The organism is Pseudarthrobacter sp. S3 (genome assembly GCF_050156905.1).
In the GTDB taxonomy this organism is placed as follows: domain Bacteria; phylum Actinomycetota; class Actinomycetes; order Actinomycetales; family Micrococcaceae; genus Arthrobacter.
Window position 1 is genome coordinate 1 of record NZ_CP189583.1, and the last position, 56419, is coordinate 56419.

Here is a 56419-nt window from a genome sequence, read left to right on the forward strand (position 1 = left end):
GGGGGTTCTCGACCTGTAATGATGTTCCGGCGGTGACCTACTCTCCCACACCCTCCCGGGTGCAGTACCATCGGCGCTGTGGGTCTTAGCTTCCGGGTTCGGAATGGGACCGGGCGTTTCCCCCACGCTATGACCGCCGTAACCCTTTTACCCGTCACACCCCGAGGGGGTGTGTGGGAAATCAGTGGTTACAACATGCTTTGCTGCAACTTTTGGTTGCAGGTGTGGTGTTGTTATTATGTTGTGTTTTTTGTTCCCTGCAACGAACCCGTGTCGGGTTTGTTGTTTGGGAACCACATAGTGGACGCAAGCAGTCTTGTTATCTTTTTACCACCCGTCGTTGCAAACCTCTTTTGAATAGGTTTACGGGGTGGTGTGTGGTGTAAGTTATCGGCCTATTAGTACCGGTCAGCTTCACGAGTCGTTAGTCCTCGCTTCCACATCCGGCCTATCAACCCAGTGGTCTGGCTGGGGGCCTCTCACACACAAGGTGTATGGAAATCTCATCTCGAAGCGAGCTTCCCGCTTAGATGCTTTCAGCGGTTATCCCATCCGAACGTAGCTAATCAGCGGTGCACTTGGCAGTACAACTGACACACCAGAGGTTCGTCCGTCCCGGTCCTCTCGTACTAAGGACAGCCCTTCTCAAATTTCCTGCGCGCGCAGCGGATAGGGACCGAACTGTCTCACGACGTTCTAAACCCAGCTCGCGTACCGCTTTAATGGGCGAACAGCCCAACCCTTGGGACCTACTCCAGCCCCAGGATGCGACGAGCCGACATCGAGGTGCCAAACCATGCCGTCGATATGGACTCTTGGGCAAGATCAGCCTGTTATCCCCGAGGTACCTTTTATCCGTTGAGCGACGGCCATTCCACAATGTACCGCCGGATCACTAGTCCCGACTTTCGTCCCTGCTCGAGATGTCTCTCTCACAGTCAAGCTCCCTTGTGCACTTACACTCGACACCTGATTGCCAACCAGGCTGAGGGAACCTTTGGGCGCCTCCGTTACTTTTTAGGAGGCAACCGCCCCAGTTAAACTACCCATCAGGCACTGTCCCTGACCCGGATTACGGGCCGAAGTTAGATGTCCAAAGTGACCAGAGTGGTATTTCAACGATGACTCCACCCGAACTGGCGTCCGGGCTTCAACGTCTCCCACCTATCCTACACAAGCCACTCCGAACACCAATACCAAACTATAGTAAAGGTCTCGGGGTCTTTCCGTCCTGCTGCGCGTAACGAGCATCTTTACTCGTACTGCAATTTCGCCGAGTTTATGGTTGAGACAGCGGGGAAGTCGTTACTCCATTCGTGCAGGTCGGAACTTACCCGACAAGGAATTTCGCTACCTTAGGATGGTTATAGTTACCACCGCCGTTTACTGGGGCTTGAATTCTCAGCTTCGCCGTGAGGCTAACCGGTCCTCTTAACCTTCCAGCACCGGGCAGGAGTCAGTCCGTATACATCGTCTTGCGACTTCGCACGGACCTGTGTTTTTAGTAAACAGTCGCTTCCCCCTGGTCTCTGCGGCCCCGATCCCCTCCCACCAGCATGTGGTGTTCAAGGTTGGGGCCCCCCTTCTCCCGAAGTTACGGGGGCATTTTGCCGAGTTCCTTAACCATAATTCTCTCGATCGCCTTAGTATTCTCTACCTGATCACCTGTGTCGGTTTGGGGTACGGGCGGCTAAAACCTCGCGTCGATGCTTTTCTCGGCAGCATAGGATCACCAAATCCCCCCGTGAGGGGGTCCCATCAGATCTCAGGCATCATGAACAGCGGATTTGCCTACCGTTCGCCCTACATCCTTAGACCGGGACAACCATCGCCCGGCTTGGCTACCTTCCTGCGTCACACCTGTTAATACGCTTGCCTCCCAGGATCAGGTCCCGCGCTCCACCAAAACCCACATCACCCCAAAAGGGTGGGCGGGCAGGTATCGGGCGGTTAGTATCCCCTGTTCAACATGGACGGTTTTTCGCCGGTACGGGAATATCAACCCGTTGTCCATCGACTACGCCTGTCGGCCTCGCCTTAGGTCCCGACTTACCCAGGGCAGATTAGCTTGACCCTGGAACCCTTGATCATTCGGCGGACGGGTTTCTCACCCGTCTTTCGCTACTCATGCCTGCATTCTCACTCGTGTAGGCTCCACCGCTGGTTTACACCGCGACTTCACTGCCCACACGACGCTCCCCTACCACTCCAGACGCCTGAACCAACCCACAAGGGGCGGCTTAGCTAATATCTGAAATCCACAACTTCGGCGGTGTACTTGAGCCCCGCTACATTGTCGGCGCGGAATCACTTGACCAGTGAGCTATTACGCACTCTTTTAAGGATGGCTGCTTCTAAGCCAACCTCCTGGTTGTCTTCGCAACTCCACATCCTTTCCCACTTAGCACACGCTTAGGGGCCTTAGTTGGTGGTCTGGGCTGTTTCCCTCTCGACTATGAAGCTTATCCCCCACAGTCTCACTGCTGCGCTCTCACTTACCGGCATTCGGAGTTTGGCTGACGTCAGTAACCTTGTAGGGCCCATTAGCCATCCAGTAGCTCTACCTCCAGCAAGAAACACGCAACGCTGCACCTAAATGCATTTCGGGGAGAACCAGCTATCACGAAGTTTGATTGGCCTTTCACCCCTACCCACAGCTCATCCCCTCCATTTTCAACTGAAGTGGGTTCGGTCCTCCACGACGTCTTACCGTCGCTTCAACCTGGCCATGGGTAGATCACTTCGCTTCGGGTCTAGATCACGCCACTGCAACGCCCTATTCAGACTCGCTTTCGCTACGGCTTCCCCACACGGGTTAACCTCGCGACGTAACACTAACTCGCAGGCTCATTCTTCAAAAGGCACGCCGTCACACCCATACAGACAAGCTGCAGATGCTCCGACGGATTGTAAGCACACGGTTTCAGGTACTGTTTCACTCCCCTCCCGGGGTACTTTTCACCTTTCCCTCACGGTACTGGTCCGCTATCGGTCATTAGGGAGTATTTAGGCTTATCAGGTGGTCCTGACAGATTCACACGGGATTTCTCGGGCCCCGTGCTACTTGGGATACTCTCCAGGCGGCACAAAACATTTCGGTTACGGGGCTCACACCCTCTCTGGCCGGCCTTTCAAGACCGTTCACCTATGCCTGCACATCACACCTCACCAGTCCGGCAGAACTGATACGGAAAGTCCCACAACCCCGCCCATGCAACGCCCGCCGGCTATCACACATGGAACGGTTTAGCCTGATCCGCGTTCGCTCGCCACTACTAACGGAATCACTATTGTTTTCTCTTCCTGCGGGTACTGAGATGTTTCACTTCCCCGCGTTCCCTCCACACACCCTATGTGTTCAGATGCGGGTCACCAGGCAGATCGCTCCCCTGGCGGGGTTTCCCCATTCGGAGACCCTGGGATCAAAGTCCGGTTATCGACTCCCCCAGGCTTATCGCAGATTCCTACGTCCTTCTTCGGCTCCTAATGCCAAGGCATCCACCGTGTGCTCTTAAAAACTTGACCACAAAAGATCAAAACGCTAATTTTCGAGAGAACCACGAAAACCACCCGGACACCACCACCACAACCCCAAAAGGCCACAGCAACAGACGCCCGGACAGATCCAGGTTCATATATTCTTGGAAATTGCTTCTTATAAAAGATGCTCGCGTCCACTATGTAGTTCTCAAACAACAACCCCAAACCACACACCCCACACACAACCCCAAAAGGTCAACCGTGCGATCGATGCAGCCAGGAAACCAGAAACAAACAAACCCGACAAAACACACCACAACCCAAAAGGCCGCAGCACATCCCACCGGCCCTGTTGCCTCAGGACCCAACAGTGTGCCAAACACTAAACCACCCACCCCCAACCCACACCGTTCCAGGACACCCTCAAGAGGACATCCGTACTAGGCAAGGAAAGAAACAAGCAGCCGCTATCCGTTGATATTCCACCCTTGAGCACCCGCCGCAGAACAATCGTCTGCGCAACGGGCATATACTCCTGACAACCCCACCACACGGACAGTACATCCGGCGCGGTGGCTGTAGGTGCTCCTTAGAAAGGAGGTGATCCAGCCGCACCTTCCGGTACGGCTACCTTGTTACGACTTAGTCCCAATCGCCAGTCCCACCTTCGACAGCTCCCTCCCACAAGGGGTTAGGCCACCGGCTTCGGGTGTTACCAACTTTCGTGACTTGACGGGCGGTGTGTACAAGGCCCGGGAACGTATTCACCGCAGCGTTGCTGATCTGCGATTACTAGCGACTCCGACTTCATGGGGTCGAGTTGCAGACCCCAATCCGAACTGAGACCGGCTTTTTGGGATTAGCTCCACCTCACAGTATCGCAACCCTTTGTACCGGCCATTGTAGCATGCGTGAAGCCCAAGACATAAGGGGCATGATGATTTGACGTCGTCCCCACCTTCCTCCGAGTTGACCCCGGCAGTCTCCTATGAGTCCCCGCCATAACGCGCTGGCAACATAGAACGAGGGTTGCGCTCGTTGCGGGACTTAACCCAACATCTCACGACACGAGCTGACGACAACCATGCACCACCTGTAAACCGACCGCAAGCGGGGCACCTGTTTCCAGGTATTACCGGTTCATGTCAAGCCTTGGTAAGGTTCTTCGCGTTGCATCGAATTAATCCGCATGCTCCGCCGCTTGTGCGGGCCCCCGTCAATTCCTTTGAGTTTTAGCCTTGCGGCCGTACTCCCCAGGCGGGGCACTTAATGCGTTAGCTACGGCGCGGAAAACGTGGAATGTCCCCCACACCTAGTGCCCAACGTTTACGGCATGGACTACCAGGGTATCTAATCCTGTTCGCTCCCCATGCTTTCGCTCCTCAGCGTCAGTTAATGCCCAGAGACCTGCCTTCGCCATCGGTGTTCCTCCTGATATCTGCGCATTTCACCGCTACACCAGGAATTCCAGTCTCCCCTACATCACTCTAGTCTGCCCGTACCCACCGCAGATCCGGAGTTGAGCCCCGGACTTTCACGGCAGACGCGACAAACCGCCTACGAGCTCTTTACGCCCAATAATTCCGGATAACGCTTGCGCCCTACGTATTACCGCGGCTGCTGGCACGTAGTTAGCCGGCGCTTCTTCTGCAGGTACCGTCACTTTCGCTTCTTCCCTACTGAAAGAGGTTTACAACCCGAAGGCCGTCATCCCTCACGCGGCGTCGCTGCATCAGGCTTTCGCCCATTGTGCAATATTCCCCACTGCTGCCTCCCGTAGGAGTCTGGGCCGTGTCTCAGTCCCAGTGTGGCCGGTCACCCTCTCAGGCCGGCTACCCGTCGTCGCCTTGGTGAGCCATTACCTCACCAACAAGCTGATAGGCCGCGAGTCCATCCAAAACCACAATAAAGCTTTCCACCCCCCACCATGCGATGAGGAGTCATATCCGGTATTAGACCCAGTTTCCCAGGCTTATCCCAGAGTTAAGGGCAGGTTACTCACGTGTTACTCACCCTTCGCCACTAATCCCCCCACAAGTGAGGTTCATCGTTCGACTTGCATGTGTTAAAGCACGCCGCCAGCGTTCATCCTGAGCCAGGATCAAACTCTCCGTTGAAGTAAAACAAAAACGAACACAACCAACACCCCCGGAAATAACGGAAGAAGAAAGCTGCAAAATTTGAAACCAGCTGTAAAAACCAAACCCAATCCACGGGGTGGACAGGCCTGGCCAAAACAACCAATCAATAAAACAATTGGTATCAACAAACTTGGCACACTATTGAGTTCTCAAACAACAGACACACCCGGCACCACCACAACCAAACAAACGGCCGTGGATCGCTCCGGAGCAACTTTTCAAAGTTACCCGGTTTCCCGCCCCGATGCAAATCCATATTCCAGGACCCACACCAGCAGAAAACACATCCCCACCAAACAAAGGCGCCCAAAAGAACAACCAACATTTGGTCTTGAATTAGGGGGTTTGGCCGCCCGCGGTAACCAGCTCTTCGCTGTTCCCCTCGCGGCGACTTAGAAAACAATACACCCACCCAACCCCCACCGCAAATCCACCCCCACACCAGGTCGAAACCCCGCCATTCCGGGCCCAAAGCCAGCATCGGCACCCAAAACCGGGCACCGTCGTCGTTCGTGACTTCTGTGTGCTGCAGCACAACGGCCATCGCCGCGGCGAGGACCTCGACGAGCTCGATCGCCAGAGGGGCGCAACCACCGAGGACAGCCCGATCACCGGAAGCCTTAAACGCAGAAGGGCCGGCAACCAAACGGTTGCCGGCCCTTCTTAAGCAGCTGGATTCAGCAGTGCTGGATTACCAGGAAGACTTGGTGATGCCCGGGAGCTCACCACGGTGGGCCATGTCGCGGAAGCGAACACGGGAGATACCGAACTTCTGGAAGGTACCGCGAGGACGGCCGTCGATGATGTCGCGGTTACGCAGACGGACGGGCGACGCGTTACGGGGAAGCTTCTGCAGGCCGAGGCGTGCTGCTTCGCGAACTTCGTCGGTCGAGTTGGGGTCAACCAGAGCCTTCTTCAGTTCGAGGCGCTTTGCAGCGTAACGCTCAACGATGACTTTACGCTGTTCGTTCTTTGCGATCATTGACTTCTTAGCCATGTGTTTAGCGCTCCTCTCGGAATTCGACGTGCTGACGGATCTTGGGATCGTACTTCTTCAGAACCATACGGTCCGGGTCGTTACGACGGTTCTTCCGCGTCACGTAGGTGTAACCCGTGCCCGCAGTCGACTTGAGCTTGATGATCGGACGTACGTCCTTGTCCTTAGCCATTAGAGCTTCACTCCCCGAGCAAGGATGGCGGCGACGACTACGTCGATGCCGCGCACGTCGATGGTCTTGATGCCCTTTGCAGAAAGCTGCAGAGTGACGTTACGGCGCAGGGACGGAACCCAGTAGCGCTTCTTCTGGATGTTCGGATCGAACCGACGCTTGTTGCGACGGTGCGAGTGCGAAATGCTGTGCCCAAAGCCCGGCTCGGCTCCGGTCACTTGGCAGTGTGCTGCCATGACTTCTCCTCAAAATTGAATGTAATGATCCGCATATCTGCTGCAGGATCATGCGGCTAAGTGCGACCCAAAGTGATCAGGGTGAACGGTTAGTCACGCAACTTGAGCCCCTAACTACCGGCTACCCTGGAGAAAATTACCGGGCCACCGGAGCAATTGCGCACGCTCCGCGCACTTAGCGCTCACCAAGTCTACGAGTTCACGCAATTAAAGACCAATCCGGGCCCGGACGGTGTATAGGAGGGCGCTGCTTCATAGGCGCGTGAGCTGCGCGTACTTGGGTGCCAGGCCGTCCCCCGAAGACTTACCAGTGACGCGGCGGACCACCCACGGTCCGGCAAATTCGCGCACCCACCGGGCGTTGGCGCGGATGGCTTCGGCCCGGTTCAGCTCGGGCACGGGGGTCATGGGCGGGACATCGATCGAGTTTTCGTGCTTCAGGACCGTGAGGACGCGGTTGGCCATGTTGGCGTGCCCGGCAGCAGACATGTGCATCCGGTCCTGGGCCCACATGCCCCAGTCGTAGTACTCGTTGAAGCGCCAGTAATCCACCAACAAGGCGCCGTGGTCCCCGGCAATGCCGCGGATCAGCTCGTTGTAGATGGCGGTGCGGCCGCGCATGGTGCTGAACACCTTGGAGCCCCGCGCGTCGAAGCCGGTGAACATCACCACAGTGGCGCCGGTGGCCGCCAGCTTGCGGATGCCGGCGTCGTATTCCGCCAGGAGATCGTCGATGTCGATCTTGGGCCGCAGAATGTCGTTGGCGCCTGCGTAAACGGTCACCAAGGTGGGGTTCAGGTCGACGGCGGCGTCCACCTGATCTGCCATGATCTGGCGAAGCTTCCTGCCGCGGATGGCCAGGTTGGCGTAGCCGAAGCCGGGATCCGCCGCGCCCAGCTGCTCGGCCACGCGGTCCGCCCAGCCGCGGACACCGTTGGGACAGCTGGGATCGTCATCCCCGACCCCCTCCGTAAAAGAGTCGCCGAGCGCTACATATCGGGTCGAAAAGTCCATGGCGTCAGTCTTTCATCTGTTGCCGGGAGCAACCAAGGCGGGCCTGCCCGGAGGGTGGCGGTCCGAGCGACGGCTTATGGCCGGCTTTCAGCCTCGCGCAGGATCCAGTGGTCATCGTCCAGCCGGGCCACGATCTTTTCGCCGATGCGGGCGAGGTCATTGACGTCGCGTTCCGTCAGGGCGTCCAGCAACTTGGCGCGGACTGCCTCCACGTGGCCCGGTGCGAGCGCCTCCAAAGTGGCCATCCCGACGTCGGACAGGTGTGCGGTGGTGACCCGGGCATCTCGGGGGTGCGGACGCCGCTCCAGCCATCCGCGCTTCTCCAGTTTGGAGACCACGTGCGAGAGCCGGGACAGCGACGAACTGGTGCGGGCGGCCAGCTGGCTCATCGGCAGGAAACGGCCCTCGGCCTCCGACAGCATGGCCATGACGTTGTAATCGAACAGGGACACCTTGCCGGCGGTGTGGAGCTGGTTGTCCAAGGCAGCCGGCAGCAGCGTGTTGATGCTCAGGAGTGCCAGCCAGGCACGTCGTTCGTCGGCGTTGAGCCAGCGCGGTTCGGTCATGCGTCCATTCTAGAAGCAGAGCGTCGTTGAGCGTTCAAGTGACGCACCGGTTCCCCTGGACCCGTCCGAGTAGGCTGGCTTTATGTTTGTTGTATCGCTGACCTACAAGGTGCCCGAAGACATTGTGGACTATCACCGCCCTGCCCACATGGCCTGGGTTAAGCAGGCGTTCGACGACGGCGTGTTCCTTGCGTCCGGACGCCTGGTTCCGGCCGTGGGCGGTGTGCTGTTGTCCAAAGCCAACCGAACCACACTGGATGCTGCGTTGGCCAAGGACCCCTTCTACAGCAACGGTGTGGCCGAGTTCGAGGTCATCGAATTCACTGCCACGACCGTGGCGGCGGGTTATGAAAACCTGCTGGACACCTAGGCCTCTGGCCCCTGGCCCCTGCGCCAGCAGGCTCCGGGAAACTGCCCTGCATTCCCGGCAGTTCCCCGGAAGTACCTACTGCTCCAGAACCAGCAGCTGCGCCTTGTCCGGCTCCCAGGTCACGAACAACTCCGCGACTGGCGCGGGCAGACCCGTCGCATCTGAACTGAGTTCGCGCCCCTGGAGCTCGTGGCCGCCGGCCGTCAGGCGGTGGCGCACCGTGGCGCCCACGTTGGTCGAGGAGACCAGGGACGCCTTGCCGCAGTTGTCCGTACTTGCCTCGGAGCTGAACTTGAGGTTTTCCGGACGGATGGACACGGCGTATTTCTCGCCGGTGACGCCGCGGTCGCGAACCCTGCCCAGGCCCAGGCCGCCGAGGTCAACCAGCGCCTCGCCATCCTTGCGTTCCAGGACGATGCACGGGATGAGGTTTGTGTCGCCCAGGAAGCTGGCCACCCAGTCTGTGAGCGGGTGGTTGTAGAACTCTTCGGGCGGGCCCGAATGGACGATCCTGCCGTCCTTCATGACCACGATCCCGGTCCGACATGGCCTCGTCCTGGTCGTGCGTGACGAAAAGGACGGAGATGCCCAGGCTCTTCTGCAGCGTCTTGATCTCTTCCTGCATGTGTTCGTGGAGCCGCTTGTCGAGGGCAGCCATGTGCTCGTCTAGGAGAAGTGCGGCGGGGTTGAACACCAGGGAGCGGGCCAGGGCCACACGCTGCTGCTGCCCGCCGGAGAGCTGGCGTGGCTTGCGGTCGTCCATCTTGCCCAGGCCCACGCGTTCCAGCGCGCTATCGGCGCGTTGTCGCCGTTCGGCCTTGGGCACCTTGCGCATCCGGAGCGCGAACTCCACGTTTTGGGGGCGCTCATGTGCGGGAAGAGGGCGTAGTTCTGGAACACGACGCCCAGGTCCCGGTCGCGGGGCGGGAGCGAAGCCACGGGCTTTCCGTCGATCAGGACGCTCCCGGACGTGTGCTCCTCGAAGCCGGCAACCATCATCATGGTGGTGGTCTTGCTGGATCCGCTCGGTCCCAGCAGGGTGACGAATTCGCCGGGTTCCACCACCAGGTCCAGTTCGTCGACGGCAACTACGTCGCCGTACGTCTTGCGGACCTGCCGGAGTTCAATGGAACCCTGCGCGGACGCCGGATGACCTGGAACAACAGCCCCAGGGTGGCCACGGTGACCAACAGAGCCGAGGACACCGCGATCTTGGGGGTCAGGTTGAACTGGATGTCGGTGAACATCTTCACGGGCAGGGTGGTGGCGCTGGGCGACTGCATAAACAGGGACATGACGGTCTCGTCGATGGAGACCGAGAAGGCGAACAGCGCCCCGGAAACCAGCCCAGGCAAGATGACCGGCAGGTAGACGTGCCGGAACACGGACAGCCATCCGGCGCCCAGGCTCTGCGCCGAATTGACCAGCGCCGGGTTCAGTTCGGCAAGGCTGGCACGCGTGGTCAAGTACACGTACGGGGTGGCGATGACGGCATGCGCCAGGCCGATGGGGAGGATGCTGCCCAGCCCGCCGAGCGAGATGAAGAACTGGTAGAACGCCAGCGCCAGCACCACGGTGGGGACGATCATAGGCGCCAGGATCAGCCCGACGACAGCCTGCTGGCCCGGGAAGTTGCGTCCGTGCAGGCCGATCGCCGCGGTCGCGCCGAGAATCACACCGATCACGACGGCGATCGCTGCAGATTGGAGGCTGGCCGTCAGGGCCGAGGTCCAAGCCTTATCAGCGAAGAAGCCGGCGACGGCGGCGAACGAGATTCCTTCGGGCGGGAAGGTGATGTAGCGGCTGTCGTCAAGAGCAACAGGCACCACGATCGCCGTCGGGACCACCAGGAACAGGAACACCGGAATGGAAAGCAGCGTCAGCAGTCGCTGCCGGGGATTAGTTGTCTCCATGTTGGCCTCCCGCTTTGAACACTCGCTGGTAGATGGCAACGAGGATGCTGACCAGCACTGTCAGTATCACGGCCAGGGCCGCGGCCCCGGAGAAGTCGGTGAGCTGGCGCGCGTAGTAGTCGATCTGGTTGGCGATCATCATGTCGCCGGGTCCGCCCATGACAAACGGGGTGATGAAGAAGCCGGTGCTGATGATGAACACGAGCAGGCCTGCCGCGGAGATGCCCGGCGTGCTGAGCGGCAGGGTGATCCGGCGGAAGATTGAGGCTTCCTTGGCCCCGAGCGAACGCGCCGCCAGGGTAAGCCGGTCATCGATGGAGGTCAGCGAGGAGAAATTCGGGAACACCGCACACGGGAGCAGGCAGTGAACCATGCCGATGATCACGGCCAGCCGGTTGTGCAGCAGCTCAATGGGAGCATCGGTGAGGCCCACCGTCTGGAGGCAGGAGTTCACGATGCCGTTGTCCTGAAGTAGCACGGCCCGCGCGAAGTTCTTCACCAGGATGCCGGTCCAGAAGGGCAGCAGCACCACGGCGAACAGGATCACGCGGGTCACCGTGCCGGATCGCCACAGCACCAGGGCAATGACGTAGCCCAAGACCACGGTGACGATGGTGGATGCCAGGCTGACGCTAAGGGTGTTGATCAGGGAACGGACCACCAGCGGGTCTTCGAGAACGCGCTGGTAGACGTTGCCGATGAAGCTCGAGCCCACCAGTTTGCCCAGCGGGCTGAGGAACAGTACGACGTCGAAGGCCAGGATCGGGGCCAGCAGCAGCCACCAGGTGGTGCGCCGCCGTCGTGGTTTCTCCTGCTCCGGCGCCGCGGCGCCTCCCTCCGGACGCGCGCGTTGCAAGGTTGCGTTGCTCATGTCAAGCTCGTGGACAGCGAGACCTCACCCGAGGTGAGCTGCTGGATGGGCTCCTGGTTGGCCGCGTGGTAAAGCAGGCGGTCCTCGCCGGGGTGGTGGCCCAGCACGCGCAGGGCCCGATCGACGTCGAGCGGGTAGATCTGGCCGAACGGCACGCCGTCGACCAGGAGTGCGGCCTCCAGCACGGAGCTGTCCGAGAGCTGGTTGTAGACCGAGCGCTTGGTATCGTACTTGCCCTGGTCGAATAACTGCGCCCAGTCCTTGGGGGCCTGCGCAACGGGGATGCCTTCTGGTCCCAAGCCATCACAAACAGGAAACTCAGGTACTTGATGCCGTACTCCGCCTTGGCGTAGCCGGGCAGGCCCTTATCGCTGATGATGTCGTAGTCGAACGGCTCCAGGAGGCCTTCTGGCACGGCCGTTTCGTATTCCGGGGCGGTGATTTCCACGAGGTCCCACTGCACGTCCCCGGACTGCACCTGGGCCTTGAGGCAGGCCAGGCTGGTGTTGGCCAGCAGCGTGGTTTGGATCCCCGACTGCTTGGAGAAGGGGTCCAGAATCGTCTGGGTCAGCTAGTCATTGTAGGAGCCGCCGTAGGAGGTGACCGTGACTGTCTTGTTGGCTGCCGCGCTATCGGCGGGCTTGGCCCCGCAGCCGGACAATGCCAGGCCTGCGAATGGGGTCAACGCTGCTGCTTTCAGGAGTTTCCTGCGGTCAAAATGAAGGGAACTGTCAGTCATCGCGGTGGTGCCTCTCAAGGCTGTGGCCCTCCCGGCGCACGCCAAAGGACGCCGTGTGCCGAAGCGGCAGGTTGGGGGGATTGCGCGTTCACGCTGGCATCCCGACGGCGGCGGTTCACGCCCCCCAAACGGTCCACGCAGCGCTGAGCGGACTATAGCTGACGCGTTGAGTCGTCGTCAGTGCCGCAACAGGAACTGTGATGTTGCACACAAGTCAACGGCTGTTTACAAATCACTTGCTTTCGGGCTGTTCTTGAGCACCGCGGCCCGGTCCATCAGCTTCTTCAGCCCGCGCTTCCGCGGCACCTTGACGGGCTCCGGCCAGCGCGGCGCCAGCGCATCCCCCAGCGTGACGCCCCTGATTTTGCGGCCAAAAAGCGGCAGCACCCAGTCATTAACCCAACGACGCTGCCGTTGTTCCCACTCCCGGAGGCTGAGCCGCGCCGGCGGGTCCCAGTCCTTGAGCCGGATTTTGTGGGGCACCCCGAGCTGGTCCAGCACCTGCCCTGCGAGGTACTTGTGGCCCGCCTTGGACATGTGAAGACGGTCCGAGTCCCACATCCGCCGGTCATGGAAGGCGTCCAGGCACCAGTAATCCACCAAGACCGTCTCGTATTTCGCAGAGATCTCACGGACGCGCTGGTTGTAGACGGTGTTCCGCTTCTTCAGCAGCTCCAGAACGGCCGAGACTTTGACGTCGAAGCCCGTGAACAGGATCATCGTGGCCCCGGTCCCGGCGAGTCGCGCCACGAGGTCCTCGTACTCGTCCATCAGGGCAGCCATGTCCGTGCCGATGTCCAGGATGTCGTTTCCGCCGGCGTACAGCGTGATCAGCGTGGGCTTCATGGCCAGCGCCGGTTCCAGCTGCTCGGTGATGACGTGACGCAGGCGCTTGCTCCTGATGGCCAGGTTGGCATATTCCCACCCCGGCTCAGCCTTGGCCAGCTTCTCCGCCACCCGGTCAGCCCACCCCCGGACCCCGTTGGGCAGCCGCTCATCCCGGTCCCCAACACCTTCTGTAAACGAGTCCCCCAAAGCAACAAACACCCGCCGGCCCTCACGGTCCGAAAGTAAAGGATTAGAACCCATCCACTGAAAGTAACCACCCAAAGAAACGCCAAGGTAAACGGACAGCAACAAAATGTGCAGAAGGGTTGAGACCTAGAGGCAGAGCGCGAGGGAGCGTTTGCAGTGCCGGGTATTAGGCGTGTCCATCAAGCCGCCGCCTCTGATCATCAGCCGCTGCTCAGCCTTTGTCACATTTTTGCGACCGATGGTCACGATCAGGTAACGTTGCCCGCTGGCCCTAATGCAGGGCCCCGGGCGCCCGATCACTGGACCCCCGATGCGCCCCTTCGGCGCCTGCTAGCTCCGGCCCTGCCAAGGGGCCCAAGGATGCTTTCCGCACTCGTCATCGTCTCAAGTGCATCAGTAGTTTCTTCCAGTCCTAGCCCGGAGGTATCTTGTTCAAGAAAATAGCCATCATAACGACCATGGGTGCGTTGTCCCTGACAGGATGCGGCCTAGCCCCTACGACCGATGGGGCGCCTGCCCCATCCTCGGCTGGCCGCGCGTCCGCACCTGCCACTCCAGCCCCAACTGCCGCAGCCACGGCGTCTTCAGCCGCAGCGTCTCCGGCGCCCACGGCTTCAAGCAGCGGCCAGACCACCGCTTCGGCGGCGGCAACCCCGGCGGCAACCGTCACCCCGACGCCGGCGCCTGCGCTGGCCGCGGCCCCGGCCCCGGCCCCGGCCCCGGCGACAGTGGTGCCCCCAACCAGCCAGAGTCTCGCGACGACGGGTGACGGTGCCCAGGCAGCTACCGTCTTCGGTTGGGGCCCGGTCCTGACGGGCGACGAATTCTCCAACACCGGCGCACCGGACCGGACAAAATGGAGTGTCTATAACAGTGCTGGGCATGCCGGCAAAGGCCTGCGCAGTCCCCAGGCTTGGTCGGTTGCCAACGGCGTGGCCACCGTTAGCGGAGACGCAGCCGGCACCACGGGCGGCATGTCGGCAAAGTTCGCGGAACAAAAGTATGGTCGCTGGGAAACGCGCATGAAAACCAATTCACGGGACCCGAAATACCACCCGGTCCTGATCCTCAACAACAACGCTGCCCCGAACTGTGCCGAGATCGATTATGCCGAGGGCAGCACAGTCACCTCCGTGATGAGGTTCTTCCTGCACTACGCCTGTGGTGGAGCGGATTTCCAGACCACAACGGCGACCCCCGTCGATAGCACACAGTGGCACAACTACGCGGTGGAGTGGACCCCGGCCGGCATCAGCGGATACGTCGACGGAGTAAAGACCTTCACTGACACGAACCCGGCGCACCAGCCCTCTGTCGCCATGAAGCAGACATTGCAGCTGGATTGGTTCCCGGACGGCGCCGCCACCAAGCCCTCGCAGATGCAGGTCGATTGGGTCCGCGTCTACCGGTGAGACAGGCCTTTCCGGCTGAGGGCTCGCCGGGGAACGGTTTGGAATAGCCGCGGGGCCGACTCGCAGGGTGCCGCAAGCCTCTGAGCGGCAACGAAGTAAATGAGAAAGACCCACCGGGACCTGGCGAGTTCCAGCAGTTGCAACACCCTGACTTTCGGGAGTGGCAACGACCGTGGTTCGTTAAGGTGATGATTCATCAAGATCCCGGTGGTAGGGGAAGGGCCAGAAGCGCTCGGCTAGACCTCGGCCTTACCCTGCCGCCAGTACCCCATGAAGGCGACCTGCTTGCGGTCGATACCGACGTCGCGTACAAGGTACCGCCGCATGTCCTTGATAACGGCGGCCTCGCCGGCGATCCAGGCATAGAAAGGCATGGCGCCGGCGGGCATGGCGGGGTTCTTGGTGGCCTCGATTTCGGCTGTCTCCATCCGCGCGGGCGTCTCCCAGAGGATGTCCACGTCCACGTTGACGTCTTCGGGCTCCGGGCCCGCGCCGCCGTCGGACGCTTTGATGCCCACCCAGCCGGGAACGGGGACCGCCGCCCGCACCGCCTGCTGCAGCAGCTCGCCGTGCGGGCGTGAGCGGCCGATGGCGGCACCGCGGGCAAGCCAGGCGATGTCGATGTCGGCGTCCGTCTTGAGGTCGAGGAAGTCGCCTGCCTCCGGCACTTCCAAGAGGGCGTGGCCGCTCATGTAGGACGGCACGCTTTCGAGGATGGCGGAGATGGCCGGAATGGCGGTTTCGTCGCCGGCGAGCAGGACACGCTGGGCCATTCCAGGCCGCCACTCGATGCCGCCGTAGACCTCGGCGGTGTAGCACTGGGCGGAACGGCTGTTGGGGCCGATGAGGGTGATCGCATCGCCCGGCTTGGCGTTCAGGGCCCAGTTCGCGGCCGGACCGCCGTGGCCGTCCGCGTCGAAATGCATCACGAAGTCAACGTCAATTTCCGGATACACGGCATCAAGCCGGGACTGGCGGACCGTGTACGTGCGCATCGAGCCGCGCACAGCGGGGTCCATCGCAAGCCATTCCCGGTACCAGCCGGCCTGCTCCATTTCGAAGACCGGCAGGGGCAGTTGTGTGCCGTCGGATGCCAGGGACGGGATCATCAGTTTGATCCGGAGGTCGAGGGTGTCGCCGTTAACGCCGAAGTCCCGCAGCGAGTACCCGCCAAAGGTGATCCGGAGGAAGTTGGGACTCAGCTCCTGCACCGAGGAAACGATCACCTCGAAGGCCAGGGTCATGGGCTCGGTGGCGGCGATGTCGCGGGTCTTCATGAAACGAGCTCCAGTTCGGTTGCGGTGCTGTGGTGGCGGCCGATGGGGATAATCAGCGGCGTGCCCGAGACGGGATCGGGAATGACCCGGGACGCCAGGCCGAAGACGTCCCGGACCATCTTTTCGGTGACAACGTCAAGGGGGTCTCCCAGGGCCACAATCTCGCCGCCCTTCATGGCGATGACGTGGTCCGCGTAGCGTGCTGCCAGGTTCAGATCGTGCAGGACGATAGCCACGGTGGTGCCGCGCTTGCGGTTCAGGTCCGTGACCAGGTCCAGGACTTCCACCTGGTGCGCCAGGTCCAGGTAGGTGGTGGGTTCGTCCAGCAGGAGCACCTCGGTTTCCTGGGCCAGCGCCATGGCGATCCAGACCCGTTGGCGCTGACCGCCGGAGAGTTCATCGACGTTCCGCTCAGCGAGTTCCAGCGTTTCCGTTGCCTCGAGCGCGCGCTGCACAGCGGCGTCGTCCTCGGTGCTCCAGTGGCGGAAGAAGCCCTGGTGCGGATACCGGCCGCGGCCCACGAGGTCGCGGACGGCGATGCCGTCCGGCGCTGTGGGGTGCTGCGGGAGGAGGCCCAGGGTGCGCGCCAGTTCACGGGCCGGGCGGGCGTGGATGTCCTTGCCGTCCAGCGCGACCACGCCGGCTGCCGGTTTGAGAAGGCGGGACAGGCCGCGGAGGAGGGTGGATTTCCCGCAGGCGTTGGCGCCCACGATCATGGTCACCTTGCCTTCGGGGATTTCCGCCGTGAGGCCGTCCACCACGCAGCGCTGGTCGTATTTTAGGGTGAGGTCCTGGGCGCTAAGAACGGCCATGTCAGGCATCCTTTCGGTTGGCCGTGACCAGAAGCCACAGCAGGAACGGGGCGCCGAGCGCGCCGGTGATAACGCCGACGGGCAGCACGGTGCCGTCCAGCATCAAGGGGGCAAGGTTGGCCGCGATGTAATCGGCGGTGAGGACAATCAGCGCACCCACCAGGGCCGACGCCGGGAGGCTGGCTTTTAGGGTGAAGCGCCGGGCGATGGGCCCGGCCAGGAAGGCGACGAACGAGACGGGCCCGGCAGCCGCCGTCGCCACCGCGGAGAGTGCGACGGCGGTGACCACCACGGCGAGGCGGGTGAACCCGACACGGATGCCCAGCCCGGCCGCGGCGTCGTCGCCGAGTTCAAGGATGCGCAGCGGCCCGGCGAGGGCGATGACGGCGGGGACCAGGACCAGGAGCGCGAGTGCGAGCATGCCGGCCCGGTCCCAGTTGGCGGAGTTCAGGGAGCCGTTGAGCCAGACGAGTGCGTCAGCCGCGGTGCGGATGTCCGCGCGGGTCATCATGAAGTTGACTACCGCATGCAGGGCGGCGGCGATGCCCACACCGGCCAGAACCAGCCGGTTGCCCGCGGCGTTCCCCCGGTTGCCGCCGACGGAGCCCAGTGACGGACCGCGGGAGATGGCGTAGATCAGCGCTGCGATGCCCAGCGCGCCGCCAAGCGCCGCCCCGGACACGGCGGGACCGGTGGCGCCGAAGATCACGATGGCGGTGACCGCGGCCGCGCTTGCGCCGTAGCTGATGCCGATCACGTCCGGGCTGGCCAGCGGGTTGCGGAGCATGGTCTGGAACAGGCCGCCGGAGAGCCCGAACGCTGTGCCGATCATTACGCCGATGACGGCCCGGGGCAGTTTGTTCTCCATGACGATGAAGCTTGCGCCGGGGATTTTCTCGCCGCCGGTCAAGTGCCCGATGAGGATCTTGAAAAAGTCCGGAACAGTCACGGTGTAGCTACCCAAGAGGACGTACACGGTGAACATGACCACAACGCCGAGGGCCACTGCGGCGGTCCGCCCATGTTGTGCTATCAGCTTTGGTCGTTTTAACTCGGTTTTGGCAACCGGAAGTGATAGGTCAACGGGGGGTTTGGTTTCGACGAGGCTCACAGGCCGGCCCCCTTGCCACGGCGGATGAGCCAGACGAAGACGGGCGCACCCACGAGTGCGGTCATGATGCCGGCCGGGACCTCGCCGGGAAGCAGCACGACGCGGCCGATGATGTCCGCGCCGAGCAAAAGTGCCGGCGCGAGGACCAGGGAGAACGGCAGGATCCAGCGGTAGTCGGGGCCGGTGAGTGAGCGGACCGTGTGCGGAATGACCAGACCAACAAAGCCGATGGGTCCTGCCAATGCCGTCGCGGAGCCGCACAGGAGCACGATGCCCAGTGCGGTCACCCCACGCGTCAGGCCCACACGCTGGCCGAGCCCGCGGGCGATGTCATCACCCAGCGCGAGGCTGTTGAGGATGCGGCCGGTGCCGAGAATAATGACTGCCCCGACGGCGAGGAACGGGAGGCCCGGGAGCACCACTGCCCAGTCGCGGCCGGAGATTCCGCCCACCTGCCAGAAACGGAAGCGGTCCAAGGTGTCCTGGCTGGAGACGAGAATGACACTCATCAGGGAATAGAGCCCGGCGCTGAGCGCGGCGCCGGCGAGGGCGAGCTTGACCGGCGTCGCGCCTTCCCTGCCCATGGACGCGACGAGGTAAACCACGACGGCGGAGGCTCCGGCGCCGATGAACGCGAACCAGATGTAGCCGCTCAGGGAGGTGACACCGAAAAGGTAGATGCCGCTGACCACGGCCAGCGCGGCTCCGGCGTTGACGCCCATGATGCCCGGATCTGCCAGCGGGTTGCGGGCAACGCCCTGCATAGCCGCGCCGGCCAGGCCCAAGGCACCGCCAACGAGGATTCCGAGGACGGTGCGGGGGATGCGTGCGTGGACCACGGCGTGGTCGCCGTTGGCGGCGTCGAACTGGGTGAGCGCTTGCCACACAGTGGCCAAGGAAAGGCCCCGGGCGCCGATGGCCAGGGACGCTGCGGCTAACAAAGAAAGTACGACGACGGCGGCCAGCAGCCAGGCAGCTTGCCTCGTTCTGGCCTTCCCGCCGTCGCCAGCCCCTCGACCGGCGCGAACGGACACTTGGGGCCCTCGTTGCGACCCGACCGGGGCCCCAAGTGTCCGTTCGCGCTGTCCGGCGGGTGCCGCCGTCGTACTCTCCGTCATTGGGCGGTGCTTACTTCACTGCATCCGCTGCGCGGGCGATCTGCGGGAGGAACGTGTCCAGCGCCCACGGCAGACTCAGCGGCGAGGAGGCGGAGATTGCCAGGACCAGGCTCTTGTCCGCGTCGGCAACGAACGCGCCGTTCTTGACGGCCGGAATCTGGCCCAGCAACGGGTCAGCCTTGACGGCCGCAGCGGTGGCGGCATCCTCAACCGAGCTCAGGAAGATGTCGGCCTCAAGTTCGTTGGCCTTCTCGGCGGACCACGTCACAAAGAAGTCCTTGGAGCCGGCGGAAGCCTTCTCGGCGACCGGGGCCAGCTTCATCCCGATGGCTGAGAGGAACTTCGGACGGTTGTCATTGGCGGTGTAGAAGCCCGTGGACGTGAGGTCTGCGGGATCGGCGTAGCCGTAGATGAAGCTCTTGCCAGCGATCTGCGGGTACTTGGCAGCCTCGGCCTTGACGGTGGCCTCCGTGTCGGCAATGAGCTTGGTAGCCTCAGCCTCCTTGCCCAGCACCTTGCCGATGATGGAGGTTGAATCCTGCCAGGAGGTTCCGTAGGCAACCTCGGGGTGGGCCACCACCGGTGCGATCTCGCTGAGCTTTTTGTAGTCCTCTTCGGTCAGGCCGGAGTAGGCGGCCAGGATGACGTCCGGGGTGAGCTTGGCGATCTCGGTGAAGTTGATGCCGTCGGCCTCGGAGAACTGGACCGGAGCCTTGTCGGAACCGAAGCTGGCGCCGAGCTCTTTCAGCGCCGCATCCTTCCACGGAGTGGAGCCCTGCCCGTTGCCGCCCCATTCGTTCTTCGGGACGCCCACCGGGACAACGCCGAGGGCAAGGGCAACGTCGTCGTTGACCCAGGAAACGGTGACTACGCGCTTGGGCTGTGCCTTGACGGTGGTTTCACCGAAGACGTGCTTGATGGTGACCGGGAACTGCGAGCTGCCGGAGCTGGAGCTGCTGGCGTCCGAGGTGGAGGACGCGGGGCCGGTGGAGCAGGCGGACAGCGTGAGTGCCGCGGCGGCGAGAACGGCCGTTGCCTTGCCGGCTGATTTGAACAGCGTGCGGCGGGTGGCGCTCGGGCCGGGGAAGAGGGGGGAAGTCACGGAACTCCTTAGGTAAATGATGTGAACCTAAGTAAGGGTAGCCTAGCCTGACCATAATTAGAAAAGCTTTGTATTGCGTAAACAATAATGTCCAACCAATGGCAACGCGGGGTCACATATGGCCCTTCCCGGCGGGGATTTTGGGCGTAATGTGACCCCGCGTTGGGGTATTGGAGACGGGTCAGCGGAGCACGATGTCCACGGGGTTCGCCTCGGACCGCCACTGACCTTCCGCGCCGGGCCTGGGCCGGATCACCGGGGCGGTGAGCACGCCGGAGCGGTTGGTGCGCTTGTCCCGCAGGATCTCGGTCACCGAGCCCAGGTGCCGGGACAGGTCGATCACGTTCTCCGGGGCGGCCAGGAGCAACTGGAATCCGAACTCGTGCAGCGCCTTGATCCCGGCGCCGGCAAACTCCTCAGAGGCCAGCACAAACGCCTCATCCATCATCACGGTGCCGTAGGTGGTGAATCCCTGCTCGGCTATGCCCAGCTGATAGCTCAGCGCCGCGGCCATAATGAACGCCGTGAAGCGCTGCCGCTCGCCGCCGGACATGGAGCCGGTGTCCGCGTGCATGTAAACGTCGGTCCGCTTGCCGCCGCCACTCTTGGCGCCCTTTCCGCCTGACGCCGGCCCGGTCACGTCCCGGTGTTCCTTGCACTGGATGAACAGGTGCCCGCGGACGTCCAGCACTTCGGCGCGCCAGCGCCGGTCCTCGGGGGTGGGTGAGCCCAGCCGCTTCACGAGCGTTTCGAGGGTCTTGTACCGGGCGGTGAGCTCGGCGTCGTCGCCTCCCCCCGCTTCCGGGCCGGAACCCGCGCGGGCGGGCCGCGTGTGCCGGGCCTTCAGCGCGTTCTGGATGGCGTCCTTGAACTGCTTGGCCGTGGCCGGCAGGGTCTGCTTGATGTCCAGCTCCAGGAAGCTGCCCTCATGGAAGTTGACCTCGGACAGGATGCCGTTGAGCGGCAGGATACGGCTGGTGATGGACCGCCGCTCCTCGTCCAGCAGGTGCAGCAGCGTGCTGAACGATTCATGCGTGCGCTGGTTGAAGAACTGCCGGAACTCGGACTCCTGGGCGGGCAGGCCGTCGCTGATGATGGCGTGGTAGCGGCCTTCGAACTCCCCCGCGGCCCCGATGGAGGTGCCGTGGTCCGCGGAGATCGCGGAGCCCCACTCGCGCACAAACCCCTCGAAGATCCGGGTCAGCCGCTCGGATGTTGCCTGCCCGCGCGTCTCGGCGGCGTGTAGCTCCCCGAGCAGCGCCGTCCGGACGCGGTTGGCCAGGTTGTCCAGCTCATGCATCTCGCCGACGTCGCCGAAGTCGGTGAAGTACGGTTCCAGCGCGGTGACGGTGGCGGCCGACGGCGGCGCCTGCTCAAGGCGGGCACGCGCGGCTTCCAGCAGCGAATCGGCGGCGCTCATTTGCCGGTCCAGTGCCTTGTATTCGCTCTGCAGGACGGCTGCGGCCTCGGTGCTGGCCTGGTGCTTCTGCCGCGCGGTTTCGATGTTGGCCCGCAGCGGTTCCAGGTCGGCCTGGGCCGCGAGGGCATCCTTGAGCCGCTGTTCAATCCTGGCAAGTTCATCGGCGGCCACGGCCGCGGAGACCTGTTCCCAGGGCCGGTGGTCCTCCGCGATCCGGCGGAGGGCGTCGAGCTGCCGGCTCATGCCCTGGTGCGACTCTTCACGGCTCTGCGCCAGCTCGGCGGCCTTGGCGAGTTCCTGCTGCAGGTCCTCCACCTGGGCGGCCACGAGTTCCAGCTTGGCGGCGTTATCGAACCCGAGTACGTAGTCCTGGCGGCTGGTGAAACGGTCGTCCTTCTCCACCGTGTGCCGGTTGCGTTTGACCACGCCGCCCAGGCTCAGTCCCTTGTCCAGGGCGGCCAGCTCGTTGGGGTCCTCGACGCACGGGTAGGCGAAATCCAGGGCGATCCGCTCCCGGATCCATTCCCCGGCGTCCGCCACCGCACCGCTGGCGAGGATGTCCAGCTTGGTGAGCAGGTCGCCGTCGCGCGCGTCCTCCACGGCGAGGGCGCCGCCAGCGAGCGGCTTGGACACGTCCACCGCGCGCAGGGCGCCACGTACCTTGTTGTCGTTCAGGTAGCGGGTCACCGCGGCGAAATGTTCGCCGGGGACCAGCAACGTGGTGGCGAGGTTCCGGAGCGCGCGCTCCGCGGCGGGCCGCCACTGTTCCTCCCCATCGGCGAGGTCCATCAGCTCGCCGCCGAACGGCATCCGGTCTTCAGGAACGCCGGTGGCCGCGGCGATTGCCGCCCGGTTTTCAATGCTCGACGGCGGCAGCAGGGACTTGCGCGTCTTCAGCGACAGCAGCTCCTGCTGGGCTGCTGCCAGCTCACGCTTTTTGGTGGCGTGGCCGTCGAAGGCTTCGAAGCGGAGCTCTTGCAGGGCCTGCGAGTCATCCTTGAGCTCGGCCGACCTAGCGGCAGCCTGCTCGTGGGCCTGTTCCCAACCCGCATCGGTCCACTCCAGCTGCAGGCCGGCGTCGGACAGTGCCTTGCGGGCCGCTTCCTCGACCTGCTCGCGGAGCCGCAGGCCAAGCTTGGCGTTGTCCAGCGACTGCTCGATCGCGGAGATCGCGTTGCCGCCCTGGTTGTTGTAATCGGTCTCCAGCTGGCGCAGTGCCTTGGCCAGCCCGTCGCGGATGGAACGTTCCCCGCCGAGCTCCTTGGCTTTCACCTGGGCCAGGTCCTTGAACCGGGCAAGGGTCTTCTGGTGCACCGTGACCGCGAGCTGCTGCTTGTAGGCTTCGAACTCCTCGCCCGACAGCTCGCGGAGCCGGTTTGCGTCCAGGAGCGACTGCGCATATTCCTTGTTCAGACCTGGCACCGGGGCCAGCTGGTCGCGCTGCTGCCGCACATCCTCCAGCCGCTGCCGGATGGACATCAGGTTGCTGAACTCCTCCACCACGTCGTCCGCCGCGGCCAGCGTGGCCGGGGCGTCCAGGACCTGGTCACGGAAGAACGTATTAACGCTGCCGCCCAGGCCCTTGCCGGCCTGGATTACCCGCAGCAGGGGCAATGCCTGGTCCGAGCTGATGCCCAGGAGGCGGCGGAAACGCTCCGCGAAGGCCTTGTGCACATCGAAGATCTGGGCGTCCGGAAAGATCGTCTCCAACGCAGCTTTGGTGAAGCGCTTCTCCGCGATGTCCTCGATGGCCGGCAGGTCCAACGGCTTGCTGTCGATCACGTAGAAACGCCCGACGCTCGACTCCGTGCCGTTTTTGGGCAGGTCGAACAGGGCGGACACAGTGATGCGCGTGCCCGCGGCGTTATCGAACGTCAGGGCGACGGCGGACCAGGTGGCACCGGGGCGCTGGAACGCACTGGCCGAGCCTTCGCCCACCGCTTTGTCGCCCACCTTGCCGCGCATATAGGTAAACGTGGTCCGCTTGTCCTCCACAGCACCGCCGGCACGCTGGGCCGCGGCCTCGTTGGAGCGCGGCCGGGCATCGAAGACCCGCAGCATGGCATCAAACAACGTGGACTTGCCCACGCCCGAGTTGCCCGTCAGCAGGGTTCCGTTCCGGTCCACGTGCATCGTGTGCGCCCCGTGGAACGTGCCCCAGTTGACCACCTGCACCAAAGCCAGGCGCATCTGGCCGGGATTCGTGAGGTCACCCATCGGCAGCATGGTTGCGATGCTCACTTGGCTTCCTCCGTTTCGGGGGTCGAGGCCGTGGCGGCATCGTCGTCCTCGGCACCCGGATCGGAATCGAGCTCTATCAGTGCTTCTGTGCCTGTGGGGTCTGTGGTGGCTGCAACCAGGGCTTCGATTTGGGCAGGGATGTCGCCGATGTTTTCGAAGGGGAGGGCCAGCGGGAGGGCATTGGAGATGGTGTAGACATCCTCCAGGCCTGTGGTGAGGAGCAGTTGGCGGGCCAGAAGCTTGGTGATGGCCCGGGTGACCACGTCCGAATCCCGCAGCGCGTCCTGCTGTCCGGCGGGCTGATAGTGGGCCACAAGCTCAGCGAGTTCCTCGCGGGTGATGGTGGCATCGGTCTGGGCCGTGACGTGGCGGTCCAACAGCATCCGCAGGCGGAGCAGCACGATGGTCTCCACCCGGCTCAGGGCACGCTGCTGGCGCAGGATGCTTGATCGGCCACTGCCTCCAATGGCCTCAGGATCCACCGGGCGCAGGACGGCGATCTTGCGTTCGTGGTCCAGCTGCAGGCCCAGGAACAGCTCGGACAGGCGGCTGCGCAGGATGATCTGGTTGTCCAGCAGCGTGGTCCACAGCTTCTCGTCGCGGCCGCCGTCAACGTACGGACCCTTGAGCAGCTTGACCAGCGCCTGGCGCACCTTCATCGAGAGAACCCCGGTATCGCCGGGAAACAGTGCCGCACCGTCCACAAACGTGTCCCGGGGCGTGACTCCGGCACCCCTGGTGATTGAGCCTGTCGAAATCCCTTGCGCCTCGGGCTCGAGCACTTGGGTGTCCTCGCGCTCCTCAACGGGAGGTGCCGCCGTCGTAATTTCTTCAGTCATCGTCAATCCTTCTTGAGGGTGACCACCGGCAGGTACGCCGTGCGGGTGGTGCCGTCGATCTGTTCGTAGTCCAGGCCATCCCAGCCGTCGCGGTCAAAGGCCGCGCCTTCCTGGAGGGCGTGCGAGAGGAGTGCGCGGATGGAGTTGATGTGCTGTTCCTCCGGCGGGAGCTGTCGCCAGGCCTCGGCCAGGGTGGACGCGCCGGCCACGGCGGCCCGGATGGCGTCGGGGCGCGCCTTGCCCGTTCTCGGCGAGCGCACGCGGTCGGAGTCGCTGAAGGCGATGGGGTCCGCCAGCTTGGGCGGCACGGCGAACTCGTCCGGGTCGTACAGCTTGACCATGGCCAGCGATTCGAACCCGGCGTTGAACAGCACCGGACCTCGGACCAGGCCCGGCCGTTCGCGTTCATACGGCAGGGACCTGATGGCCTGCTCGGCTTCGCGCAGCACCTTGCGGAGACGGACGGACTGGCGGAAGTCGTCGCTCTGTACGTATGTGTTCAGGCTTTCGCTTAGCTTGCCGTAGATCCGCTGGATCTGGCTGTGCTGGTGGCGGAGCTCGGCCACCAGGTTCTTGAGCGTCTCGCGGTCCTCCGGCGAAAGGTCGTCAGCGAACTGCCGGCTGAGGACTTCGCCGATGGCCGAACGGAACCGGACCTGCTGCTGCGGGTCTTCCAGGAACGCGGTGAAGGAGCGGAAGGTCCTGCCCTCGGGGCTCTGCCGCAGCCGTTTGTCCGCCTCGAGCACCTGCGCCATGGTGGCACCCTTGCTCAGCGACTCCTCGATGATCTGGTTGCGCAGCTCGCCCACCAGTTCCTCGATACGGTCACGCATCTTTTTGTAGTCGGCGGGCAGGCTGGCGGCGAGGTCCAGGATGTTCCCGGCGGCTTCCACTGCTTCGTCGTCGTCCAGCAGGCCGTCAAAGTCGCCGGAGCTGATGTCCTGGATCAGCTGCTGGCGTTCCCCGATCTCGTCCGCGAGGGATTCCAGCCGGGCACTCTGGTCCGGGTTGGTCTCATTGGCCAGCTTCTCCACGTCGCCCAGGAGCGTTCCCAGCCGGGAACCGTTCAGCGTGGAACGCTCGCTGGAGAGGCTGTCCAGGAAGGCGAGTACGCGGGCAGCCGGCTCGGTGACCTCGTAAACGATCTGCCCCGATTGGTTGCGGCGGGTCAGGAACTGCTTGCGCGTCCACTCGTCCGCGTAGTTCCTGCCGGACGACGCGCCGATGGCGGCACCACCCGGCCCGGGCTCCTGGCGCCGGAGCTGCTCCAGGAAGGAGTCGACGTCGGCGTGGAACTCCTCGAGCGGAAGCTGCGGACGTGTACGGGTAAAGGATGCCTGCAGCACCGCGATCACCCAGGGCGCCGAGCGTGTCAGGGCCCAGGCAGGTCCCTTGGTAAGGAGTTCGAGGTCCCGGAGCCGGGCACTGATCGCGTCAGCGGATGACCTGGCGGAGCGGGGCACGCGCTCTCCTTCAGCTGCTGGGGGATGGTTGGGCAGCGCGGATCGCGAAAACTGCCAACTACAAGGTTAACGCAGACCCACCACGAGCAACGCGGGGTCACATAACGCCCATCACAGGGGTCAACACGGGCGCGAAGTGACCCCGCGTTGGTTGGGAACGGGGCCTCCGCGACCGCTCCGTGACCTACGGCCCGGTAGCATTGCGATCCCGTATCAACCCGCTCCCGAGGTGCGCCGGGTCTGGCTGAGTCCTGCGGCAACCCCCTACGCTCATGCTACTGATCTCAAACGAAGCAACGGCGCAGCAGGGGGAACAATGCAGTTCGACTTAAGTGCAGTGGAGACGGCCACCATGGTGTTCATCGGAACCCTGGTGTTTGCCCTGGTCCTGGTGGGTTTCGTCCTGACAGCAGGCTTCCTGGCCCTGGTCATGGTTGGCGTGGGCAAGCTCGCCTGGTTCCTCGCCTCCACGACGCTGCTGACGGTGGTCCACGGGATCAACAGCGGCTGGGACAGGGTGGTCCACCACGCCTCCACCGGATCCCCGGGGGACTTCCAGGGCCAGCCATCCCCTAGCACTGGAAGCTACCCGCGGGTAATGTTGAGAGACAGCTGAAGGGTTCTCCAACCCGGCGGATCCATGGCTTGAACCGACCATCCCGGGCAGAGGAGATACCCCATGAGCTCCGCCACTGACAGTCCCGCCACGAACCCGCCCGCCACCCATATTCCGGCCACCGACGCCCCGGACGCCGAAGTCCCCGTCGCAACCGCCAATATCGGGTCCGGAGCCACCGCGGCGGATGCCCGCGCCCTTGCTGAAGCCTCCCGCGAGCTCGACTGGGACCGGCCCAGCTTCGCCAAAGGACTCTACCTGGGGAATTTCGACCTCAGCCTCATCCACCCCTGGCCGAAAGCGAACGCCGATGACGTGGAACGCGGTGAGGCCTTCATGGAGCGCCTCACCGCGTACGCCCGCACCATGTCCGGGCGCGTGATCGAACGCGAGGCCCGGATCCCGGACGAGTACCTCCAGGGCCTGGCGGGCCTGGGCGTCTTTGGCATGAAAATCCCGCAGGAGTACGGCGGACTCGGCTTGTCCCTGGTCTACTACGGTCGGGCCCTGGCGCTGCTCGGCAGTGTCCACCCCAGCATCGGCGCCCTGATCTCCGCGCATCAGTCCATCGGTGTCCCCGAGCCCGTGAAGGTCTTCGGCACGCCGGACCAGAAACGCGAGTACCTGCCGCGCTGCGCCGCCGGGGCCATCACCGCGTTCCTCCTGACCGAACCGGACGTTGGCAGCGATCCCGCCCGGATGGGCAGCACCGCCGTTCCCACGGACGACGGCGGGAGTTACGTTCTGGACGGCGTGAAACTTTGGACCACCAACGGTGTGATCGCCGAGCTGGTGGTGGTGATGGCCGTGGTGCCGGCCCACACCGATTCGGACGGCACAGAACATAAGGGCGGCATCAGCGCCTTTGTGGTGGAAATGGACTCCCCCGGCATCACCGTGGAGAACCGCAACACGTTTATGGGGCTGCGCGGGATCGAAAACGGCGTCACCCGCTTCCACCAGGTGCGGGTGCCCGCGGCAAACAGGCTGGGCCGCGAGGGCCAGGGCCTGAAGATCGCCCTCACCACGCTGAACACGGGGCGGCTTTCCCTGCCGGCGCTGTGCGTCGCGTCCGGCCGCTGGAGCCTGAAGATCGCCCGGGAATGGTCCAACGCCCGCACCCAGTGGGGCCAGCCGGTGGGCAAACATGAGGCCGTGGGCAAGAAGATCGCCTTCATCGCCGCGTCCGCCTTCGCCCTGGACGCCGTCTTCGAACTGTCCGCGGAACTCGCCGACGCCGGACAGAAGGACGTGCGGATCGAAGCGGCCTTGGCCAAGCTGTGGTCCTCCGAGATCAGCTGCCGGATTGCCGATGAACTGGTCCAGATCCGCGGCGGCCGTGGCTTCGAGACGGCGGACTCCTTGGAAGCCAGGGGCGAACGCGCGGTTCCAGCCGAGCAGCAGCTGCGCGACCTCCGGATCAACCGGATCTTTGAGGGCTCCTCGGAGATCATGAAGCTCCTAGTTGCCCGCGAGGCCGTGGACGCGCACCTTGCCGCGGCCGGCGATCTCGCGTCCGTGGACGCGAGCCTGCAGGACAAGGCGAGGGCCGCCGTCGGGGCTTCAGGTTTCTACGCCAGATGGCTACCCAAACTCGTGGCCGGCGCCGGAATGGACCCCCGGTCATACAGTGACTTCGGCAGGCTGGCCAAGCATCTGCGCTTTGTGGAACGGTCCTCGCGACGGCTGGCCCGGCAGACGTTCTACGGCATGGGCCGCTGGCAGGCGAAGCTGGAATACAAGCAGGCGTTCCTGGGCCGCGTTGTGGACATCGGCGCCGAGCTGTTCGCCATGGCCGCCTGCTGTTCACGGGCCGAGATGATCCTTCGAACCACGCCGGAGAATGCCGCCACTGCCTACGAACTCGCTGAGGCCTACTGTGGGCAGGCCCGGGTCCGCATCGACGAGTACTTTGACCAGCTGTGGCGCAACACGGACGACGGCGACCACATCCTCTCGCGCAAGGTCCTGGCCGGGGATTACACCTGGCTTGAGGCGGGAGTCCTGGATCCGTCGGAAGGCACCGGTCCGTGGATCGCCGATGCCACGCCGGGTGCGTCAACCAAGGAAAACCTGCACCGGAAGTACCGCTAGCAACTCATAAGCATCCTTGTTATCGCTGGTCACCAGTGGTTGAGTTGACGCATGAGCAAGCAAACGGACCCAGAGGACAGATTTCCGCCGACGACGCGGAACGAGAATCTACGGAATGAGACGGCTCGTGACCAAGCCTTCGCCGGTGGTGAGCCCACGCGCGCCTTCGATCAGTCGCCGGCGCCCTATGCCGAGCCGGACTACGCCGAGCCGGACTACGCCGAGCAGGGCTATGCCCCGGCAGCCCAAGCGCCGGTGGCCGACTCTTCAGTGCTGGATCCCCGCCTGACTGATCCGCGCGTGACCGATCAGCAGACGGCCGTAGCCAGGGAAAAGGAACAGTTCGGCGGCATCAAGGTGGGCTCGGCCTTTTTTGGCTGGCTCGCAGCCACCGGCATGGCTGTCCTGCTCACAGCCTTTGTGGGCGCAGCCGGAACGGCCGTAGGCCTGGCGAACAACACCGACGTAAACGACGCCGCTAACCAGGTAACGACGAACGGCACCGTCGGGCTGGTGGGCATCATCGTCCTGCTGGCGATCCTGTTCGTCTCCTATTACTCCGGCGGCTACGTTGCCGGCCGGATGGCCCGGTTTAACGGCGCCCGGCAGGGTTTTATGGTGTGGATCTGGGCGCTGATTGCCGCGGTTGTGATTGCTCTGCTGGGCATCATCGCGGGCCAGCAGTTCAATGTCCTGGCCAACCTGAACAGCTTCCCGCGAATCCCCATCAACGAAGGCGAACTGACCCTCACCAGCATCATTGCCGCCGTCGTGGTGGCCCTGGTCGCGCTCGTCGGTGCCGTGCTCGGCGGCCTGGCGGGCATGCACTTCCACCGCAAGGTGGACCGGGCCGGCTTTACCCCGGACGAAACGTACAGCGGCTGAACGTACCGCGGCTGAGCCTGAGGAGGCCGACCGCGCGCGGGTGGCGGGCATAGGGCATTTTCCCTGGCGAGACGCAACAGGGCAGTCAGGCGAGCCTCACGGCTTCGACGTAGTACCAGCGGCGGTTTTGCCGGACAAAACGGCTGGTTTCGTGGTGGACTCCACGTTCGCCGTCTTGCCGGTAGTGAGCTTTGAACTCCACGGTTCCCTCAGTGTCCAACGGTCCGCCGCGGCTTGTGGACAGGATGTCCAGGCGGCGCCACTCCATGGCCGGGTCCAGCACCAGGTCCGAAGGCGCAGTATCCGGGTGCCATGTTTTTCGGAGGTATTCGGTGTCCAGCAGGACAAACGCGCTGTAGCGGGAGCGCATCAGCTGCTCTGCCGTGGCCGCGTCGGCCCCGCCACCATGGAACCGCCCGCAGCACTCCGCGTAAGCCTCTCCGGACAGGCAAACGCACGGGCCGGCGTTAATCGGATTCTCGGGCATGGCGCTCCTGTCTCGGTTGGCCGGACCGCTTTCCGGCGGCCTGGTGGATCCCTTTCGACTATAGGGCGCAGCCGGGGGTGTCATATCCGGTAACAGCTTCGAAACAACCTCGGACGAACCCGGCCCGGAGCCCGCCGGACAGAAAAATAGTCCGTAAGGTGGTAGGGGGCTGTTGCCCGTGGTGATGAGTGCCGGGACGGACTCCGCCGCCGGCAGAGAGGAGAGATGACATGGGAGATTCAACGACGATCGCTCTCAACCTGACTTTTTTCGGCACGCTCGGCCTGGCGTTCCTGATGTTCCTGGGCCTGTTCCTGCTGGTTGTCATCACCTTGCTGCTTGCCGGCGTCGGGCGGCTGTTAGTCCTGACCGCGATGGCCTTTTTCGACCGGCTCCCGAAAAACGAAACCCTCCCCCTGGTCCGGCTGACCGGCGAGCCCGGGCCACCGTCGGACGCCCCTCCTGCAACGCACGACGACGGCGCTGCCGTGGCCGTAGTGAGCACACCACGCGAGTGGCGCAAGGCCCTGCGGAACGGCCGCAATTTGCTGAAACCCTCCGAACTTCGGCCCCGCTTCCACCATGCGGTGGCGCAGCACCCGATGCTTACCGCGGCCCGCAAGGAGCCGCCGGTTCTCGCCGAGGACTGGGCCGCGGCGGTGGCCGAGGCGGATGCCCGGGCCATGGCGCGCGCCCGTGCGGCCGCCCCCGAAATCAGGATCTCGGTGCGTGATCTTCCCGGTCCCTCCGTTCCCGCAGAGAAGGTGGAGGCGGTGGCTCCGCTGGTGGAGTCGGCGCTGCATCAGGACAACCCAGGACCCGAGAACGCCAACCGCGACAACCTCACCCGTGAGACCGCCGCCACTGGGGCCGCCCGCTCGTTCACGAAGCCGCCCGTCCCCGTACCGTTGTCCCTGCTGGATACCGGATCGCTGGTGTCGCTGTCCGGGCACGCGAAGGTCCTCAAGACCAAACTGCCTGCCGACCGACGCTAGGACCGCGTTGCGCCAAGGCGTCACGAACCGTCACTGCTCACAGTCCGGAAAGCCCTTACCCTGAGCAACTATCTCGGCTAACGTGGAAACCATGGAATTCAGGTACCTCGGAAACAGCGGCTTCAAAGTCTCTGAAATCACATTCGGCAACTGGCTGACGCACGGCTCACAGGTGGAGAACGACGTCGCCACCCAGTGCGTGCGGGCCGCGCTCGACGCCGGCATCAGCACCTTCGACACGGCGGACGTCTACGCCAACACTGCGGCGGAAACCGTCCTCGGCGAGGCGTTGAAGGGCGAACGCCGGGAGTCCCTGGAGATCTTCACCAAGGTCTACGGCCCTACCGGCCCCAAGGGCAAGAACGATCTTGGCCTGTCCCGCAAGCACATCATGGAGTCCATCAACGGCTCGCTCAGCAGGCTGCAGACGGACTACGTGGACCTCTACCAGGCCCACCGGTACGACTTCGAGACGCCGCTGGAAGAAACCATGCAGGCGTTCGCGGACATCGTGCGGCAGGGCAAAGCGTTGTACATCGGCGTCAGCGAGTGGACGGCGGAGCAGCTCCGCGCCGGCCACGCACTGTCCAAGGAACTGGGCTTCCAGCTGATCTCCAACCAGCCGCAGTACAACATGCTGTGGCGCGTCATCGAGGCGGAGGTGGTGCCGGCATCCGAAGAGCTGGGTGTCTCCCAGATTGTCTGGTCCCCGATGGGGCAGGGCGTGCTGAGCGGCAAATACCTGCCCGGCCAGCCTGCACCCGCGGGCAGCCGTGCCACGGATGACAAGGGCGGCGCCCGGATGATCGAGCGCTGGATGCGCGATGACGTGCTCGCCGGTGTCCAGGACCTCAAGCCGATCGCCGCGGAAGCTGGGCTCACCATGCCGCAGCTCGCGGTGGCCTGGGTCCTGCAGAACCCGAACGTTGCCTCCGCCATTGTGGGCGCGTCCCGCCCTGAGCAGCTCGCGGACACTGTGGCCGCGGCTGGCGTGACACTGGAGCCGGAGACCATGAAGAAGATCGACGACGCCATCGGCTCGCTCGCCGAACGCGATCCGGCGCACACCAAGTCCCCCGCCACCCGCGAAGCCTAGGAGCGCCTCTCCCCCGGAACTCGCCGTCACCGGGTCCACCAGCTGGCTGGGCGGCCAGGTGGCCCGGCTGCTAGCCGACGCGGGCAGCGCGCAGCGGTTTCTGGTGCGCGACGCCGGCCGCGCGCCGGAGCTCGACGGCGCCGTTCCGGCCGTCACCAGTTACGCGGACGCTGCACAGGCACGGGCCGCCCTGGCCGGGGTGCATACCCTGTTCATGGTCTCCGCCGGCCTGCACTATGCGGGTCGCTTGAGCTCAGCCTCGTCGCCCTCAAACGGGACCCCGCCATCACGGTCCCCTGGAGACCGCCGTGGAGGTTGTTTTCACCGGCACGGACGCGGGGATGCAAGGCGGTGTCCGGTAGCAGTGCGCACGCAGCCTGACCATTCGTGAGACGCTGCTGCCCGACGTCGTGCTTGCCTACGAAATGAACGGCGCCGATGGGAAGCACCATCAGCAGGCCCAGCAACGGAACGCCAACCGTCAGCAGCGCCCCCGCCACCGGATCCGTTCTCAGGGTGAAAAAGAACGGCGTGAGGAACGTCGCAAAAAGGGCCAGGCCCAGCAGCGGGGCGGCCAGCGAATTGCTGAAGAAGCGCACCACCCGGTGGGACAGCACGGTGTTCAACCGTACGAGGCCCGCGGTGCGAAGCGCTGCACGGGCCAGGGAGATGGGTTTCCCCAGCCCTATCAGCAGCGGCACCACAAAGAGCAGCAAGGAGATCTTCAGCGTGAACGCCCACCGCAGGTCAGCGCTGTACACACCAGGGAAGCCGCAGGTAAGGACCGTCAGGGATCCCAGACCCAGCAGGTAGAACGCAGCACTCCGCCACCACGGCCAACGGCGGCCATTGCACGTGGCCGTCCGGACGCCGAGCCCGTACAGCACACCGGCGGAAACAATGAGGATCAGGGCGGCCCAGTCGACCCGCCAGGCGCCTAAGACAACTTCGAAGGGGGCACAGGCAAAGGATAAGGGATGTTCCTTGGAAAACGCCGGACGATCCAGGACGGGCTTCATTCTTAAGGATTCCTTAAGCGCCCTGGACCAGACTGGTCCTGAAGCGGCCAGCCGGCCGCAGAGAGCGAGCCGGAGTATTTGATGCCTGACAACGTCCACAGCCAAAGTTTGCCCCCTGCCCGTACAGACATCGTCCGCGATGCCCGAATCGGCGCCGGAACGCGGCTCCTTGCCCTGCCGCGGCCCCGGTTGTGGGCCTTGTGGGGGATCGTCCTGGCGGCCGCGGTCGTGGTCCTTGGCATCACCGTTGCCGACGTTCCGGGTATCAGCACTGACGAACTAGGTGTGGACCAGAACCTCAGCCAGCATCACGTTGCCCTGCTGACCGGCCTGGCCATGGCCCTGAACCTGCTGTTTGGTCCTGTGGCCGGGGTTCTGCTGATCGCCGTCGTCGCACTGTTCCTGCTCTTGGTGCGCCGCAGTCCCGTCAATGCTGTGGCGTTTGGCTTGGTGGCGGTGTCCGGCTGGGCGGCGAGCGAATTCTTCAAGGTCCTTGTGGCCAGGCAGCGCCCGGATTCCACGTTGCTGTTCGATCCGCTGGCACCGGAAAACGGTGCGGACAGCTTTCCGAGCGGTCACGTCACTTTCGCCGTGACTCTTGCCTTCGCCGTGTATTTCCTGGCCCGCGGGACGCGCTGGGCAAAGCCTGCGGCCGTTGCGGGCGTGGTTGTGGTGGCCGTCGTGGCGTGGTCGCGGCTGTACATCGGCGTCCATTACCCGTCCGACGTCGTCGGGTCGGTCCTGGCGGGCACCGCGGCTGTGCTCCTCCTGAGCGGGTGCTGGAACTGGCTGGCGCCCCGGGTGTGGCAGCGGGTGCCGGTGAACGCGGTCACGCGTCCATTCCTGCCCTAAGACTCTCAGCCCGCAGAAAGGCATCATGCAGACATTTCATGCACTGGCCGCGGTAGCCGCCGCCTCACCACTAGATCCCGCGGGGCTCCTGGAGGGCCTGGGGCCGGCCGCCCTGGCGGTCATCGCCGGGATGGTCTTCATCGAATCCGGAGTCCTGTTCCCGTTCCTGCCCGGGGACTCGCTCCTGTTCACGGCGGGCCTGCTTCATCAGCAACTGAACCTCACGCTCCCGCTCCTGATCGGCATCGTGTCCGTGGCGGCGGTGGCAGGCGACCAAGTGGGCTATTTTCTGGGCCGGAAGTTCGGCCGCCGGTGGTTCAAGGAAGACGCCCGAATCCTGAAGACCTCGCACCTGACCCGGACCGAGGAGTTCTTCCGCCGGCACGGCGGTGGCGCGGTGGTAATGGCCCGCTTTGTGCCGATTGTGCGCACGTACGCCCCGCTGGCGGCGGGAATCGCCCACTACACCTACCGGAAGTTCACGCTCTGGAACATCGTGGGTGCGGTGGCGTGGTCGGCTTCCGTGATTCTGCTGGGGTCCTGGCTCGGGCACTTCGACATCATCGCCAACAACATCGACCTCATCGCCGTGGCCATGGTCCTGGTCTCCGTCATCCCGTGGGGCGTTGAGTACCTCAAGCGCCGGAAGAACAAGGGCACCGCCAAGGAATCCGCCGAAGAATCCGAGGAACGGCCCGTGGAAGCGCTGGCCACGGAAGAATAGACCCATGACACCAGATGCCCGGCCGTCCCTGCTTCTGGTTGAGGACGATCCCGTCCTTGGCCCGCTGATTGCCGAGCTGCTGGAAGACGACTATCGGATCAGCCTGGTGGCGGACGGAAGGCTTGGCCTGGGCGCCGCCCTCGGGGAGCCCTGGGATGTCCTGGTGGTCGACCGCGGCCTGCCCGGCATGGACGGCATCGCCCTGATCAGCGCCTTGCGGGCGAAAGGGATTTCCACGCCGGTGCTGATCCTCACGGCGCTGGGTGCAACGGATGAGAAGGTCCGCGGCCTCGATGCAGGGGCCAATGACTACATGACCAAACCGTTCGACGCCGGCGAGCTGGGTGCGCGACTGCGCGCACTGACCCGCAGCTACACCCAGCCCACGGTGAGTATCGGCGACTGGGAACTGAACGCCGTCGGCCGTTCCGTGCGGTCCGTATACGGGCCGCTGGTGACGCTGACCGCGAGGGAGTGCGAGTTGTTGGCGGCCCTCGCCACGGAGCCGGACCGTATCTTCAGCCGGGATGAACTCATCAGTGCCGTGTTTCCCTCCACCGACCAGCCGAGCGTGATCGATACCTATGTCCACCACCTGCGCCGCAAGATTTCCCGGAACGTGATCCGCACTGTCCACGGCGTTGGCTACCAGATCGGGGACGGCCATGAATGAACGACGCCGGGCCGCGGCAGACCCGGACCAGGCTACGCTCCGCAAGGCCTCACTAAGGATTGCCGTACGCATCAGCGCGGCGTGCGCCGTGCTGGTCCTCTGCCTGCTCGCGGGGGCTGCGATCTACCTGACCAACCAGCTGTCCCACCCGGAACTGCCCGGCACGTCCAGCCAGGCCGCCGATTTTGCGTACCTTGACTACAAGGACCTGCTCAAAGCCCTGATCATCGCCGGCGCGGCGGGGATCGTCCTTGCCGGAGTGATCGGCTGGTTCAGTGCCCGCAGCGCCATCGAACCGCTGGGCGCCGCGATGGCCCTGCAACGCCGGTTCGTCCAGGATGCCAGCCACGAACTGCGCACGCCGCTGGCCATCCTGGACGCGCGGATCCAGCTCGCCCAGCGGGACACTCCTCCGGAGTCAAAGCCGGGGCAGGCGCTGGCACGGATCCGGCAGGACACCTCAGCCCTGACGGCAATTGTCAACGAACTGCTGTTGGCCGCAACGGGAGACACTGCAGAAACCCCGGGGGAACCCATTGATGTGGCGGGGGTGGTGGAGTCCGTGGCCGAGAGCGTCCGGACCATCGCTGACGGCCAGGATGTCAGCGTAGCTGTCACGGCGGACGCGCATCCGCTGGCGAGGATCGACGAAAGCAGTTTGCGCCGCGCCATTCTGGCCCTGGCTGACAACGCGCTGGCGCACACACCGGCAGGGGGGACCATCACCCTCGCCGCGGCAGCGAGCCAGCGCAGCGCGGTGATCACGGTGACGGATACGGGAAGCGGGATCTCCGGCGTCGAGCGTGACAGGATCTTCGAGCGCTTCGTCAGGACACCGCGTCCGGACGGAACCAGGGCGCAACGCAGCTTCGGCATCGGGTTGGCGCTGGTCCGCGATGTGGCCACCGCCGCCGGCGGAACGGTGGAGATCGCCGGCACGGGCCCGGGCGGGACCACCATGCGGATCACGCTGCCGCTGGCCACGCCCTGAACTGCCGGTCCGGACGTCCCACGCCGTATACTCGGTGCCAGCCATGACCAGCCTTCCTGCCTCCCCCGCCAGCGTCCGCCTTGATGCGTGGCTGTGGGCCATCCGCGCCTACAAGACCCGCTCCGCCGCCACAGCCGCGTGCCGGGCCGGGCATGTGCGGCTCAACGGCAGCCCCGCGAAAGCTTCGGCCACACTCGTTACCGGCGAGACCGTGACGATCCGCATGTCAGGTTTCGAACGCATCCTCGAAGTCCGCCGTTTGATTGCCAAACGGGTGGGGGCCGAGGCGGCGTCGCACTGCTTCACGGATCACACCCCGCCCCGTCCGGTGGCACCGGCGTTGGGACTGCCGCAGCGGGACCGCGGCGCAGGACGGCCGACCAAGAAGGACCGGCGGGAGATGGAACGGCTTAAGGGCTCTTAGCTCAGTTCTTAAGCTTGGCCTGCACGAGATTCGCGAACGGCAGCCGGCCATGGTCCGCAACAAAAGCTGCGTGATACGCGGCCTCGGCGTGGTTGACGTCTTCGGCGGGCACCTCTTTCCACGCCATGATGAGTTCATCCGTGTGGGTCAGCTGCCAAATGAGCCGGCCGTCCCAATGGCCCGGCGGCCTGCCCCGCCCAAAATCCAGGAACTCCTTGATCTGGTTCCGGAGGCCGCGGTTGCCCTTGCTTCCTGGCCCGGCTTTGCCAACGTAGAGAATGTCCGCACCGTCCACCCATTCCGCCAGAATGGCTGCCGCAGGCAGGGTGGGATTCTTTTTCTTGAAGGTCCCGGCGGTGCTGATCTTGAGGAAGTGCGGCTCGAACTCATTCGGCCGAAGAACGGCGAACACCCCGGTGCCCTGCGGAATCCTTATGATCTCAAGGCTGTCGAAGGCCCGGAAGCCGGCAAAGCCGTCGGACTTGAGCGTTTTCCTGTTCATCATCATGACGTTACCCGGACCGGCGCCGGTCCGAGGCAAACTTGCACTGCGCACCTCTACGTCCAAAAGCGTAGAGTGGGTTCAGACGCCTGTTTCTGGACGCCGTGCTGCTGAGGGAGAGATCGTGACGATTGACTGGGACGAAAAAAAGGCCCTGCTACAGGAACCAAACATCGCGGCGGTAACGCAGCTCTGCGATGAACTGATGGAAAAGAAGCCAGGGTCCGTCGTCCCCTACATCGACCCCGTGCATGACGAGGACGAATGCCGGATCGTCAGCCTGCACGTCAGTCCGGGCAAGGGCACCGAATCGGGGTTCGTCTCCCATTTCAATGACGACGAAGCAGCCCGCCGCGCCACCCAGATTTACGAACTTGCCGAGCTTGATCCGCGCTATGTGATGCCGTGGAATGCGTACCCCTGGGTGCGGGATCCGGAGCTTCCGTCAGCGCTGAACGTCCAGGAGAAGACTGACGGCCTGCGGCCCTTCCGGCAGTTCCTCAAGATCAACCGCCGGGTCTCCGCAGTCATCGCACACGGCACGGACGCCTCCACGTTCCTCACCCTCTTTGAAAAGACCTACCATTCTTCGCTGAAGAACAGCGGCATCAAGATCTACAAGGCCAGCGCGCTCGGCGGGCGGGCCTTTGCTGTTTCCGAAGCAAAGCAGGAGGATCTCCTCGCCAAGAGCGTGGACGTCTACAAGGACGCCATGCAGCGGGCAGGCATCCAGCACCTTTAGCCACGCACGACGGCGGCCGTCACCGCGGTGCCTCAGCCTTCCAGTAAGCGCCTGCGGTGCTTGAGCTCCTTCACCCACGCCCTGGTGACCATGTCAGGGAACGGCGGGCCGCCGCCGTCGTTCTTCTCCGGCCCAGCGAGCCTCGCGAACGCTGTGCCGGCCTCCAGATCGGTGATCAACGGCCCTGACGCTTTCAGGGCTAGCTCCAGCACCTGGGCAGCCGTGCGGTCTGTGAGTCCCAGGTCCGCGGCCCAGCCCAGAAAATGCCGCCGCGAGATCCCGTTCCGCTTCCCGTTCAGGGTCAGCGCAAGGGTCTTATCCCCGTAGACCACTGTGGAGGGAATGTCGTAGACCGGGGCGATGGTCCACTCCCCGTGCGGCTGCTGGACCATCGAAACGTTCTTGGCGTGCAGGTCTCCGTTGCCGCTCAGCCACGCAAACGCCCCCTGGATGGCAAGGTTCCGGAGGGCCGGGAGCGGTGCCGAGCAGTAATCGGCGAGTGCATGGCAAACCTGCCCATAAGCCACGTTGTACTTGTCCGCCGGGTAAAGCTTCAGGACCTGGGCCCCGTCCTCCACCGCCAGCCGCCGGACGTCGTCGGGGCCGCCACCGGAGACGGGCACCCGGTCGAAGCGTTCTACCAGAAGCCCGGGCCTGCCCGCGATATCCCGGATCAGCCGGACCCTGCTCAGCGGAATCCGCAGCCTGGCCGCGTAGCGGAACATGACCAGCTCGTTCTCCACTACATGCGGGAATTCGGGAGCGTTGAGTTTAAGGATGAACCGCCTGCCGGCGCTGGCCACGGGGAGCGAGATCATGCCGGCAGACAGCTTGTCCTGCACCCCTGCCAGCGCCACGGGGTCGATCAGGTCCGGGTCGCCGAGCAACTTTTCGAAGTCAACCGGCAGTTTGGGATCCAGCTGGACAGCGTGCTCGTCCGGATCCAGCGCCTCGCCGTGGCCTACGATCTGGACGTCGCCCACCGGGTTACCGCCGGCCGCGATCAGCAGGGACAGGTCGTCGTCGGCGCTGGTCTTGATGGACCGCCGCAGCGCGTTGAGCCGGCGGCCTTCCGGCAGGAGGCCGGTGAAATAGGGAGGCGCCGCCCCCGCCGCTGAATCGACGGGTGCCCCGGTGAGCGGCAGGGAACTGGCGACGGCGGGTCCCCCGGATGCGAGGTACGCCGGCAGGTAGCTGAACCGGGTGCCGCCGTCGTGGCGTTCGAGCCGCGCGGCGAGCACCCCGGCCTTGTAGATGTCGGCGATGCGGTGCTTCATGGCCGTGATTCGTGGACGTCGACGGGGGAGTCCGCCGGGCCCGCGAGCGCGCGGGCCCGGCGGCTGGTCCTGGTGGTGAGCTGGAGTTCCAGGCCCAGGGATTCCAGCACCGCGGTCAGCGAATCCAGCTGCACGCTGGGCTTGCCCTGCTCAACGAACCTGACGAACCGTTCCGAGACCCCCGCCATGTCCGCTAGATCGCGCTGGGTGAGGCCCAGTTGTCCGCGGCGAAAGCGCACCTCGGCGGGGAGCCGGTCGGTCAAGGGTTCCATCGGCTCCTCCACCATAGGTACGATCGTGCCGTTTTTAGCGGCTGGCACGATTCTACGCCTGACGCACACTCCTGACCAGCGCGTAATCGGCACGAACGTACCGCTATATGTGGGCGGCAACCTTCACCTTGCAAAGATCTTGATCCCTTATTTACCAATTCTTGCCGGGAAACGTCCAGCATTATCGGAGGAAACTTTCAGGTTCAACCAAGGTTGCGGTATCTTCGCGAGATGATCGCCCGTTTTAGAAAAGAGCTTTGAATGAAGAAACTACTCGTTGCCTCCGTGGCCGCGGCCGCGTTGGTGGCAGGGTCCATGGTCGTCGCCTTTGCTGCAAATGCGGACGCCGGTACGGTGGTCCGGGTTATTGATGGTGACACGCTGGTGGTATCCATCAACAACGGTGACCACACGATTCGACTGCTTAATATAGACACTCCGGAAACGAAGGACCCCGACCAGCCTGTGGAGTGCCTCGGTCCGCAGGCCACGGAATACCTCGAGGGGCTGCTGCCGAAAGGCACCAAGGTTAAGCTTGAATTCGATAAGGAACGGCACGACCAATACGGCCGGACCCTCGCCGGAGTATTCGCCCCGGACGGCTCCCTGGTGAATGCCGAGATCGCGCGGGAAGGGCTGGGAATCCCTGTGCAATACGGCGAAAACCGCAAATTCCTGCCGCCGGTCGAAGCGGCCTACGCGGAAGCCCGGTCGGCCAAGAGTGGCCTGTTTTCCGAGCAGGTCGACTGCGCGGTACCTGCCCAGGTTGCGAAGACAACCAAGGCGCTTGAAACCGCAACTGCAGCGGAGCCAACAACCACGTCAGCTGCTGCAGGCGTAGCGGTGGCGGCACTTGCGACCGAACTGGCGGCGGCAAAGGCACTCAGGACTGTTCTTGCTGCCAGCAAGGATGCCCAAAGGGCGATCTATTGGGCAGGCCTGACGGCCACTGTCACCGCGGCATACCTTTCGACGCTGGACAACAAGGTCGCGGCTGCTGAGAAGAAGCGGGACGAAACGAAGGCCCTGCAGGGCACCCTCGCCGCGGCAGAGAAGAAGGCACACGAGGACCGCCTGGCCGCTGAAGCGCAGGCCGCAGCAGAAAAGAAGGCCGCAGAGGAACGTGCGGCGGCTGAAAAGAAGGCGGCTGACGAGGCAGTCGCAGCGGAAGCCGCCCGTCAGGCCGAGGCCGAGCGCCTACGAAGGTTGCCGGCACCCGCACCCTATGTCACGCCGGCACCCCAACCGTACATCCCGCCTGCTCCTGCCCCTTATGTACCACCGGCTACCAAGTACACGGGTCCGCGTTGCTACGCACCGGGCGGGAAGAGCTGGAGTCCCTGCTGACCCAGGCCGATAGCGGGCACCCGAAGGCTTCGGTTGCCGTATTCGAGTGCCCGCCGTCCCACAGGGTTTCTGCTGCAGCCACTAGGCCGCCTTGGGAGAAGCCAGCCACTCAGGGCACTAAACTCACTGTGGTGATCACAGGTGAAATCAAGTCCCAAGTAGACAAAGTCTGGAATACGTTCTGGAGCGGCGGTATCTCGAACCCGCTGGAAGTCATCGAACAGATCACATACCTGCTCTTTCTAAAGCGGCTCGACGAGAACCACACCCGTGAGGAGAAGCGGGCCAACCTCCTGGGCCAGCCGCTGCAGAACGCCGTTTTCCCGGCTGGTCTGGATCCGATGGGCCGTCCCTACTCCGACCTTCGCTGGTCCAGGTTTAAGGACTTCTCTCAGAGCGAGATGTTCACGGTTTTCTCGCAGAGCATCTTCCCGTTCCTGCGCAACGAGCTGCCCAAGCTCGCCAACGGCGAGGATTCCACATACAGCCACCACATGAAGGATGCGCAGTTCAAGATCCCGAACGCGGGCGTGCTGAAGCAGGTCGTGGACATCGTGGACAGCATCAACATGGACGGGCGCGACACCAAGGGCGATCTCTACGAGTACATGCTCTCGAAACTCGCGTCGGCGGGCACCAACGGACAGTTCCGCACTCCTCGCCACATCATCGACCTCATGGTGGCCATGGTCGACCCGAAACCGCTTGAGGCCATCTGCGATCCGGCATCGGGCACCTGCGGATTCCTGGTCCAGGCCGGCGAGCATCTCCGTGCACGAAACAAGAGTCTGCTTACCAACGCCGAAACTAACAAGTTCTTCCACAATGAGCAGTTCCACGGCTTCGACTTCGACAACACCATGCTCCGCATCGGATCCATGAACATGCTGCTGCACGGCGTGGAGAACCCGGACATCTCCTACCGGGATTCACTGGCGGATCTCCACGCCGAGGAAGAGGAGAAGTACCACGTCATCCTCGCCAACCCGCCGTTCGCCGGCAGCCTGGACTACGACAACGTGGCGAAGGACCTCCTGAGCGTCGTCAAGACGAAGAAGACCGAGCTCCTCTTCTTGGCGCTCTTCATCAAGCTGCTCAAGCCAGGCGGCCGCGCGGCAGTGATCGTCCCGGACGGCGTGCTCTTCGGATCCACCAATGCCCACAAGCAGCTGCGGAAAATGCTCGTCGAAGGCCATAAGCTCGACGCCGTCGTGAAGCTCCCCTCCGGCGTCTTCAAGCCATACGCCGGGGTGTCCACGGCCATACTGTTCTTCACCAAGACCAACTCGGGTGGCACCGACAACGTCTGGTTCTACGACGTAAAGTCCGACGGCTTCAGCCTCGACGACAAACGCACACCGCTCGGAACTTCCGACCTCGCCGATGTCCTGACTCGCTGGAATGACCGCACGACGGCGGAGCTTGAGCGGGCGCGGACGGACCAGTCGTTCTGTGTGCCGCTTTCTGAGATTGCTGCCAACGACTATGACCTGTCCCTGAACCGGTACAAGGAGATTGAGTACGAAGAGGTCGATCACGCCGCGCCGGCGGAGATTCTCGCGGCATTGGCTGAGCTCGAAGGCGAGATCGCGCGAGGTACCGCTGAGCTGAAAGAACTCCTCGGTGGTTGAGCCTGTCGAAACCCAACTGGGCGACGTTTGCTGCATCATAATGGGGCAGGCGCCTCCGGGAGACACCTACTCTGCGACCGAGGGGTTGCCGTTGATTGCTGGGGCGGGGGACTTTGCGAACGGGCTACTGTCACCCAAGAAGTTCACGAGCAAACCAACCAAGTTGTCTGAAGTTCACGACATCGTGATCAGCATTCGCGCTTCAATCGGCGACAAGGTCTGGGCCGACGGCGAATACTGTCTTGGCCGTGGAGTAGCCGCGCTCCGCCCCGGTGCATTGTTGGATCGAGGCTACCTCTGGCACTGGCTTGACCACGCGGAACCGGCCCTGCGATCGAAAGCCAAGGGGGCAACCTTTCTTCAGGTCAACCGTGGAGATATTTCGACAATGCCGATTTCGCTACCATCCATTAACGACCAGCGGCGGATCGCGGCGATCCTGGATAAGGCCGACGGGCTCCGCACCAAGCGCCGCCAAGCCCTCGCCCACCTTGACACCCTGACTCAGTCGATCTTCCACTCCATGTTCGGCGGCATCTCTGCAACAACAACACTTGGTGAACTCTGCCGGAATAGGTTCAGAAACGGCGTCTCCCCATCGACTCGAGGATCCGTACAGCAAAAGGTGCTGACACTCAGCGCTGTCACCGGCTCCTCGTTTGACGGGACCGCCGTGAAATCGTCTACTTTTGATAAGCCGCTCCCAGACAGCAATCGCGTTTCCAGCGGCCTCCTCCTGATTTGCCGCGGCAACGGTAACCGTGCGCTCGTCGGCAAAGGTTACTTCCCCCGCGCCGACATCGCAGACGTAGGATTCCCCGACACCGTGATCGCGGCGGAACCCAATATGGAAGTTGTAGAACCATTCTTTCTTGAGGTGGCTTGGGGACTTCCTGAGGTTCGTGCGCAGCTTGAAGCTGCCGCCAAGACGACCAACGGAACGTTCAAGATCAACCAGACCAGCCTGACAGAAATCCAGCTCCCGCTTCCCTCGCTGGAACTCCAGCAGACCTTCGCTACCCGTATCGCCGCCGTCGAGCGCTTGAAAGAAAACCACCGCAAGCACCTCACCGAACTGGATACCCTCTTCGCCTCACTCCAGCACCGCGCATTCAAGGGAGAACTCTGATGTCCGATTCTCAGCCCGAATCCTCGTCTACGGAAGTTCCGATCTGGCCGGCACTCATTGTCCCTGTCCTCAAGGCCCTCAGCGACGGCAAGACCATTCACCGCAAGGACCTGTTCCACCACGCAGCCGACGTGGCCGGCCTCCCGGAATCGGCGCGTCAAGAGACGCTCAACTCGGGCGGCCTCCGCTACGAACAGCGGACGGGTTGGGTACTTAGCCATTTGACCAGGGCGAACTGGATTGACCGTCCAACGAAGGGCCACTATTGCATTACCGATGACGGCAGGCAATGGCTCCGGGAAAATCCAAACGGAATCAACTACAGCCAAGCGAATGCCATTTTTGCTCAGTTCTGGCCCAAGGCAGACCACTCCACGGCAACCGAGCAACCGGCGACGACGGGGATGGCACTTGCCGAAGAGGTGGAACCCGTCGAACAAATTGAGGATGGCATCAACCGCATTCACGACGAGGTCGGCGCGTCTCTGTTGAAGCGACTCCGTGAAGGCCACCCCGACTTTTTCGAAGACGCCGTGGTGAAGTTGCTGCTCAAGATGGGCTACGGCGGGGCCGAGCAGCGCGGCCGCCGCATCGGCGGCTCAGGCGACGGTGGCGTTGACGGCGTCATTGACCAGGATGCATTGGGCCTGGACCGGATTTACGTGCAGGCCAAGCGGTACGCGGACGGCAACAACGTAGGCCGCGAAACCATTCAGGCATTTGTCGGCGCACTGCACGGCGTCGGGGCATCGCGGGGAGTCTTCATAACCACCAGCTCCTTCACTGCCAACGCCCGTCAGTACGCCGAGAATGTCCCGTCCCGGATCATCCTCATTGACGCATCGAGGATGGTCAGTCTCATGATCAAGTACCGTGTCGGCGTGCAGGTCAAGCAGAGCTACGACGTGGTGGAGTTGGACGAGGACTTCTTCGAGTAAGAGTGCTCTCCGCCGAGATCGACCAGTTAGCGGCATGAACACGGGATTCGCTGGACAGGGGGACCAGGAATGAGCAGTGGCCGGCAATATTTTCGAACTGACCCTGTCAGTCAAAAGCTGTACACTGTAACCAGATCGGTTACACCGCATGGACATTAGTTACTCGAGCAGCAAACTCGAAAAAGTGCTCACTTCCGATCGTGAGCTGAAGAAGAAGTACAACGTGCAGTGGATTCCAAAAATCAAGATGCGACTCAAGGAACTTGAGATCGCAGACAGTCTTGAAGAACTACGTGATGGGCCAGGCCACTGGCACCCCCTGACCGGCAACCTGGCTCCGATGTGGGCCGGCGAGGTCTCGGGCAACTTCAGAATGCTCATCTCGCCAGGCACTGATGGTGTCGCAGCCGAAGTAACCGCCGTCACCGTCGAGAAAATTGGCGACTACCACTAGGAACTGAGGAAACCATGACCACCAAGACTGACTACACTGTCCACCCTGGCTCCTTCCTCGGGGAGTGGCTGGACGACAACAACAAGACACAGCAGGAACTCGGCGACGCCGCTGGGCTGAGTCGCAAGCACATTAATGAGCTGCTGAGCGGAGCCGCCACACTCTCCCCCGAAGTCGCCGCCAAGCTCTCGCTGGTGACGGGTTACTCCATGAAGTTCTGGCTCAACGCAGAGGCAGTATTCCGGGCGGATGTCGCGCGGCTGAAACTGGAGGAACAACTGGCGCCGCACGCCAAGGAACTACCCCCGACAGTTACGTCGTTTCTGCGCAAGCAAGGCTTCATCAAGGGCACCCTGCGGGAACCCGGCCGACTAGTCTGGGAAGTCCTGGCATTTTTTGAAGTTGGCAGCTGGAAGGCGCTCGAGTCGAGATTCGCTGCTCCGGCGGCAGCATTCAGACAGCAGCTTGCGCACGATGTGAGCTGGCCAGCAGTGGCCACGTGGTTGCGTGTCGGAGAGATCGAATCCCGCCGCGAGGCCAGAGAATTTCCACGGTATGACCCTCAGAAGCTAAATAGCCTTGCCCCTGAATTGCCTAGTTTAAGTAGCCTGGACCCCAGCGAATACCGCAAGCTGGTGGGCGAGAAGCTCACGGCCGTCGGCGTCGAAATCTTATACGTCCCGGAGATTCCGGGGTGCCGGGCACACGGAGCAACCAGGTGGGTGGATGGCCGCCCGCGCATTCAACTGTCACTCAGGGGTCGGAACGACTCGCAATATTGGTTCAGCCTAATGCACGAGATCCACCACGTCCTGAACGAGCGCCACGACGACCTCCTACTTCAGGGCCCGGCCGAGTCGAAAGACGATCCCCGGGAAGTTGCTGCCGACGATTATGCCCGGAACAGCATCATTTCCGAGCGCGATGCCGCATGCCTTGGTTCCCTCACGACTCCGTCCGACGCGAAGGCGTTCGCTCGAGAGCTGGGTATCGCACCTGGCCTGGTAGTCGGTCGGCTTCAGCACGACGGGCATTGGACGTATCAGCAAGGCCATCATCTTTTCCGGGATGTCCTATGAGCGCGCCCTTGACCGATCCTCGCCCCTTTTCTGTGCAGCAGGGAGATCCAGCCGTGCTGGTTGCCTGGAAGCACCCAGAAACTCAAAGGAATCGTCTGTTGGGCCGCACTATTTCCACGCCCCGGGATATGAGTTCGACTACTTTCCTGCCGCGGTCCACGCCGACGACTTTCGCCCGATTCCGGGCTTCTCGGATCCAACGAAGACATACACGTCCAAAGTGTTATTTCCTTTGCTCTCCGGACGGATCATGAGCACTTCCCGTCCAGACCGCGAGGAGTGGCTACGCAAGCTGGACCTACGGGCCGACGCGGCACCGTTTGAAGTCCTGGCACATTCGTTCGGCAAGCGTGTTTCCGACACCTATGAGTTCTTCGAAGAGCCATCCGTCGACCTCGTGCGCGGCACCCTGACATTCGTGGTGCCCGTGCACGGGCTCCGGCATATGTCCGAGGCCGCACAGGCACACGTTGACACGTCAGTTTCAAAAGGTCAGCCCCTCCAAACTGTCCCGGAGCCAGGAAACAGCAAAGACCCACGCGCCGTGGGTCTCTGGTCCGAACCTCACAAGGTGGGCTTTGTTCCGTCGCCGGTGCTGGACTATATCGATATGATTGGCGCGCCGGGTACCTTCGCTGCCCGCGTCATTCGTAGGAACCCACGCTCTGACGGAACGCACTTACGTCTCATTCTCGAGCTGGTTTGGACTCAATCCCGCTGATTAGGCGTAACGGTCGGCGGGAAGCTGTGATGTCGCCCGCTCATGGTTGACTGATCCACAGAACATCGTGAAGTAGAAGCGGAGAAGACTGCATGGGGGCAGGCAACAGCAATTTCGGGTTCATGCTGGCTGATTGGCCGGACCTGGCACAGCATGCCCGGCGCGCCGAACAGTTCGCCCGGCTCGATCCCCGCGCCGCCATGTTCTACGCCCGGTACACCGCCGAACGCCTGGTTGAATGGCTATACATGGTGGAACCGGCGCTTGTCCTTCCCTACAAGGACGATCTCAACGCCCTCTTGAACGAGCCCGCCTTCAAGAAGCTTGTGGGCGGCACCATCGGCAGCAAGCTCACAATTATCCGCAAAGCCGGGAACAACGCGGTCCACAACCCGGTCAACCCCACCATTCAGGGCGCTGAACTGGTCCTGCGGGAACTCCACCACGTCTGCTACTGGCTCGCCCGGAACTATGCGAAAAACGGCAGCCAGCTGCCGCCGTCGTTAGCGTTCGACGCCGGCCACCTCGCCCCGGCGCCCAAGGCGCCTGCCCCGCAGCAGTCACCGGAGCAGCTCCAACAGCTGGAGGCAGAGCTCAAGTCCAAAGACGAGGCCCTCGCACAGGCCGCCGCGGCGAACGAGGACCTCGCGGCCCAGCTCCAGCAACTCCAGGCGGAAATCGCCGAAGCCAAGCAGCAGAACCAGACCGTCCCGGACCACCATGACTACGACGAGGCGCTGACGCGCAGGCACCTCATCGACATGGACCTGAACGAGGCCGGCTGGCCCCTCGCCAACCCGGAGGACCGCGAATTCAAGGTGGACACCATGCCCACCGGCAACGGCACCCTGAGCGGAATCGGTTACGTGGACTACGTCCTCTGGGGCGCTGACGGGTTGCCGCTGGCTGTCCTCGAGGCAAAACGGACCACCAAGGATCCGCATGTTGGGAAGCAGCAGGCAAAGCTCTACGCCGACTGCCTGGAGCGACGCTACGGCCGGCGGCCCATCATCTACTACACCTCCGGCTATGAGACCTGGATCTGGGACGACACCATGTATCCCGAACGCGAACTCCAGGGCTTCCACACCCGCGACCAGCTCCAACTCCTGATCAACCGCAGGCAGACCCGCAAACCGTTGGCCCAGCGGCAGATCGATGACGCCATAGTCGAACGGCCCTACCAGCACAACGCGATCCGCGCCGTCGCCGAAGCCTACGAGACAGACTGCGAACGCAAAGCCCTGGTGGTCATGGCGACAGGCACCGGCAAGACGCGCACCGTTGTCGCCCTCACCAAACTGCTGCAGGAAGCCAACTGGGCCAAGCGCGTCCTGTTCCTGGCGGACCGCGTCGCCCTCGTGAAGCAGGCAGCGAACGCCTTCAAAACGCACCTTCCAGGATCCGGGCCCGTCATCCTCGGTTCGGGCGAGGAAGCCGACAGCCGCATCCACGTGGCCACCTACCCCGCGATGATGAACCTCATCAACCACACCGAGGGAAACCTGGGCCAGCGCAGGTTCGGCGTCGGCCACTATGACCTCATCATCGTGGACGAAGCCCACCGCTCGATCTACCAGAAGTACAAGGCGATCTTTGAGTACTTCGATTCACTGCTGATCGGCCTCACCGCCACCCCGCAGTCCGAGGTGGACCGCAATACCTACAGCCTGTTCGGCATCGAGGATAATGTGCCCACATTCGCCTACGAGCTCAACGAAGCCATCGAGGCCGGTTACCTGGTCCCGCCCAGGGTGGTCCCGGTGCCGCTCAAATTCCCTTACGAAGGCATTGCCTACGACGACCTGCCCGAGCATGAAAAGGAACAGTGGGACGATCTCGACTGGAACGAGGACGGCGAGATCCCGGAGACGGTGGATCCCGCCGTCGTGAATTCCTGGCTCTTCAACACGGACACCGTGGACAAGGCGCTGGAAGTCCTGATGACCCATGGGCACAAGGTTGCCGGCGGGGACCGTCTGGGCAAGACGATCATCTTTGCCAAGAACAACCGGCACGCCGAGTTCATCGAGGAACGTTTCGACAAAAACTACCCTCACCTCAAAGGACACTTCGCCCGGGTGGTTACGTACCAGGTGAACTATGCGCAGACCCTCATCGACGAGTTCTCGCGCCGGGACGGGAACCCGCACATTGCTATCTCGGTGGACATGCTCGATACCGGCATCGACGTCCCGGAAGCTGTGAACCTCGTCTTCTTCAAGATGGTCCGCTCCAAGACCAAGTTCTGGCAGATGGTGGGGCGCGGCACGCGCCTCTGCCCGGACCTCTTCGGCCCCGGCGAAGACAAGAAGGACTTCTTCATCTTCGACCTCTGCCGTAATGCCCAATACTTCAACGCCGGCATGCCCGGAAACGAGGGATCCCTCGGCAAGTCCCTCGCCGAGAGCACCTTTGCCGCACGCGTCCAACTCCTGCGCACGACTGCGGATCTCGCCTGGGATTCCGGCCTTCCGTTTGTTGTGGGGTTGCGGGAGTCCTTGCAGCACACCGTGAGCCGGTTTCCGCTGGACAATTTCCTGGTCAAACCCGCCCGCAAATGGGTAGACCGGTTTGCAGAAGCTACGACCTGGGACTCGCTGGGCGCCGAAGACTTTGACGCGCTCGAAACTGACATCGCCCGGTTGGCCTCCATTGGAGCCCTGCCGGACACGGAGGAAGCCAAGCGCTTCGACTACCTCATCCTGCAGACAGAACTTGCCGCACTTCGGGTCCAGCCTCTTGGCCTGCTGCGGAAGAAGGTACAGGCCGTGGCCGCCGCGCTCCAGGACCAGCCGAATATTCCGGCCATCGCTGCCCAGCTCCCCCTGATCGAGGCAATCCTTGATGATGCCGAATGGGAGTCCGTCTCCGCCGAATGGTTGGAGGAGATCCGGCTGAGACTTCGCGAACTGGTACACCTCATCGAGAAGCGCAAGCGCAACGTGGTCTACACGAATTTCCAGGACGAACTCGGGGAGCTTGAAGAGATCGAACTGGGCGGGGCATCCAATGGCCACGTTGACCTGGTCCGGTATCGCGAAAAGATCCGCCTCTACCTCGCTGAGCATCAGGACCATGCGACCATCCAGCGCCTGCGCCGGAACAAGCAGCTCACTGCCCTGGACCTCTCAGAGCTGGAACGCATCCTGCTGGAAAGTGGCCTCGGCTCCCGGGAAGATCTGGACCGGGCCGCCACCGAAGGACTGGGCGTTTACGTAAGGTCTCTCGTCGGCCTGGATCGCGAGGCTGTCGAGGAAGCCCTTGCGGATTTTGTCACCGGAACAACGCTCACTTCGCAGCAACTGGACTTCCTTCAGGTCCTGACGGCGCATCTTGTGGAAAATGGCAAGGTGGCTCCGGCCGCCCTGTTCGATTCCCCCTACAACGAGCTGGCACCGTCCGGCCCGGACATGCTCTTCGGCGACGACAGCGTGGTGAAGCTGTTCGGCATCCTGCGGACAATCGAGAACCGAGCCAAGGTGGGCTGACCCGCCCGCTTCCGCTGCGCGGCCCGTCTACAGCAGGCTGTCCAGCGTCACGAAGCTGTAGCCCGCCGCGCGGATACTAGCGCCCTGAAGAATGGGCAAAAGACCCCGGATGGGCGGACGCACGCTCTCAGCCATAGCTCGCGGGGACACCCGGAGAACCCAACAATTGACACCGCCTGTGACCCGTGACATATTTTAAGTGTGAACCTGTCAGACAGCCCGACAGCAGGACAGCCTGCACCTCCGGCCAGCGCATCGCTCCCCGGAGCCAAGCCGCTCGCCCGGCTCAGCGCTGCCGAGGCGGTCTTTAACGCCGTTCGCTCCGACATCGAGTCCGGCAATGCAGCCGTGGGCGCCAAGCTCAGCTCCGAGGCTTCCCTCGCACAGCAATACGGGGTCAGCCGTTCGGTGATCCGGGAAGCCCTCCGGTCCTGTACTGCCCTGGGGCTCACCGTAACCAAGACGGGCAAAGGTACATTCGTCGTGGCCGACAAGGTCGCCAGCGACCTCACGCTCGGACACTACTCCGCCCGTGACCTCACCGAGGCCCGCCCCCATATCGAAGTTCCCGCAGCCGGCCTCGCCGCCCAGCGCCGGACCGGTGAAGAACTGGAGACGCTGCGCCACATCGTCGCAGCCATGAGCACGGAAACGGACCCTGAATCCTGGGTTGCCCTGGACTCCAGTTTCCATGCCCTCATTGCGCGTGCCAGCGGCAACAGAGTGTTCGCCAGCGTCGTCGGAGAGATCCGCGGCGCTTTGGCCCACCAGTCCGAAACCCTCAACTTGGTGGCCGACCGGCAACATGCCTCAGATGCCGAACACAAAGAGATACTGGCAGCCATCGAGGCAGGCTCCGCGGACGGCGCCAGCCAGGCCATGGCAGCGCACCTGCATGCCGTGGGTGCCGCGCTCGATTCCATCCTGAACAAATAGCTCCGCCCAAGTTACCCGCCAAGGAACCCATGCTCTCACCTGCGCTTTCTGACGCCCACACTGCTGCACTGCTCCCGCAGCACTCCCCGCTAGTGGTGGCCACCCGTGACGGACTGGTGGAAAGCGTCCACTACGGTTCCGCCATCGCCACCGCACCTGATGGCTCAATCCTGGCGGCGGCAGGCGACCCCCTGGTCCCGTTTTACCCGCGCTCCGCGCTCAAGCCGCTGCAGGCGGTGGCCATGGTCCGTGCGGGCCTGGAGCTCCCGGCCGACCTCCTGGCCCTGACCGCGGCGAGCCACTCAGGCGGTGCCAAACACCGCTGCGGCACCCAGCGGATTCTCTCCTTGTACGGGCTTGCCGTAAGCGACCTCGAGAACAGCACCGACCTGCCCTATGGCGCCAGCGAGCGCGAGGACTGGCTGCGCAACGGCTTCCTTGCCACGCGCCTGACCCAGAATTGCTCCGGCAAGCACGCTGCGATGGCTGCCACATGCGTCATCAACGGCTGGCCCGTCAAGGGTTATCTCAACCCGGCCCACCCGCTGCAGCAGCTGATCGCTGCCACCGTCACCGAACTGACCGGCGAGACGCCCTTGGCCCGCAGTACGGACGGCTGTGGGACGCCGCTCTTCGCGCTCACCCTCCGCGGCATGGCCCGCGCTTTCGGCACCATCGCGGCCGCCGCAGCGCTTGCCGCAGTCAGCACTTCCGACGACAGCGGGACCGCCCCGCTGCCTGCGGAAGCCGCCGTCGGACTCGCCATGCGGCAACACCCTGACATGGTGGCGGGCGAGCGCCGGGACGTCACGGAGCTGATGCGGCTACTCCCGGGGGCGGTGGCGAAGGACGGCTTTGAAGGTGTGCAGCTGGTAGGCCTGCCGGATGGCCGCGCAGTTGCTGTCAAGATTTCCGACGGCGGCGACCGCGCCCGGATGCCGGCCACCGTCCATGTGCTTGCATCCCTCGGCGTAAACACCGCACCGCTCGCCGGCATCGGCACCGCCCCTGTCCTGGGTGGCGGCCACCAGGTGGGCCTGCTGCAGCCGACGGACTTCCTGCCTGCACTAACCCTGTCCACGCCCGCCAACGAAGCCCTGTGAGGACCCCATGACCAACTTGAGTACCTTGGATGCCGTCCCCGAAACCCGGTCCGAGCACGACCTGCTGGGTGACCGCGACGTCCCCGGCAACGCCTACTGGGGCGTCCACACACTCCGCGCCGTGGAAAACTTCCCCATCACCGGGCAGCCGCTGTCCTCCAACATGCACCTGGTGCGGGGACTGGCCGCCGTGAAGCTTGCCGCCGCCCGCACCAACCGCGAACTGGGACTGCTGGACGCCGAACGCGGCCAGGCGATCGAGCAGGCGTGCGCTGACGTGATGAACGGCCGGCTCAGCGACCAGTTTGTGGTGGACGTCATCCAGGGCGGCGCCGGGACGTCGTCGAACATGAACGCGAACGAGGTCATCGCGAACCGCGCCCTGGAAATCCTGGGCCACCCCAAAGGCGACTACGCCCGGCTACACCCCAACGATCACGTAAACCTCAGCCAGTCCACTAACGACGTCTACCCCACCGCCGTGAAACTGGGCACCATTTTCGCCGGTCGGGAACTGTTGGACGCACTGGCCGAACTCGAAGAGGCTTTCGCCGCCAAGGCACTCGAATTCCGTACCGTGGTGAAGATGGGCCGGACGCAATTGCAGGACGCCGTCCCCATGACGCTGGGCCAGGAGTTCGGCACCTATGCCATCACCATCGGCGAGGATCGGCTGCGCCTGGCCGAGGCGGAACTGCTCATCCACGAAATCAACCTCGGCGCCACAGCAATCGGCACCGGACTGAACGCCCCTGCCGGTTACACCGAGGCCGCCTGCCGGCACTTGGCCGAGGTCACCGGGCTCCCCCTGGTCACCGCCGTCGACCTCATCGAAGCTACGCAGGATGTGGGCGCCTTTGTGCACCTGTCCGGCGTGCTCAAGCGCGTGGCCGTGAAGCTCTCCAAGATCTGCAACGACCTCCGCCTGCTCTCCTCCGGCCCGCGCGCCGGCTTTGGCGAGATCAACCTGCCGGCCGTCCAGTCCGGCTCGTCCATCATGCCCGGCAAGATCAACCCGGTGATCCCGGAAGTGGTCAGCCAGGTGGCATACGAAGTCATCGGCAACGACGTCACCATCACCATGGCCGCCGAAGCCGGGCAGCTCCAGCTCAACGCTTTCGAACCCATCATTGTCCACAGCCTCCACAAGAGCATCTCCCACCTGGAGGCAGCCTGCCGCACCCTCACGGCACGCTGCGTCCGGGGCATCACCGCAAACACCGAGCACCTGCGGCTCACCGTGGAACAGTCAATCGGCCTGGTCACCGCGCTTAACCCCCACCTTGGCTACGCCACGGCAACCGCCATCGCCCAGGAAGCCCTTGCCACCGGCAAGGGCGTTGCAGAGCTCGTTCTGGAACACGGGCTGCTCACCGCCGAGCAGCTCACGGACCTCCTCAGCCCGCAACGCCTGGCCAACCTCAGCAAGTAACCCACCCCCAAAAAGGACACCGCATGACAACTCCCCAACAGGACACCGCCCAAAGGCAGGTCATCACGGACCACACGGTCCCGCCCCAGGCGCACGCCACCGAATCGGCGCTGCACGCGGAGGACAAGGGTTACCACAAGAACCTCAAACCGCGGCAGATCCAGATGATCGCCATCGGCGGCGCGATCGGCACCGGCCTGTTCCTCGGCGCCGGCGGCAGGCTCAACGCCGCCGGCCCGTCGCTGGTCATCGCCTACGCCGTCTGCGGCTTCTTCGCGTTCCTCATCCTGCGCGCCCTCGGCGAACTGGTCCTGCACCGCCCCTCCTCGGGCTCGTTTGTCTCCTACGCCCGGGAATTCTTCGGCGAGAAGGCCGCGTTCGTTTCCGGCTGGTTCTACTGGATCAACTGGGCCACCACCACCATCGTGGACATCACCGCCGCCGCGCTCTACATGAACTTCTTCGGCCACTACATCCCCTGGATGGCCGAGGTCCCGCAGTGGGCCTGGGCCCTGATCGCCCTCGTAGTGGTCCTCGCCCTGAACCTCGTCTCCGTCAAGGTGTTCGGTGAGCTCGAGTTCTGGTTCGCCCTGATCAAGGTCGCCGCCCTGGTGGTCTTCCTCGTGGTGGGCACCTACTTCGTCATCTTCGGCACGCCCGTGGACGGCCAGCCGGTGGGCCTGAGCCTGCTCTCGGACAACGGCGGCGTCTTCCCCAACGGACTGCTCCCCATGATCATCCTGATGCAGGGCGTCCTGTTCGCCTACGCCTCCATCGAGCTCGTGGGCACCGCCGCCGGCGAGACCGAGAACCCCGAAAAGATCATGCCCAAGGCCATCAACTCCGTGGTCTTCCGGATCGCCGTCTTCTACGTCGGCTCCGTCATCCTGCTCGCCCTCCTGCTGCCCTACACCTCCTACGAAAAGGGCGTCAGCCCGTTCGTGACGTTCTTCGGCTCCATCGGCATCCAAGGCGTGGACGTCATCATGAACCTGGTGGTCCTCACCGCCGCGCTCTCCTCGCTCAACGCCGGCCTATATTCCACCGGCCGCATCCTCCGCTCCATGTCCGTGAACGGCTCCGCCCCAAAGTTCGCAGGCCGGATGAACAAAGCCGGCGTCCCCTACGGCGGCATCGCCATCACCGCCGGCGTGTCCCTCCTAGGCGTCCCGCTGAACTACCTGGTGCCAGCGGAGGCCTTCGAGATCGTGCTGAACGTCGCATCCGTGGGCATCGTCATGACCTGGGCAACCATCGTGCTCTGCCAAATCCAGCTACAACGCTGGGCGAACAAAGGCTGGCTCACACGCCCGTCCTTCCGGATGTTCGGCGCCCCCTACACCGGCTACCTTTCACTGCTGTTCCTGGCGAGCGTGCTGATCATGGTGTTCATCGAATCCCCGCTCACCATGCTCGTCACGGCCATCGCCTGCGTGCTGATGATATTCGGCTGGTACGCCTGCCGGCAACGAATCCGCGAGATCGCCGAAACCCGCGACGGATTCACAGGCACAGCCCCCGTCATCGCCAACCCACCCGCGGAGACCTTCAAGAAGTAGCGCCCTGCCGGCCAGCTGGCCGTGACGCCCGACGGCGGCACCCGGGTTCTGTAGACACGGAACCCAGGTGCCGCCGTCGTCACTTCCCTTGTTCTCTTGACGAACGGGCAGGTCAGGTCTAGCGTCGGCAACATCCTGCTGTATCAACGGCGAACCCAGTTTAGGGAGCATCAGTTTCATGCCGGAATTCATGGATGTTCATCGCAATATGACCGGAATCACCCAGGAAGCCCTTCGCGAGGCCCATAACGCCGATCTTGCCATCCAGAGCGACGAGAAGGTTGACTTCAAATCCGCTTGGGCCGATCCCGAGTCGGGCCTGGTTTACTGCCTGTCCGAGGCTCCCTCAGCGGACGCTGTACGGCGAATCCATGAGCGCGCAGGCCACCCCGCCGACGAGGTACACCCCGTTCCGATCAAGGTCTGACCAGCCAGCAGAGTTCGACGGCGGTAGGCCCGGTTCCACTCACCCGCAACCCGCTGTTCCGCCGTCGTCGGTTTCCACTCTCCAAGGAGGACCGTGATGGACACTTCGGAAGCCAAAATTGTTGTCGGGGTGGACGGCTCCGATTCCTCGGTGCAGGCGCTGCGTTTCGCGGCACGGCTGGCGCCTGCTCTCGA

54 protein-coding genes, 3 rRNA genes and 1 pseudogene (1 of these 58 cut by a window edge) are annotated in these 56419 nt (G+C 63.6%); 30 read left to right on the forward strand and 28 right to left on the reverse strand.

The annotated features are described in order from the left end of the window. Window positions 1–24: 24 nt before the first annotated feature. The 3 genes from rrf to ACQCSV_RS00015 form a co-directional block, all read right to left on the reverse strand. Window positions 25–141 (reverse strand): 5S ribosomal RNA (gene rrf, locus ACQCSV_RS00005). A gap of 236 nt (window positions 142–377) precedes the next feature. Further along, window positions 378–3525 (reverse strand): 23S ribosomal RNA (locus tag ACQCSV_RS00010). A gap of 548 nt (window positions 3526–4073) precedes the next feature. Next, a 16S ribosomal RNA gene (locus ACQCSV_RS00015) occupies window positions 4074–5597 on the reverse strand. The 16S, 23S and 5S rRNA genes sit together here, the layout of an rRNA operon. Window positions 5598–5660: 63 nt before the next feature. Between ACQCSV_RS00015 and ACQCSV_RS00020 the strand changes: the two genes are divergently transcribed. Beyond that, window positions 5661–6017 carry a hypothetical protein gene (locus tag ACQCSV_RS00020; RefSeq protein WP_426938971.1) on the forward strand — a complete coding sequence of 119 codons (357 nt, stop codon included), beginning with the start codon at window positions 5661–5663 and terminating at the stop codon, window positions 6015–6017. Window positions 6018–6312: 295 nt separating this feature from the next. Here ACQCSV_RS00020 and rpsN read toward each other — a convergent pair whose 3' ends face one another. The 5 genes from rpsN to ACQCSV_RS00045 all read right to left on the reverse strand — a co-directional run bounded on the left by rpsN (window position 6313) and on the right by ACQCSV_RS00045 (window position 8606). Continuing rightward, complete coding sequence (rpsN, locus tag ACQCSV_RS00025) at window positions 6313–6618, reverse strand: 30S ribosomal protein S14 (RefSeq protein ID WP_026266887.1); 306 nt, start codon at window positions 6616–6618, stop codon at window positions 6313–6315. A gap of 4 nt (window positions 6619–6622) precedes the next feature. Continuing rightward, the gene (gene rpmG, locus ACQCSV_RS00030) at window positions 6623–6790 is read right to left on the reverse strand and encodes a 50S ribosomal protein L33 (RefSeq protein WP_013602737.1); all 168 of its coding nucleotides are present in this window, start codon (window positions 6788–6790) and stop codon (window positions 6623–6625) included. Continuing rightward, window positions 6790–7026 (reverse strand): 50S ribosomal protein L28, encoded by a 237-nt coding sequence (gene rpmB, locus ACQCSV_RS00035; RefSeq protein ID WP_056342125.1) that lies wholly within the window; start codon window positions 7024–7026, stop codon window positions 6790–6792. Before rpmB ends, rpmG begins: the two co-directional genes overlap by 1 nt. Window positions 7027–7278: 252 nt before the next feature. After that, a complete protein-coding gene (locus ACQCSV_RS00040) occupies window positions 7279–8040 on the reverse strand; it encodes an SGNH/GDSL hydrolase family protein (RefSeq protein ID WP_354156515.1) in 762 nt (253 codons plus the stop codon). A gap of 74 nt (window positions 8041–8114) precedes the next feature. Beyond that, complete coding sequence (locus ACQCSV_RS00045; protein ID WP_354156516.1) at window positions 8115–8606, reverse strand: MarR family transcriptional regulator; 492 nt, start codon at window positions 8604–8606, stop codon at window positions 8115–8117. Window positions 8607–8688: 82 nt separating this feature from the next. Between ACQCSV_RS00045 and ACQCSV_RS00050 the strand changes: the two genes are divergently transcribed. After that, the gene (locus ACQCSV_RS00050) at window positions 8689–8976 is read left to right on the forward strand and encodes a YciI family protein (RefSeq protein ID WP_354156517.1); all 288 of its coding nucleotides are present in this window, start codon (window positions 8689–8691) and stop codon (window positions 8974–8976) included. Window positions 8977–9051: 75 nt separating this feature from the next. Here the strand turns inward: ACQCSV_RS00050 and ACQCSV_RS00055 are convergent, their stop codons facing one another. Continuing rightward, window positions 9052–9501 (reverse strand): TOBE domain-containing protein, encoded by a 450-nt coding sequence (locus ACQCSV_RS00055; protein ID WP_354224771.1) that lies wholly within the window; start codon window positions 9499–9501, stop codon window positions 9052–9054. Here ACQCSV_RS00055 and ACQCSV_RS00060 point away from each other — a divergent pair. Next, window positions 9500–9646, forward strand: coding sequence for a hypothetical protein (locus ACQCSV_RS00060; RefSeq protein ID WP_354224775.1), 147 nt, complete (start codon window positions 9500–9502; stop codon window positions 9644–9646). The two genes, ACQCSV_RS00055 and ACQCSV_RS00060, sit on opposite strands and share 2 nt — an antisense overlap. 48 nt (window positions 9647–9694) lie before the next feature. Here ACQCSV_RS00060 and ACQCSV_RS00065 read toward each other — a convergent pair. The 6 genes and pseudogenes from ACQCSV_RS00065 to ACQCSV_RS00090 form a co-directional block, all read right to left on the reverse strand. Further along, window positions 9695–10041: pseudogene (locus ACQCSV_RS00065) on the reverse strand (ATP-binding cassette domain-containing protein); the annotation flags it as partial. A 23-nt stretch (window positions 10042–10064) separates the two neighbouring features. After that, window positions 10065–10889: an ABC transporter permease gene (locus tag ACQCSV_RS00070; protein ID WP_426938972.1), complete on the reverse strand. Its 825-nt coding sequence runs from the start codon at window positions 10887–10889 to the stop codon at window positions 10065–10067. Beyond that, on the reverse strand, window positions 10876–11760 hold the full coding sequence (locus ACQCSV_RS00075; protein WP_426938973.1) for an ABC transporter permease: 885 nt from the start codon (window positions 11758–11760) through the stop codon (window positions 10876–10878). Before ACQCSV_RS00075 ends, ACQCSV_RS00070 begins: the two co-directional genes overlap by 14 nt. Next, a complete protein-coding gene (locus ACQCSV_RS00080; protein WP_426938974.1) occupies window positions 11757–12059 on the reverse strand; it encodes a hypothetical protein in 303 nt (100 codons plus the stop codon). Before ACQCSV_RS00080 ends, ACQCSV_RS00075 begins: the two co-directional genes overlap by 4 nt. Before the next feature lie 272 nt (window positions 12060–12331). Next, complete coding sequence (locus ACQCSV_RS00085) at window positions 12332–12499, reverse strand: hypothetical protein (protein WP_354156320.1); 168 nt, start codon at window positions 12497–12499, stop codon at window positions 12332–12334. A 225-nt stretch (window positions 12500–12724) separates the two neighbouring features. Beyond that, window positions 12725–13588, reverse strand: coding sequence for an SGNH/GDSL hydrolase family protein (locus ACQCSV_RS00090; RefSeq protein WP_426938975.1), 864 nt, complete (start codon window positions 13586–13588; stop codon window positions 12725–12727). 427 nt (window positions 13589–14015) lie between these two features. Between ACQCSV_RS00090 and ACQCSV_RS00095 the strand changes: the two genes are divergently transcribed. Both ACQCSV_RS00095 and ACQCSV_RS00100 read left to right on the forward strand, forming a co-directional pair. Further along, window positions 14016–14303 (forward strand): hypothetical protein, encoded by a 288-nt coding sequence (locus ACQCSV_RS00095; RefSeq protein ID WP_426938976.1) that lies wholly within the window; start codon window positions 14016–14018, stop codon window positions 14301–14303. Between the two features lie 205 nt (window positions 14304–14508). After that, a complete protein-coding gene (locus ACQCSV_RS00100) occupies window positions 14509–14946 on the forward strand; it encodes a glycoside hydrolase family 16 protein (protein ID WP_354156326.1) in 438 nt (145 codons plus the stop codon). Between the two features lie 236 nt (window positions 14947–15182). Here ACQCSV_RS00100 and ACQCSV_RS00105 read toward each other — a convergent pair whose 3' ends face one another. The 8 genes from ACQCSV_RS00105 to ACQCSV_RS00140 form a co-directional block, all read right to left on the reverse strand. Continuing rightward, window positions 15183–16223 carry a siderophore-interacting protein gene (locus ACQCSV_RS00105; RefSeq protein WP_426938977.1) on the reverse strand — a complete coding sequence of 347 codons (1041 nt, stop codon included), beginning with the start codon at window positions 16221–16223 and terminating at the stop codon, window positions 15183–15185. Continuing rightward, complete coding sequence (locus tag ACQCSV_RS00110; RefSeq protein WP_354156316.1) at window positions 16220–17035, reverse strand: ABC transporter ATP-binding protein; 816 nt, start codon at window positions 17033–17035, stop codon at window positions 16220–16222. The genes ACQCSV_RS00105 and ACQCSV_RS00110 overlap by 4 nt, the downstream gene beginning before the upstream one ends. A gap of 1 nt (window position 17036) precedes the next feature. Next, window positions 17037–18020: a FecCD family ABC transporter permease gene (locus tag ACQCSV_RS00115; RefSeq protein WP_426939500.1), complete on the reverse strand. Its 984-nt coding sequence runs from the start codon at window positions 18018–18020 to the stop codon at window positions 17037–17039. A 122-nt stretch (window positions 18021–18142) separates the two neighbouring features. Next, window positions 18143–19264, reverse strand: coding sequence for a FecCD family ABC transporter permease (locus tag ACQCSV_RS00120; RefSeq protein ID WP_426938978.1), 1122 nt, complete (start codon window positions 19262–19264; stop codon window positions 18143–18145). A gap of 10 nt (window positions 19265–19274) precedes the next feature. After that, entirely contained in the window at window positions 19275–20366 is a 1092-nt protein-coding gene (locus tag ACQCSV_RS00125; protein WP_426938979.1) for an iron-siderophore ABC transporter substrate-binding protein, read from the reverse strand. Between the two features lie 181 nt (window positions 20367–20547). Beyond that, window positions 20548–24027 (reverse strand): ATP-binding protein, encoded by a 3480-nt coding sequence (locus tag ACQCSV_RS00130; RefSeq protein WP_426938980.1) that lies wholly within the window; start codon window positions 24025–24027, stop codon window positions 20548–20550. Continuing rightward, the gene (locus ACQCSV_RS00135; protein WP_354156312.1) at window positions 24024–24866 is read right to left on the reverse strand and encodes a DUF4194 domain-containing protein; all 843 of its coding nucleotides are present in this window, start codon (window positions 24864–24866) and stop codon (window positions 24024–24026) included. The genes ACQCSV_RS00130 and ACQCSV_RS00135 overlap by 4 nt, the downstream gene beginning before the upstream one ends. A gap of 2 nt (window positions 24867–24868) precedes the next feature. Beyond that, the gene (locus tag ACQCSV_RS00140) at window positions 24869–26329 is read right to left on the reverse strand and encodes a DUF3375 family protein (RefSeq protein WP_426938981.1); all 1461 of its coding nucleotides are present in this window, start codon (window positions 26327–26329) and stop codon (window positions 24869–24871) included. A gap of 316 nt (window positions 26330–26645) precedes the next feature. Between ACQCSV_RS00140 and ACQCSV_RS00145 the strand changes: the two genes are divergently transcribed. The 3 genes from ACQCSV_RS00145 to ACQCSV_RS00155 all read left to right on the forward strand — a co-directional run bounded on the left by ACQCSV_RS00145 (window position 26646) and on the right by ACQCSV_RS00155 (window position 29924). Next, window positions 26646–26945, forward strand: a complete 300-nt coding sequence (locus ACQCSV_RS00145) for a hypothetical protein (RefSeq protein ID WP_354162345.1) — start codon at window positions 26646–26648, stop codon at window positions 26943–26945. Between the two features lie 63 nt (window positions 26946–27008). Next, window positions 27009–29039: an acyl-CoA dehydrogenase family protein gene (locus ACQCSV_RS00150; protein WP_354162348.1), complete on the forward strand. Its 2031-nt coding sequence runs from the start codon at window positions 27009–27011 to the stop codon at window positions 29037–29039. Between the two features lie 51 nt (window positions 29040–29090). Beyond that, window positions 29091–29924: a hypothetical protein gene (locus ACQCSV_RS00155; protein WP_354162351.1), complete on the forward strand. Its 834-nt coding sequence runs from the start codon at window positions 29091–29093 to the stop codon at window positions 29922–29924. An 85-nt stretch (window positions 29925–30009) separates the two neighbouring features. On the opposite strand, the gene ACQCSV_RS00160 is transcribed toward ACQCSV_RS00155, so the two are convergent. Next, window positions 30010–30411 carry a YchJ family protein gene (locus ACQCSV_RS00160; protein WP_354162354.1) on the reverse strand — a complete coding sequence of 134 codons (402 nt, stop codon included), beginning with the start codon at window positions 30409–30411 and terminating at the stop codon, window positions 30010–30012. A gap of 230 nt (window positions 30412–30641) precedes the next feature. On the opposite strand from ACQCSV_RS00160, the gene ACQCSV_RS00165 reads away from it, so the two are divergent. Then, the gene (locus ACQCSV_RS00165; protein ID WP_354162357.1) at window positions 30642–31406 is read left to right on the forward strand and encodes a hypothetical protein; all 765 of its coding nucleotides are present in this window, start codon (window positions 30642–30644) and stop codon (window positions 31404–31406) included. A gap of 91 nt (window positions 31407–31497) precedes the next feature. Continuing rightward, entirely contained in the window at window positions 31498–32502 is a 1005-nt protein-coding gene (locus ACQCSV_RS00170; protein ID WP_354156305.1) for an aldo/keto reductase family protein, read from the forward strand. Window positions 32503–32714: 212 nt separating this feature from the next. Here ACQCSV_RS00170 and ACQCSV_RS00175 read toward each other — a convergent pair whose 3' ends face one another. Continuing rightward, complete coding sequence (locus ACQCSV_RS00175; protein WP_354165120.1) at window positions 32715–33521, reverse strand: cytochrome c oxidase assembly protein; 807 nt, start codon at window positions 33519–33521, stop codon at window positions 32715–32717. 81 nt (window positions 33522–33602) lie between these two features. Here ACQCSV_RS00175 and ACQCSV_RS00180 point away from each other — a divergent pair, with 81 nt between their 5' ends. Genes ACQCSV_RS00180 through ACQCSV_RS00200 form a run of 5 tightly spaced genes read left to right on the forward strand, consistent with a single transcriptional unit; the run spans window position 33603 to window position 37185 of the window. Next, entirely contained in the window at window positions 33603–34373 is a 771-nt protein-coding gene (locus ACQCSV_RS00180) for a phosphatase PAP2 family protein (RefSeq protein WP_354162368.1), read from the forward strand. Between the two features lie 25 nt (window positions 34374–34398). Beyond that, window positions 34399–35097 carry a VTT domain-containing protein gene (locus ACQCSV_RS00185; RefSeq protein ID WP_354165123.1) on the forward strand — a complete coding sequence of 233 codons (699 nt, stop codon included), beginning with the start codon at window positions 34399–34401 and terminating at the stop codon, window positions 35095–35097. 4 nt (window positions 35098–35101) lie between these two features. Continuing rightward, entirely contained in the window at window positions 35102–35770 is a 669-nt protein-coding gene (locus ACQCSV_RS00190) for a response regulator transcription factor (RefSeq protein ID WP_354165126.1), read from the forward strand. After that, the gene (locus ACQCSV_RS00195) at window positions 35763–36761 is read left to right on the forward strand and encodes a sensor histidine kinase (RefSeq protein WP_282331677.1); all 999 of its coding nucleotides are present in this window, start codon (window positions 35763–35765) and stop codon (window positions 36759–36761) included. Before ACQCSV_RS00190 ends, ACQCSV_RS00195 begins: the two co-directional genes overlap by 8 nt. Window positions 36762–36804: 43 nt before the next feature. Further along, window positions 36805–37185 (forward strand): RNA-binding S4 domain-containing protein, encoded by a 381-nt coding sequence (locus tag ACQCSV_RS00200; RefSeq protein ID WP_164204101.1) that lies wholly within the window; start codon window positions 36805–36807, stop codon window positions 37183–37185. A gap of 1 nt (window position 37186) precedes the next feature. Here the strand turns inward: ACQCSV_RS00200 and ACQCSV_RS00205 are convergent, their stop codons facing one another. Then, a complete protein-coding gene (locus tag ACQCSV_RS00205) occupies window positions 37187–37693 on the reverse strand; it encodes a hypothetical protein (protein ID WP_354162559.1) in 507 nt (168 codons plus the stop codon). A gap of 118 nt (window positions 37694–37811) precedes the next feature. Between ACQCSV_RS00205 and ACQCSV_RS00210 the strand changes: the two genes are divergently transcribed. Then, window positions 37812–38429, forward strand: coding sequence for a uracil-DNA glycosylase (locus ACQCSV_RS00210; RefSeq protein ID WP_056342023.1), 618 nt, complete (start codon window positions 37812–37814; stop codon window positions 38427–38429). Window positions 38430–38461: 32 nt separating this feature from the next. On the opposite strand, the gene ACQCSV_RS00215 is transcribed toward ACQCSV_RS00210, so the two are convergent. Both ACQCSV_RS00215 and ACQCSV_RS00220 read right to left on the reverse strand, forming a co-directional pair. Further along, window positions 38462–39706 carry a HipA domain-containing protein gene (locus ACQCSV_RS00215; RefSeq protein ID WP_354165134.1) on the reverse strand — a complete coding sequence of 415 codons (1245 nt, stop codon included), beginning with the start codon at window positions 39704–39706 and terminating at the stop codon, window positions 38462–38464. Continuing rightward, the gene (locus ACQCSV_RS00220) at window positions 39703–39978 is read right to left on the reverse strand and encodes a helix-turn-helix transcriptional regulator (protein WP_354165137.1); all 276 of its coding nucleotides are present in this window, start codon (window positions 39976–39978) and stop codon (window positions 39703–39705) included. Before ACQCSV_RS00220 ends, ACQCSV_RS00215 begins: the two co-directional genes overlap by 4 nt. Window positions 39979–40239: 261 nt before the next feature. On the opposite strand from ACQCSV_RS00220, the gene ACQCSV_RS00225 reads away from it, so the two are divergent. From ACQCSV_RS00225 to ACQCSV_RS00290, 14 genes are all read left to right on the forward strand, one after another. Continuing rightward, the gene (locus ACQCSV_RS00225) at window positions 40240–41325 is read left to right on the forward strand and encodes a thermonuclease family protein (RefSeq protein ID WP_354162547.1); all 1086 of its coding nucleotides are present in this window, start codon (window positions 40240–40242) and stop codon (window positions 41323–41325) included. A 131-nt stretch (window positions 41326–41456) separates the two neighbouring features. Continuing rightward, window positions 41457–42956 carry a class I SAM-dependent DNA methyltransferase gene (locus tag ACQCSV_RS00230; protein WP_354162544.1) on the forward strand — a complete coding sequence of 500 codons (1500 nt, stop codon included), beginning with the start codon at window positions 41457–41459 and terminating at the stop codon, window positions 42954–42956. Next, window positions 42949–44085: a restriction endonuclease subunit S gene (locus ACQCSV_RS00235; protein WP_426938982.1), complete on the forward strand. Its 1137-nt coding sequence runs from the start codon at window positions 42949–42951 to the stop codon at window positions 44083–44085. The genes ACQCSV_RS00230 and ACQCSV_RS00235 overlap by 8 nt, the downstream gene beginning before the upstream one ends. Continuing rightward, window positions 44085–45023 carry a restriction endonuclease gene (locus tag ACQCSV_RS00240; RefSeq protein ID WP_354162538.1) on the forward strand — a complete coding sequence of 313 codons (939 nt, stop codon included), beginning with the start codon at window positions 44085–44087 and terminating at the stop codon, window positions 45021–45023. Before ACQCSV_RS00235 ends, ACQCSV_RS00240 begins: the two co-directional genes overlap by 1 nt. Before the next feature lie 184 nt (window positions 45024–45207). Next, window positions 45208–45477 carry a hypothetical protein gene (locus ACQCSV_RS00245; protein ID WP_354162535.1) on the forward strand — a complete coding sequence of 90 codons (270 nt, stop codon included), beginning with the start codon at window positions 45208–45210 and terminating at the stop codon, window positions 45475–45477. Window positions 45478–45491: 14 nt separating this feature from the next. Next, entirely contained in the window at window positions 45492–46556 is a 1065-nt protein-coding gene (locus ACQCSV_RS00250; RefSeq protein ID WP_354162533.1) for a helix-turn-helix domain-containing protein, read from the forward strand. 250 nt (window positions 46557–46806) lie between these two features. Further along, window positions 46807–47277, forward strand: a complete 471-nt coding sequence (locus ACQCSV_RS00255) for a hypothetical protein (RefSeq protein ID WP_354162531.1) — start codon at window positions 46807–46809, stop codon at window positions 47275–47277. Between the two features lie 92 nt (window positions 47278–47369). Continuing rightward, the gene (locus ACQCSV_RS00260) at window positions 47370–50768 is read left to right on the forward strand and encodes a DEAD/DEAH box helicase family protein (RefSeq protein WP_354162528.1); all 3399 of its coding nucleotides are present in this window, start codon (window positions 47370–47372) and stop codon (window positions 50766–50768) included. 201 nt (window positions 50769–50969) lie between these two features. Further along, window positions 50970–51704, forward strand: coding sequence for a FadR/GntR family transcriptional regulator (locus ACQCSV_RS00265; RefSeq protein ID WP_354165155.1), 735 nt, complete (start codon window positions 50970–50972; stop codon window positions 51702–51704). A 29-nt stretch (window positions 51705–51733) separates the two neighbouring features. After that, window positions 51734–52807, forward strand: a complete 1074-nt coding sequence (locus ACQCSV_RS00270) for an asparaginase (protein WP_426938983.1) — start codon at window positions 51734–51736, stop codon at window positions 52805–52807. A gap of 7 nt (window positions 52808–52814) precedes the next feature. Further along, the gene (locus tag ACQCSV_RS00275; RefSeq protein ID WP_354162520.1) at window positions 52815–54239 is read left to right on the forward strand and encodes an aspartate ammonia-lyase; all 1425 of its coding nucleotides are present in this window, start codon (window positions 52815–52817) and stop codon (window positions 54237–54239) included. Window positions 54240–54262: 23 nt separating this feature from the next. Next, window positions 54263–55798, forward strand: coding sequence for an amino acid permease (locus ACQCSV_RS00280; protein WP_426938984.1), 1536 nt, complete (start codon window positions 54263–54265; stop codon window positions 55796–55798). Window positions 55799–55988: 190 nt separating this feature from the next. Beyond that, entirely contained in the window at window positions 55989–56225 is a 237-nt protein-coding gene (locus ACQCSV_RS00285) for an SCO4226 family nickel-binding protein (protein ID WP_354158573.1), read from the forward strand. A 96-nt stretch (window positions 56226–56321) separates the two neighbouring features. Continuing rightward, window positions 56322–56419 carry the start of a universal stress protein gene (locus tag ACQCSV_RS00290; RefSeq protein WP_426938985.1) on the forward strand. It continues 397 nt past the right edge of the window, so only the first 98 of its 495 coding nucleotides appear in the window; its start codon is at window positions 56322–56324; the stop codon falls past the right edge of the window.

Coding starts and splice junctions, on each gene's coding strand:
- rpsN (WP_026266887.1), bottom strand. CDS start 6,618: ATGGCTAAGAAGTCAATGATCGCAAAGAACGAACAGCGTAAAGTCATC.
- rpmG (WP_013602737.1), bottom strand. CDS start 6,790: ATGGCTAAGGACAAGGACGTACGTCCGATCATCAAGCTCAAGTCGACT.
- rpmB (WP_056342125.1), bottom strand. CDS start 7,026: ATGGCAGCACACTGCCAAGTGACCGGAGCCGAGCCGGGCTTTGGGCAC.
- ACQCSV_RS00040 (WP_354156515.1), bottom strand. CDS start 8,040: ATGGACTTTTCGACCCGATATGTAGCGCTCGGCGACTCTTTTACGGAG.
- ACQCSV_RS00045 (WP_354156516.1), bottom strand. CDS start 8,606: ATGACCGAACCGCGCTGGCTCAACGCCGACGAACGACGTGCCTGGCTG.
- ACQCSV_RS00050 (WP_354156517.1), top strand. CDS start 8,689: ATGTTTGTTGTATCGCTGACCTACAAGGTGCCCGAAGACATTGTGGAC.
- ACQCSV_RS00060 (WP_354224775.1), top strand. CDS start 9,500: ATGACCACGATCCCGGTCCGACATGGCCTCGTCCTGGTCGTGCGTGAC.
- ACQCSV_RS00055 (WP_354224771.1), bottom strand. CDS start 9,501: ATGAAGGACGGCAGGATCGTCCATTCGGGCCCGCCCGAAGAGTTCTAC.
- ACQCSV_RS00070 (WP_426938972.1), bottom strand. CDS start 10,889: ATGGAGACAACTAATCCCCGGCAGCGACTGCTGACGCTGCTTTCCATT.
- ACQCSV_RS00075 (WP_426938973.1), bottom strand. CDS start 11,760: ATGAGCAACGCAACCTTGCAACGCGCGCGTCCGGAGGGAGGCGCCGCG.
- ACQCSV_RS00085 (WP_354156320.1), bottom strand. CDS start 12,499: ATGACTGACAGTTCCCTTCATTTTGACCGCAGGAAACTCCTGAAAGCA.
- ACQCSV_RS00090 (WP_426938975.1), bottom strand. CDS start 13,588: ATGGGTTCTAATCCTTTACTTTCGGACCGTGAGGGCCGGCGGGTGTTT.
- ACQCSV_RS00095 (WP_426938976.1), top strand. CDS start 14,016: ATGCGGCCTAGCCCCTACGACCGATGGGGCGCCTGCCCCATCCTCGGC.
- ACQCSV_RS00100 (WP_354156326.1), top strand. CDS start 14,509: ATGTCGGCAAAGTTCGCGGAACAAAAGTATGGTCGCTGGGAAACGCGC.
- ACQCSV_RS00105 (WP_426938977.1), bottom strand. CDS start 16,223: ATGAAGACCCGCGACATCGCCGCCACCGAGCCCATGACCCTGGCCTTC.
- ACQCSV_RS00110 (WP_354156316.1), bottom strand. CDS start 17,035: ATGGCCGTTCTTAGCGCCCAGGACCTCACCCTAAAATACGACCAGCGC.
- ACQCSV_RS00115 (WP_426939500.1), bottom strand. CDS start 18,020: ATGTTCACCGTGTACGTCCTCTTGGGTAGCTACACCGTGACTGTTCCG.
- ACQCSV_RS00120 (WP_426938978.1), bottom strand. CDS start 19,264: ATGACGGAGAGTACGACGGCGGCACCCGCCGGACAGCGCGAACGGACA.
- ACQCSV_RS00135 (WP_354156312.1), bottom strand. CDS start 24,866: ATGACTGAAGAAATTACGACGGCGGCACCTCCCGTTGAGGAGCGCGAG.
- ACQCSV_RS00145 (WP_354162345.1), top strand. CDS start 26,646: ATGCAGTTCGACTTAAGTGCAGTGGAGACGGCCACCATGGTGTTCATC.
- ACQCSV_RS00150 (WP_354162348.1), top strand. CDS start 27,009: ATGAGCTCCGCCACTGACAGTCCCGCCACGAACCCGCCCGCCACCCAT.
- ACQCSV_RS00155 (WP_354162351.1), top strand. CDS start 29,091: ATGAGCAAGCAAACGGACCCAGAGGACAGATTTCCGCCGACGACGCGG.
- ACQCSV_RS00160 (WP_354162354.1), bottom strand. CDS start 30,411: ATGCCCGAGAATCCGATTAACGCCGGCCCGTGCGTTTGCCTGTCCGGA.
- ACQCSV_RS00165 (WP_354162357.1), top strand. CDS start 30,642: ATGGGAGATTCAACGACGATCGCTCTCAACCTGACTTTTTTCGGCACG.
- ACQCSV_RS00170 (WP_354156305.1), top strand. CDS start 31,498: ATGGAATTCAGGTACCTCGGAAACAGCGGCTTCAAAGTCTCTGAAATC.
- ACQCSV_RS00175 (WP_354165120.1), bottom strand. CDS start 33,521: ATGAAGCCCGTCCTGGATCGTCCGGCGTTTTCCAAGGAACATCCCTTA.
- ACQCSV_RS00180 (WP_354162368.1), top strand. CDS start 33,603: ATGCCTGACAACGTCCACAGCCAAAGTTTGCCCCCTGCCCGTACAGAC.
- ACQCSV_RS00185 (WP_354165123.1), top strand. CDS start 34,399: ATGCAGACATTTCATGCACTGGCCGCGGTAGCCGCCGCCTCACCACTA.
- ACQCSV_RS00190 (WP_354165126.1), top strand. CDS start 35,102: ATGACACCAGATGCCCGGCCGTCCCTGCTTCTGGTTGAGGACGATCCC.
- ACQCSV_RS00195 (WP_282331677.1), top strand. CDS start 35,763: ATGAATGAACGACGCCGGGCCGCGGCAGACCCGGACCAGGCTACGCTC.
- ACQCSV_RS00200 (WP_164204101.1), top strand. CDS start 36,805: ATGACCAGCCTTCCTGCCTCCCCCGCCAGCGTCCGCCTTGATGCGTGG.
- ACQCSV_RS00205 (WP_354162559.1), bottom strand. CDS start 37,693: ATGATGATGAACAGGAAAACGCTCAAGTCCGACGGCTTTGCCGGCTTC.
- ACQCSV_RS00215 (WP_354165134.1), bottom strand. CDS start 39,706: ATGAAGCACCGCATCGCCGACATCTACAAGGCCGGGGTGCTCGCCGCG.
- ACQCSV_RS00220 (WP_354165137.1), bottom strand. CDS start 39,978: ATGGAACCCTTGACCGACCGGCTCCCCGCCGAGGTGCGCTTTCGCCGC.
- ACQCSV_RS00225 (WP_354162547.1), top strand. CDS start 40,240: ATGAAGAAACTACTCGTTGCCTCCGTGGCCGCGGCCGCGTTGGTGGCA.
- ACQCSV_RS00240 (WP_354162538.1), top strand. CDS start 44,085: ATGTCCGATTCTCAGCCCGAATCCTCGTCTACGGAAGTTCCGATCTGG.
- ACQCSV_RS00250 (WP_354162533.1), top strand. CDS start 45,492: ATGACCACCAAGACTGACTACACTGTCCACCCTGGCTCCTTCCTCGGG.
- ACQCSV_RS00255 (WP_354162531.1), top strand. CDS start 46,807: ATGAGCACTTCCCGTCCAGACCGCGAGGAGTGGCTACGCAAGCTGGAC.
- ACQCSV_RS00260 (WP_354162528.1), top strand. CDS start 47,370: ATGGGGGCAGGCAACAGCAATTTCGGGTTCATGCTGGCTGATTGGCCG.
- ACQCSV_RS00270 (WP_426938983.1), top strand. CDS start 51,734: ATGCTCTCACCTGCGCTTTCTGACGCCCACACTGCTGCACTGCTCCCG.
- ACQCSV_RS00275 (WP_354162520.1), top strand. CDS start 52,815: ATGACCAACTTGAGTACCTTGGATGCCGTCCCCGAAACCCGGTCCGAG.
- ACQCSV_RS00280 (WP_426938984.1), top strand. CDS start 54,263: ATGACAACTCCCCAACAGGACACCGCCCAAAGGCAGGTCATCACGGAC.
- ACQCSV_RS00285 (WP_354158573.1), top strand. CDS start 55,989: ATGGATGTTCATCGCAATATGACCGGAATCACCCAGGAAGCCCTTCGC.